The following is a 57,671-nucleotide window of genomic DNA, read 5'->3' as shown; positions in this document are numbered from 1 at the left end:
GCAACTGATTGGTCAGATATACCGGATTTAGATTTGGCTTTTGACATGTCCGATGATGATTTTCAATTTTCGATGCCTTTTGGGATTGAAATGGTGAACGACGTTATAACGAAGCCTTATTCTGTTTCGGTTGATACAACGGATAACGAGCTTTCAACTGATCATGATGAAAGTTTTTTATTGTTAGTAGACCGTAATGGTAAATGGAAAGTCTCTACACTTATTAAAGGATTTGCAACGACATTAAAAGGTTTTGCTTCTTCTTATTCTAGTACAGGGGATATTATCTTAATCGGAAAGAATAAAAAGAGCATGCTCCAGGCTTTCAACGAAATGAAAAAAATGAACGGTGGTATAGTCATCGTTGAAAATGAGGAAGTTGTTTGCACGCTTAAACTTCCAATAGGTGGAATCTTATCGGATAAGCCGATGGAAGTATTAATAGAAGAGGAATTACTATTAAAGAGAGAATTGACAGCTAGAGGATTTAAGCATGGGGATGCCATTTATACTTTACTATTTTTGCAAGCTACGCACTTACCTTATGTTCGAGTTACGCAAAGAGGAATTTTCGATGTGATGAAAAAACAAGTATTGTTTCCAGCTGTCATGAGGTAGGGGGATTTCCATTGTTTAAAAAATGGGGGATAATAAGTTTACTCGGTTTATTTCTTGTTGCCTGCTCCAATGAGGAAAAAACAGCAGAAGTACAACCCGTAGAAGAGATTGTGGAGGATATAGTAGAAGAAGTAGTAGAAGAACCTATTGTTCTCCCTTATGTTGCACCGTTTACTGGTATTCGTTCAGAAGAAGAACAAACACAAAGGCCAATTATTGTTACGATGAATAATCATCCGCTTGCAAGGCCTCAGTCAGGGATTGCACAGGCGGATATCGTTTATGAAATGTTAGCTGAAGGAAATGTGACGAGATTTCTAGCGCTTTATCAAAGTGAGATTCCTGATATAGTAGGTCCTGTTAGAAGTGCTCGTGATTATTTCGTAGAAGTTGCCAAAGGATTAGATGCTTTTTACATTGCACATGGTTATAGCCCAGATGCTCAGAAAATGTTAAATGCGAGAGTAGTAGATAATATTAATGGGATGCAATATGATGGTATACTTTTTAAGCGTTCAAAGGAACGTAAGGCACCACATAATTCGTATATTTCGAAAGAGAACATTTTCACAGGGGCAGAAAAAGTAGGAGCCTCGATGGAAATGCACAAAATGCCTACCTTCTCCTTTTATGATTCGGCAGAAGGAGCAAAAATTGGAGACCCTGTCTCTTCTGTAAGTATTCAGTATGGAACAGGGGCAAGTTTTGAAAATCAGTATACATATATACCGGAAAGTGGTTTATATGAACGAAAAACAGGCGGAGTTTTAACAATCGATAAGGAAACGGAAAAACCTGTAGAGCTTGCAAATGTAATATTTATGGAAATACCGCATACGACAATTGATAATGCTGGGCGCAGGCAGTTAACATTGAATGCCGGAGGAAGAGCGTATCTTTTCCAAGCAGGAACGATGAAAGTGATTGAATGGGAAAATGTCGACGGAATACTTATTCCAATGGAAAATGGTGTTCCAGCTAAATTAGTACCAGGTAAATCATGGATTAGTTTTGTACCGACCAAGCCAGGATTAGAAAATATGGTAAACTATTTACCTTGACTTAAAACGTGAAGAAGGGAATGATATAATATGCAAATTGAAAAAATAAAAGGACATCAAACGGATCAATTGTTTAAAGCTGTACTAGAGCTAAATAATATAGAAGAATGTTATAAGTTTTTTGATGATTTATGTACAATAAGTGAAATTCAATCACTTGCCCAGCGTTTCGAGGTTGCGCATTTACTACGTTTGAAAAAAACATATGAAACAATTAAAAAAGAAACAGGTGCAAGTACAGCAACCATTTCACGTGTAAGACGTGCATATGATTACGGCAATGATTATTATGATGAAATTCTTGGTCGACTGTATCCAGAAGAGTTGTCGCTCCAACAATCAAAAGAATAATATTAAACTTATCTATCGCTAACTACTGAACAGAAGCCTCTGTTCAGTTTTTTTGTTATAATGAAGAGTGCTTAACTAACTTAATGTAGGTGAAAAAATGGATTATAAAGAATGGCGCCATATATTTAAATTGGATCCGGCAAAGGAAATAGAGGGAGAAGCCTTAGAAAAGGTTTGTGAATCTGGAACTGATGCTATTATCATTGGGGGTTCGGACGGGGTAACACTGGATAATGTGATTGATTTGTTAATGCGCATTAGAAGGTATGCTGTACCTGTTGCACTAGAAGTATCGACAATAGAATCGATTACTCCGGGCTTTGATTTTTATTTTATTCCAAGTGTATTGAATAGCCAAGAGACAAAATGGGTGAAGGATTTACACCATGAGGCAACAAAGGAATTTGGAGAAGTGATGAACTGGGATGAAATTATTCCAGAAGGGTATTGTATATTAAATCCAGATTGTAAAGCAGCTAAGTTAACGAATGCTAAACAACCAGAAACAGATGAAGATATTATCGCATATGCACAAATGGTCGAGCATTTGTTTAAATTCCCTATTTTTTATATGGAATACAGTGGTATGTACGGTGATGTAGAGGTCGTAAAAAAGGCAAAAGAAGGTCTTCAAAATACTAGACTATTCTACGGAGGAGGCATTAAAACAGCGATCGAAGCAAGTGAAATGGCTACGTATGCTGATACTATAATAGTTGGCAATCAAGTATATGAAAACCTATCAGAAGCTTTAAAAACAGTACAAGCTGTTAAGCGATAGTTGAATATAAAAGAGATGAACTATATAATTAGAACAAATGTTCTTGAAAGGGAGTGCATGATGGAACTCATAGGAAAAAACCTATTAAACGGTATGAATAAAGAGCAAGAAAAAGCCGTTAAAACAACAGAAGGCCCTCTACTTATTATGGCGGGAGCAGGTTCTGGAAAAACACGCGTCTTAACCCATCGAATTGCCTATTTAATCGTGGAAAAAGAAGTCTACCCCTCGAAAATACTAGCCATTACATTTACCAATAAAGCAGCTCGCGAAATGCGTGAACGTATCGACGGTATTTTAGGAGCTGGAACGGGCGAGCGTATGTGGGTATCCACATTCCACTCGATGTGTGTTCGAATACTCAGAAGAGATATCGACCGTATAGGGTATTCAAAAAACTTTTCGATACTTGATACGACTGATCAGTTAACGGTTATTAAAAATATTTTAAAAGAACAAAATATCGATCCGAAAAAATACGATCCACGTTCTATGCTAAATGCGATTAGTAGTGCAAAAAATATTTGCATAGATGCAGATACGTATAGAGCACAGATGAACGAGATGAACCCATTTGAAAAAACAGTTGCAGAAGTTTATACAGGATATGAAAAGCGTTTAAGAAAGAACCAATCCCTCGATTTCGATGATTTGATCATGACAACTGTAACACTGTTTAAAAGAGTACCGGAAGTGTTAGAGTTCTACCAAAACAAATTCCAATATATTCACGTGGATGAATACCAAGATACCAATAAATCCCAGTATGAATTAGTGCAAATGCTTGCGAGTAAGTTTAAGAATATTTGTGTCGTTGGTGACTCTGACCAATCGATTTATCGCTGGCGCGGTGCGGATATTCAAAACATTTTATCATTTGAAAAAGACTATCCGAATGCAATGATGATCATGTTAGAACAAAATTATCGTTCTTCTCAGCGCATCTTACAGGCTGCAAATGACGTCATTAGCAATAACACGAGCAGATACCCTAAAGTGCTCCGCACAGAAAATACTGAAGGAGAAAAAATCCAGCTCTTCCGTGCCTTTAATGAACAGCAAGAAGCGCAGTTTGTCGTGCAATCTATTCAAGAAATGATGGAAAATGAAAACCGTACCTTGAATGATTTTGCTGTCCTATATCGTACAAATGCCCAATCTCGTGTGATGGAGGAAGTGCTTGTAAAATCGAATATGGCCTATACAATCGTCGGCGGCACTAAGTTCTATGATCGTAAAGAGATTAAAGACCTATTAGCTTATCTTCGATTAATTGCTAATAACGATGATGATTTATCGTTAGCTCGTATTATTAATGAGCCAAAAAGAAACATTGGCGCAACCTCTTTTGAGCGTATAGCGATGTATGCACTGGAACAAGATCGTTCTATTATGGATGCATTACATGAAGTCGACTTTATGGGGTTACCGGCAAGAGCGGTAAACTCCGTTGTCTCATTCCATGGTCTCATTCAAAACCTGACACAAATGCAAGAGTTTTTATCTGTAACTGAAATTGTCGAGCAAGTACTTGAAAAAACTGGTTATAAAACAATGTTAAAAAACGAGAAGACGATTGAAGCGGAAAGTCGTTTAGAGAATATTGAAGAATTTTTATCTGTTACAAAGGCATTTGAAGAAAAAAGTGACGATAAATCACTTGTGGCATTTTTAACGGATTTAGCGCTTATATCAGATATAGACAAGCTCGATGAAGAAGAAGATACATCACAAGGTAATATTATTTTGATGACGATGCATGCGGCTAAGGGTCTAGAGTTTCCTGTCGTATTTATCATTGGAATGGAAGAAAACATTTTCCCTCATTCTCGTTCCATCGGGGATGATGACGAAATGGAAGAAGAAAGGCGCCTCGCTTATGTTGGTATAACGCGGGCAGAGGAACGATTGTTTATCTCCTGTGCGCAGTCTCGTACTATTTTTGGACGAGGTAGTTTTAATAGTCCTTCCCGTTTTATAGGTGAAATTTCCGATGACATAATGGAGGTTGTTGGTGGAAAAAGTGACAACAACCGAATGTCCTCATCGAATACTAGATCTGTTCAACAAACTAAAAAACCAGCTGTTGTTCGTCCAGCTTACAAACAATCAGGCGGAGATAAAGTGGGCTGGCAAGTAGGAGATAAAGCGGTGCATAAAAAATGGGGCGAAGGTATGGTTGTTAGCGTTAGAGGAAATGGTGAAGATACAGAGCTAGATATTGCCTTCCCAAGTCCGACAGGTATTAAACGACTACTAGCAAAATTTGCACCAATCGAAAAAGGATAATTCACTTAGTGGAGGAAAGCCCATGGATAAATTAGAAGAAAGAGTAAAAGAGCTTCACAAGCTTTTATATGACTATGGTTATGCATATTACGTCTTAGATGACCCAATAGTACCTGATGCGGTGTACGATCAATATTTGCACGAACTCATCGCATTAGAGGAACAAAATCCGAATTTAATACTACCGGATTCCCCAACCCAACGAGTAGGAGCGGTTGTAAGTGAAGGATTTCAAAAAGTTACGCATACTAGCCCAATGCTCAGTCTTTCTAATGCATTTAACGAAGCCGATTTACGCGATTTTGATCGACGAATACAAAGTATTATCGATGAAACACCAACGTATGTATGTGAGTTGAAAATTGATGGTCTAGCTGTTTCCCTCCTTTATGAAGAAGGACGCTTAGTAAGAGGAGCCACTCGCGGGGATGGTACAACCGGGGAGGACATTACAGCTAATATTAAAACAATTCGTTCCATTCCACTTCGTTTGAGAGATACAGTTACGCTTGAGGCACGAGGAGAGGCTTATATGCCGAAATCTTCGTTTATGAAGCTAAACGAAGAACGTGCGGAACGAGGAGAGATATTGTTAGCAAATCCTCGAAATGCGGCAGCAGGATCTTTGCGACAGCTCGATCCTAAAATGGCAGCCAGCCGAAATCTGTCTATGTTTGTCTATGGACTAGGAGGAGACGGTGCTGAACAAAATATAGAACAACATTCCGAAGCGCTGAAGTTTATGAAAGAGCAAGGCTTGCCGACAAATAAAGAAACAAGAAAATGTAACTCAGTCGAAGAAGTGCTTGAATTTGTTCAAGAATGGACTGCAAAAAGAAACGATCTCCCTTATGAAATCGATGGTATTGTCATTAAGGTAGATGACTATGCGCAGCAAGAAGAGCTAGGATTCACGGCGAAAAGTCCCCGTTTTGCTATTGCGTATAAGTTTCCAGCAGAAGAAGTAGTAACGACCATTCTTGACGTTGACTTAACTGTAGGACGTACGGGAGTAGTAACACCTACAGCGATTCTTGAGCCAGCGATCGTTGCGGGCTCAACCGTTCAACGAGCAACACTTCATAATGAAGATCTTATTCGGGAAAAAGATATCCGCATCGGTGACCGAGTGATCATCCGAAAAGCAGGGGACATTATCCCAGAAGTAGTATCGGTCATTTTAGAAGAAAGAGACGGGACTGAAATACCATATGAAATGCCTACACATTGCCCGGTATGTGATAGCGACTTAATACGAATTGAAGAAGAAGTAGCTTTACGTTGTGTAAATCCACAATGTCCTGCACAAATTCAAGAAGGTATTTACCATTTTGCATCTCGCAATGCGATGAATATTGAGGGACTTGGCGAAAAAGTGGTGGAGCAGTTATTTAGAGAGCAACTGATCAAAGACGTTTCTGATTTATATAAATTGACAGTGGAAGATTTAGTTCAATTAGAACGAATGGGACAAAAATCTGCTACAAACTTAGTGGCTGCAATAGAGGCATCTAAAACGAACTCGATGGAACGAGTATTATTTGGTCTTGGAATACGCCATATCGGTGAAAAAGCTGCCAAAATACTAGCGGAGACATTTCATAATTTTGATGCATTGATGAAGGCTACAAGAGAAGAGCTAACCGCAATCTTTGAAATAGGTGACAAAATGGCAGACTCGCTAGTTACCTATTTTGAGCAAGAGGAAGTACAACAACTAATCGTACGATTAAAAGTAGCAGGGTTAGCCCTACAGTACACTGGTAAAATTGTAGACATGTCCCTATTAGGAGATAGTCCATTTGCAAACAAAACAATTGTACTTACAGGTAAATTACTGCAATTGACTCGACCAGAAGCGAAAGAAAAAATTGAAGCGCTTGGTGGGAAAGTCGCAGGTAGTGTAAGTAAAAAAACAGATTTAGTGATCGCAGGCGAAGAGGCTGGATCTAAGCTAGAAAAGGCGACTAGTCTCGGTATTGAAATTTGGGATGAACAAACGCTATTAGATCATTTAGCGGATTAAAGGGGTTCAAAATATGAACAAAAAAATAATAGGTATAACGATGCTAGTGTTCTTACTACTCGTTTCTGGATGTACTCCTTCTCCGGACACCAAGACGGAAGTTATTCAAAATACGGAAGAAGAAGCTAAAAAAACAGTAATTATTCCAAGCTTACAGCTAGATGAAACTTACTACCGTACAATCTTGCCTTACGAAGAGAGTGCAAGTAGAGGATTTGTTGTCTCGAATATGGCAACAAAATATGATGTGAAAGAGGTAGAAACAGGACTTCTTCGCATTTCGCAAAATGTATACTCACCCGATAAATATTTATTTCAAGAGGGGCAGTATCTAGACACAACCACTTTAAGAGACTGGTTAGATAGAAGTAACAAGTCAAAAGGTGGTTTAAATCCAAGTGATGAAGGGCTTACTGGAGAAGAGAAAGCAAAAAAAGCTCCCGTTTATATAACTCATATTGTAGAGCAAAACTATTTGATAAAAGAAGAGAATACAGTGAAGCTTGCGGGAATTTCTATAGGGCTTGCGTTAAATTCGATTTATTACTATCAAAAAGAAGCGTACGGAGCAACTTTTGAAGAACAATTAACACAAGCTCAAATCGAAGAAAACGGGAAGAAGATTGCAGAAGAAGTCGTGAATCGCATGCGTCAAATAGACGGATTACAAGACGTGCCGATTGTAGTCGGCCTTTTTAAACAAAATAGTAGAAATGCGGTTGTTCCTGGAACATACTTCACCTATAGCACGGCTCCTGCTGGAAAGAACGTATCTGACTGGAAACCAAACGATGAAGAATATGTGTTATTCCCTACGGCGAATTCAGAAGAAAATTATCGTGATTTGGATACTATATTCCGCAACTTTAAACAAGATGTAGAAACGTATTTTTCCAATTATACAGGTGTCATTGGAACCGGTTATTTTAAAGACAAACAGCTTCAAAAATGGACGATTACGATTCCTATTCAGTTTTATGGTACTTCGGAGGTAATTGGATTTACACAACATCTCGCAGGCTTAGTAAAGGATCATTTTAATACTTCAATGAATGTAGAAGTGCAAGTAAATTCGTTGAATGGAGCAGAAGCATTACTTATTAAAAAACCTGGTGAGGAAGAACCATTTGTGCATATATACACGCAGTAAATAGATTACTCGATAAATATGTGTCACTCTGTTCAAGTAGAGTGAAAAATGGTATGATATTGCCTATGGTTATTGAATTCGGAGGTGTGGAAAATGGCAGAATTAACAAAAGAAGAAGTGAAGCATGTGGCACATCTAGCACGTCTTGCAATTACGGAGGAAGAAGCGGAAAAGTTTGCGCTTCAACTAGGTGCGATTACAGAGTTTGCTGAACAATTAAAAGAGTTGGATACAACAAATGTAGAACCAACTACCCATGTACTACCTTTAGTAAATGTTCTACGTGAAGATGTAGCAACTAAAGGGCTTGATCGTGAAACGATGATGTTAAATGTAAAAGAACAAGAAGCAGGTCAAGTAAAAGTACCAGCTATTATGGAGTAATCATTGTAAGGAGGGAAACTAATGACGTTATTCGAACGTTCGGCGAAAGAATTACAAGAACTTATACATAGCAAAGAAGTTTCGATTGCCGATTTGACAAAAGAAGCTTTTGACCGTGTAGAAAAACTAGATGGTGATGTAGAAGCGTTCTTAGCATTAAACAAAGAAAAAGCAACAGCAACAGCTGCGGAATTAGATCAAGTACCTTTTGAAGAGCGCGGACCATTATTTGGTTTGCCAATCGGGGTAAAAGACAATATCGTAACAGAAGGATTAGAAACAACCTGTGCAAGTAAAATATTAGAAGGATTCAATCCAATCTATGATGCAACAGTTGTGAAAAAGTTACGTGCAGCAGGAATGGTCACAATTGGGAAACTAAACATGGATGAATTTGCGATGGGATCTTCTAATGAAAACTCAGCATACAAAACGACAAAAAATCCATGGTCTTTAGATAGAGTACCAGGAGGTTCTTCAGGTGCATCTGCAGCAGCAGTAGCAGCAGGAGAAGTACCATTCTCACTAGGTTCTGATACTGGTGGATCTATTCGCCAACCAGCAGCGTATTGTGGAGTTGTTGGGATGAAGCCAACATACGGTCGTGTTTCTCGTTCAGGTCTTGTAGCATTTGCTTCTTCCTTAGACCAAATTGGTCCGATTACACGCAACGTAGAAGACAATGCTTTATTATTAGAAGCAATTTCAGGAGTGGATCCAATGGATTCTACTTCAGCGAATGTAGAGGTACCTAACTTTGCAGCTGCTTTGACTGGTGATATTAAAGGCTTACGTATCGCTGTTCCTAAAGAATATTTAGGAGAAGGAGTTGGCGAAGCTGCTCGTGCGTCTGTTATGGAAGCATTGAAAGTGTTAGAATCACTTGGAGCAACTTGGGAAGAGGTTTCATTACCACATTCTAAATACGCTTTAGCGACATACTATATCCTTTCTTCATCAGAAGCTTCTTCTAACCTATCACGTTTTGATGGTATTCGTTATGGTTTCCGTGCAGAAAATGTAACAAACTTAATGGATCTATATAAAGAAACACGTGCACAAGGATTTGGAAACGAAGTAAAACGTCGTATTATGCTTGGAACGTATTCGTTAAGTGCAGGAACTTACGATGCTTACTATAAAAAAGCACAGCAAGTTCGTACGCTGATCAAAGAAGATTATGATAAAGTGTTAGCTGATTATGATGTTATTATTGGACCAACTGCACCGACACCTGCATTTAAAATTGGTGAAATTGTAGAAGATCCATTAACGATGTATGCAAACGACATTTTAACTATTCCGATTAACTTAGCAGGAGTACCAGCGATTTCTATTCCTTGTGGATTTGAAGATGGCATGCCTCTTGGACTACAAATTATCGGTAATTATTTTGACGAGTCAACGATTTATCGCGTAGCTCATGCTTATGAGCAAGCGACAGATTTCCATAAACAAACTCCTCAAATTTGGGAGGTAAAATAATATGAACTTTGAAACAGTTATTGGTTTAGAAGTACACGTAGAGCTAAAAACGAACTCTAAAATCTTCTCAGCAGCACCGAATCACTTTGGCGCTGAACCAAATACAAATACAACAGTAATTGACCTTGGTTACCCTGGTGTACTTCCTGTCGTAAACAAGAACGTAGTAGATTTTGCTATGCGTGCAGCACTAGCATTAAATATGGAAATTGAACAACATACAAAGTTCGACCGTAAAAACTATTTCTATCCTGATAATCCGAAAGCATATCAAATCTCTCAATTTGATAAACCAATTGGTAAAAATGGTTGGATTGAAATTGAAGTAAACGGAGAAACAAAACGTATCGGTATTACTCGTCTTCATATGGAAGAGGATGCAGGTAAATTATCGCATGCGGATGGTTATTCACTAGTAGACTTTAACCGTCAAGGTACTCCATTAGTAGAAATCGTATCAGAGCCGGATATTCGCACACCTGAGGAAGCATATGCATACCTTGAAAAACTAAAATCTATAATCCAGTATACAGAGGTTTCAGACTGTAAAATGGAAGAAGGATCACTACGTTGTGATGCGAATATTTCTTTACGTCCATACGGTCAAGAAGAATTTGGTACAAAAGCAGAGCTAAAAAACTTGAACTCTTTCAGCTTCGTGCGTAAAGGTCTAGAACACGAAGAGATTCGCCAAGCAGAAGTACTTTCTTCTGGTGGAATAATTGAACAAGAGACTCGTCGTTTCGATGAGAAAACAGGTAAAACAATTCTGATGCGTGTCAAAGAAGGAACAGATGACTATCGTTACTTCCCAGAGCCGGATTTAGTAGACATCGTTATTGACGATGCTTGGTTAGAGCGTGTGCGTGCTGAAATCCCAGAACTTCCAGATGCTCGTAAAAAACGTTACATCGAAGATCTTGGACTTCCAGCTTATGACGCAATGGTATTGACATTAACAAAAGAAATGTCCGATTTCTTTGAAGAAACTATAGCTCTTGGAGCAGATGTGAAGCTTGCTTCGAACTGGTTAATGGGTGAAGTTTCTGCATACTTAAATGCGGATCAAAAAGAATTGAAAGACATCCAACTTACACCATCTAATCTTGCTGGTATGATTAAACTTATTTCCGATGGAACGATTTCTTCAAAAATCGCGAAAAAAGTATTCAAAGAGCTTGCAGATAACGGTGGAGATGCTGCAGAAGTTGTAAAAGCAAAAGGCTTAGTACAAATCTCTGACGAAGGTGCACTTCGTGAAATTGTTACCGCAACACTAGATGCAAATCCACAATCTATTGAAGACTTCAAAAACGGGAAAGACCGTGCAATTGGCTTCTTAGTTGGCCAAATTATGAAAGCAACAAAAGGACAAGCGAACCCACCGCTTGTAAATAAAATCTTGAACGAAGAAATCGTGAAAAGATAAATAAAAAGATGACTCTTCGGGGTCATCTTTTTATATTTCGGCTTATGAAAATGGTTACTAGAATTAGCTATCGGCTTTGGTGAATTGCAGAATACAGAATATTATAAAGAACTATATCTATATAACAAAATCTTACCCTATATCTTGTTAGCCAACTTATTTGAATAAGATATTAGAACGAAGTATACTAAAGTAAAGAGGGGGTCATTTTGAATGCCTACTGAACAACAATACTTTGAAAATGCAAAACCACTTACACAATATATGGATGATATGACAACGAAAAAAGAAGAATCATTTAGCATTTACGAACAATTCGAAGTGCCTGCGGATGATGAATTTATCGAATTATTAAAAGAAAAAGCACCACATGTACTGGCTATTACAGAAGACTGGTGTGGAGATGCAATGATGAATAACGCAATAGTGCGTAGAATTGCAGAGGCAGCTAGCCTTGATGTGCGCGCTGTATACCGCGATGAAAACCTTGAGTTGATGGATCAATATTTAACAAATGGTGGACGTTCTATTCCTGTTTATTTATTGTTAAATAGCGAAGGTGAAGTTATTTCTAAATGGGGGCCTCGTGCCGAAAAAGTGCAGCAATTTGTTATGGAAGGTAGAGCAAAGTTCCCTGAAAAAGAAGATCCGACATTTGAAGAAGTACAAAAAGCGTTCTATGCTCAAATGAGTAAAGAGTTTACAGACAATAAAGATTTCCACTTAGCAGTTTATGAAGACATACGTAATAACTGGTTGCAAGCACTTCAAAAATAAGAAAACTAACTAAAGAGCGGGGCCGGCATAAGTCGGCTCTTTTAGTAATGCAATGAAACCTTTTCTTCAGGAAAGAAGTCTATATGACTAGGAAGAATTGTGAAGCAGAGAGGAAAAAATTATGAAACGTGCACGAATCATTTATAATCCTACTTCAGGGAGAGAAATTTTTAAGAAAAACTTGCCCGAGGTATTAGAAGCTTTAGAAATTGCAGGTTATGAAACATCTTGTCATGCTACTACAGGAGAAGGAGACGCAACTTCCGCCGCTAAAAAAGCAGTAGAAAATAATTTCGACCTAATCATTGCAGCAGGTGGAGATGGCACACTAAATGAAGTGGTAGCGGGTGTTAGTGAATTTGAAAAACGCCCAAAAATCGGTCTTATTCCCATGGGGACAACGAATGATTTTGCCAGAGCCTTGCATATTCCAAGAGATATTCAAAAAGCAGTGGAAATCATTGTAAAGGGTGATTCGATCCCTGTAGATGTAGGACTTGTGAATAATGAACGATACTTTATAAATATTGCTGGTGGAGGACGTATTACTGAACTAACGTATGAAGTGCCGAGTAAACTAAAAACTGTGCTTGGACAATTGGCATATTATTTAAAGGGTATAGAAATGCTTCCATCGATCAATGCGACGAAAGTTCGGATTGAATATGACGATAAAGTATTTGAAGATGAAGTGATGATGTTTTTAGTAGGGCTCACCAATTCCGTTGGTGGGTTTGAAAAACTTGCTCCAAACTCCAGTGTGAATGATGGGCAATTTTCTTTATTAATTTTGAAAAAAGTTAATATGGCTGAGTTTATCCGTTTAGCATCACTTGCGATTCGTGGAGATCATTTAGAGGATCCACATGTTATTTATAAAAAGGCGAAACAAATAAAAGTTACATCTGATGAAAAAGTATTGCTTAATTTAGATGGTGAGTACGGAGGAAACATTCCAGCTACATTCCAAAACTTATATCGACATATTGAGGTTTTTGTACCAATCGATGAAATTCGTGAACAAGACAGACCTTAAAACTGAGACCCAGCATTCCATACAGAGTGCTGGTTTTTTTTACTTCTGCTTTTTTCGAAAGACGATGTTAGAACTGTCTGAATTAGGGGTAAAATAGAGCGAAGGGAGTGTTGTGCATGTATAAAAAACAAGAAAAGTATTTGATATGGCTCGCTTTTATTGTTGCAGGCATCATGGCGCTATCAATTGTAGGTAGAATTTTCGGTAGCTAAGGAGGGAAACATATGGGAAATGAAGAAGCCGTATTTTATAGTCGAGTGTTAACCGAGTTGACCTTATCTTTTCATATTATTTACGCCACCATTGGTGTTGGAGTTCCCCTCATGATCATGATTGCTCAATGGGTTGGGATTAAAAAGAATGATGAGCACTATATATTACTCGCCAGACGCTGGGCTAGAGGTTTCGTAATAACGGTTGCGGTTGGAGTAGTAACTGGGACTGCTATAGGAATGCAGTTGTCATTACTTTGGCCGAATTTTATGGAGCTTGCTGGAAATGTTATTGCGCTTCCACTATTTCTAGAAACGTTTGCGTTCTTTTTTGAAGCCATATTCCTCGGTATTTACTTGTACACATGGGATCGTTTTGAGAATCAGAAAAAGCATTTGCTTTTACTGATACCAGTAGCCATTGGAGCATCCGCATCTGCTGTATTTATAACGATCGTGAATGCATTTATGAACGCTCCACAGGGCTTTGACGTACTAAATGGAGAGCTAGTGAACATCAATCCTTTACTTGCGATGTTTAATCCGGCAATGCCTACAAAAGTTGCTCATGTTGTTGTAACGGCATATATGACAGCTGCTTTTGTATTAGCTGCAATTGCCGCATTCCGATTATTGAAAGGCTCGAATCATATATACCATAAGAAAGCACTTTTTCTAACGATGAAGGTCGGGCTTGTATTTTCCATTGCCGCTGCGATTATAGGTGACTTTTCCGGAAAGTATTTGGCGGAGTATCAACCAGAAAAACTCGCTGCTGCAGAATGGCATTTTGAAACAGAAGAAAATGCACCGCTTATATTATACGGTGTACTAGATAACGGCGAAGTGAAGTATGCGATTAAAATTCCATTTGCTTTAAGTATTCTTGCCCACTTCAATCCTACTGCTGAAGTAATCGGATTGGACCAGTTCCCAGAAGATGAAATTCCACCATTATATATTCATTACTTGTTCGATTTGATGGTAACGATTGGTGTTTGGATGACGTTACTTTCACTCGTCTATTGGTTAGGTATACAAATGCGATGGAAAATGGTTCATTCGAAGTTATTCCGATGGTTGATCGTTTTAGGCGGACCATTGTCTATTTTAGCAATTGAAGCAGGCTGGTGGCTTGCGGAAGTAGGTAGACAACCGTGGATCCTTAGAGGTCTGATGCGTGTAGAAGATGCCGCTACAACAAGCGGACATGTGGATACGATGTTAATCTTGTTCTCGGGGCTCTATTTAGTGCTTGGAGTTGGAAGTGTTGTTGTACTTACTCGTATGTTTAGAAGAAATCCAGTGGAACAAGAATTAGAAGATCGTCATGCTACAAAGGGGGCTGACATCTCATGACGTTAGAGATTATAGGAGTTACGGTGCTTTGGACGTTTTTGTTTGGTTACTTGATTGTAGCATCTATTGATTTTGGAGCAGGTTTCTTTAATGCATATAGTCTGCTTACAGGACGGCAACATATTTTGACGAATGTGATTCAACGTTATTTATCGCCAGTTTGGGAAGTAACGAATGTATTTCTCGTGTTTTTCTTTGTAGGGATCATTGGATTTTTTCCGAAGACAGCATTTTATTATGGAACGACACTACTTGTGCCGGCAAGTATCGCAATCATTTTACTTGCGATTCGCGGATCATATTATGCATTTGAGACTTACGGTTCAAGAGGACATAAGGGCTATTCGTTTATGTACGGATTAGCAGGACTGTTTATACCTGCAGCATTGTCGATTGTACTAACGATTTCTGAAGGCGGCTTCATCGAAATGGTGGATGGTTCTCCATCACTCGATTATTATGCATTATTTACGAGTCCATTAACCTGGGCAATCGTTGTGCTTAGTCTTTCCGCCGTACTTTATATTTCTGCTGTATTTTTAACATGGTACGCAAATAGGGCAGGAGATTTAGAAGCAACGAAACTAATGCGAAAATATGCGCTCATTTGGGCATTGCCAACAATCATAACTGCGGCTGGGATTATGGTAGAACTGCGAACACACAATCAAGCGCATTATAATAATATGATGGATATTTGGTGGGCGTTTGGATTATCCTTTTTATTGTTTCTAGGAACGGTTTGGCTTTTAGTGAAAAGAAGAAGCTATGGACTTTCTTTTGGGCTGTTAGTTGGTCAATTTTTCGTTGCATTTTTTGCTTACGGTTTTGCCCATCGTCCGTATTTACTGTATCCGTACTTAACGATTTACGATAGTTTTACGAATGAAGCAATGGCGATTGCGCTCATCATTGCATTTATCGCTGGACTTGCGTTATTAATACCGTCACTCTATTTGTTGTTACGTTTGTTTTTATTCAACAAGGACTATGTTCGTGGTAAAAAAGACAATCACGCTTAAGGAGGAGCAGTATGACAGACTTTTTAATCTTTTATGCACCTTTTATTGTTCTGATTGCAGCAATTGTTGTGGCATTTTGGGCTGCTTTGAGAGATGGAGCAGTGAAGGATAAATGAACCTCGGGAAACCGAGGTTTTTTTCTGTGGTAAAATAATTGTATATGATGCGAAAGGGCGGGTACAAGATGAACTATGATGTTTTGTTATTTGATTTGGATGATACATTATTTGATTTTGGAATGACCGAGAAGAACGCACTCCACAATCTATTTATGGAATATGGTCTACCAAATGGAGTGAAGGATTATCTTCCTAGCTATAAGGCGATTAGTAAAGTGTTATGGGATGATTTGGAACAAGGGCGAACAACTTTAGCGAACATTAAAGTAGAAAGATTTAAGCAGTTATTTTTGGAGCAAGCACTTGATATAGATGCTGAAGTTTTTGGGCATAAGTATATAGAGAGTTTAGGAAAAGAAGTACATATGATAGAAGGTGTAGAAGAAATGCTTTCGAATCTTGCAGGCTGTAGATTTGCAGTTTTGACAAATGGGTTTACAATTGCACAGCATGCAAGAATAGGTGGATCTTCTTTAAAAGATTTGTTCGAAATAATTATTACTTCAGAGGAAGCAGGATATCAAAAGCCTCAGCCTGAAATATTTGAATACATCTTGGACAAACTAAAAGTAACCGATAAATCTCGCGTATTGATGATTGGTGATTCGCTTTCCTCCGATATTCAGGGCGGTAACAACTTTGGAATCGACACTTGTTGGTTTAACCCGCATGTGAAAAAGAATACGACGGCAATCCATCCAACTTTTGAAATTCAAACATGGGATCAGTTAGTGGAAATTGTAAACAACCAAGTTCAATGTAGATAAATACATATCCATTATTTTTGTGAAGTGAAAACAAATTTGATATGATTTCTTCAGGCACATCTATTGAAGGAGCACTAACTTATGAATCCTGAACAACTAGAGCAGTTTAAGCAAATGAGAAAAAACATGACACGTCTAATGCTAGTATATAAATTTGCATTAGCCGAACTGGAAACAAAGATTGAGATACTTCAAGAAGAATTTTTAATGATTCATGAATATAATCCAATAGAACATACGAGTTCTCGCTTGAAATCACCGGAAAGTATTATGAAAAAACTTGGTCGAAAAGGTAAAGAAATATCGGTGAATAGTATTCGGGAAAATGTAAAGGATATTGCAGGTCTCCGTATTACTTGCTCATTTATCTCGGATATTTATCAAATTTATGAGATGCTGCAAAATCAAAGTGATCTCAAGATATTAAATGTAAAAGATTATATCCAAAATCCAAAGAATAATGGGTATAAAAGTTTACACTTACTGATAGAAATTCCTGTTTTTATGTCTGATTGTAAAGAACTCGTGACAGTAGAGGTGCAAATCCGTACAATAGCGATGGATTTTTGGGCAAGCTTAGAGCATAAAATCTTTTATAAATATGATCAGTTTGTGCCGGAAAAATTATTAAAAGAGCTCAAAGAGGCAGCTGATTCGGCATATGCGCTAGACCAAAAGATGGAACGGCTACATAACGAGATTAAAATTATTAAAGATGAAAATAAAATAGAAACGATCGACGAACTTACGAAGCTAATCATTAAAAACCAAAAACTAACCATTCCAGCGACTTTTTTGGGAATGCTAGATAGCGAGTAAAAAATGCGAGCGTATTAAAACAGACGTCCTATAGGCGTCTGTTTTTAATGGGCAGAAAAGTGTCGAAGACAACCAAAAAGCCTCTCATTTTGGTATAATGAATCAATCAAAACAAGAACGGAGAAATAAAGTGAAGACACCAGTAACTAAAAATGATCGACTTACAGTCCATATCGAAGACTTAACACATGACGGAGCAGGCGTAGCAAAAGTCGATGGCTATCCGCTATTTATACAAGGCGGCTTACCGAATGAAACTGCAGAAGTCCATGTGTTAAAAACATTGAAAAACTATGGCTTTGCAAAATTAAAAAATATCATAGAGCCATCCCCGTATCGAGTAGATGCACCATGTCCAGTGTTCGGAGAATGCGGAGGCTGTCAATTACAGCATCTATCCTACGAAGGACAGCTCGCGTGGAAAGAAAACATGGTGCGAAATGTCATGAAGCGTATCGGGAAAATAGATGCTCCAGTACTTCCAGTGAAAGGAATGGAGAAATCATGGGAATATCGTAACAAATCCCAAATTCCATTTGCTTTAGAAGATGGACAAGTACTCTCTGGCTTTTATCAATCCAAGTCCCATCGTATTGCAGATACGAATACTTGTTTAATCCAATCAGATGAAGCAGACCGATTAATGCGTGCAGTAAAAGAACATGCATTAGAGCTAGATTTAATCCCGTACAATGAAGAAACAAAAAAAGGTCAGCTACGCCATCTTGTTGTAAGAAAGGGACGTGCTACTAAGGAAGTAATGGTAGTACTTGTTACCAAACATGCGAAACTATCCAAAAAAGATGCGATTATCGAGTTAATCCGAGAAGTAGAGCCAAATGTCACTTCGATAATGCAAAATGTAAACAATCGCAATACAAATGTTATTTTTGGAGATGAAACAAATACTGTTTGGGGTAAATCGGTTATAGAAGATCTAATAGGAGACGTACGATTTGAAATCTCTGCTCGATCGTTCTATCAAGTGAATCCCGTACAAACAGAAGTACTATATAAACAAGCACTAGATTATGCACAGCTATCTGGAACTGAAACAGTAATTGACGCATATTGCGGAATAGGAACCATATCATTATTCTTAGCTCAACAAGCAAAACAAGTACTTGGTGTAGAAATCGTTCCACAAGCAATAGAAGATGCTAAACGAAATGCAGAGTTAAATGGATTTACAAACACTTATTTCGAGGCAGGTCCAGCAGAAGAAGTTATTCCTAAATGGTATAAAGAAGGTAAAAAGGCAGATGTGCTAGTTGTCGATCCTCCTAGAAAAGGCTGCGATGAGGCCTTACTTACAACAATCATTGAACAACGTCCAAAGAGAGTTGTTTATGTGTCTTGTAACCCAGCGACACTTGCTCGTGATTTGCGCATTTTAGAAGATGGCGGCTATAAAACGATGGAAGTGCAGCCGGTTGATATGTTTCCTCAGACTACGCATGTCGAAGCTGTTGCGATAATTTTATTAACATAAGTAGGAGAGCCTTGTCCTTTGGTGGATAAGGCTTTTTTGGTAGTGAGAATATCAATTAATGAAATGGTAATTCGATACTTGAGGAACCTTCCCAATATCTCACTTTTAATATGATACGCTCCACTAGCCGTTCAAGCCGAAGTTTGGATTATTCCGGTCTGGAATTAGTTTAATGCCCACTTTGGTTGCATACTTGTTATTTGAAATAATGGTTAGTAAAAGGATTTTGTAAATAGAGTTCAAAAAAAATTTTGTTAAACTCTTTTGATATAATGGGAATGTGAATAAAAAGTAAAATTAGTTATTCAAAGGTGAAATAAAAATGGCTTTTATTCGATTTTAAGATAAGTTATGTGAACATATAGGGGGTAAAAAAATGAGTTTTTTAGCATACATAGCGGGAACTTTAATAGCACCAAATTTTGCGGGTTATCTTTTGTCGAAAGGTTTAACGAAAAGGGAAGACAAGAAATTAATTAAAAAAATAGAAGAAATTGTTACTGAATTTAACCGAAAGTTTGATGATTCTGAGGTTGATAGTAACTATTTTGTAGATTTTATGGAACAGAATAAGATTAGTGACACAATAATACAAAGAGTATTTAATGCTCACAAAGCTTCAAAGGAAGATTACGAAGCCATATCCAAGAAACTAGCCTTAGAAGCCGTCGAGTTCGTAAATATTAAGAAAGATAAATTTAAGCATACTCAAGTTAAAAACCCAAGTGATTTTGAGGAGTACTTCTCTGAGTTGTTTGAAATATTAGTTGATTTTCGAGAATCGTTATTAAGCATTAAAGAGAATGCAGTTCTATCAATTGTTATTGAGTCAATTGGTAAATCAGAAGGCAATATTATCAAAAATTTTGAGGAAAAGCTAAGTGAAGATTATTTGTTAGAAAGGTTTAAGAACCTTGCGTCCGATGAGTGGATCATGCAAAGGCTAGAAGAATTGAATCAGGAATATAAAACAGCTTTTACTCCGTTGGACAATGGGTTTATTAAGCGAAAAGAATTTTCTAAATATAGAGAAGCAATAGATTCAGGGAACTCTTTGATAATTCATGGAAAGGCTGGAAGAGGGAAAAGTGGGTGTACAGTAGATATTATCAATTATTGCGAAGAAAAAACTATACCATATTTGGCAATTAAATTAGACAAACGAATTCCGAATATGAATGCGGAGAAGTGGGGGAAAGATTTAGGATTACCTGCATCAATTACTCATTGTATTCACAGTGTTTCAAAAAATGAAAGAGCAGTAATTATTTTGGATCAGTTGGATGCGCTACGTTGGACTCTAGCACATTCTAGAGATGCTTTATTGGTATGCGCTCAGATTATAAATCAAGTAGAGAAATTGAATATTGAAAGAAAAGATAAGATATCCATCGTTTTTGTATGTCGAACCTATGACTTGGAAAATGATAATAATATTAAATCATTATTTAAAAAAGTTGATTCAAAAGAGGAAGTAATTCAATGGAATAAGGTTCTGGTTAATGAATTAGACGAGGAATTAGTTAAGGGAATTGTTGGGAAGCGTTATGAGCAACTAACAAGTAAACTGAAAGAGATACTAAGAATCCCAAGCAATTTATATATTTGGCAACAGCTGGATCCGAGCAAAGAATATGCGGAATGTTCTACCGCAACCCATTTGGTCTCAGAATGGTGGGGGCAGTTGTCTGAAAAATGTTTTGAATTTGGATTGAGAGAAGACAATCTAAATCAGATTAAAGAAAAAATGGTTTCCTTTTTAGAAAAAACAGGAAGAATATATATTCCTTTAAGTATTTTAAACAAAAATAAATCATTATTAAGATTTTTATCTTCGAATGCTTTCTTAGTAATTCAAGATAATAAAGTTTCTTTTGCCCATCAATCTATATTAGACTGTTTTTTAGCTGAAAATATGCTTAAGAGATATTATGACGGTGAAGATTTTGTAGATATTATTGGATCTAAAGAAAAACAAACCCCTGGAAAAAGATATCAAGTGCAAATGTTTATGCAAAATTTATCTGAGTTTGATAGTCAGGATTTTATTAATGTAGGACAAGAAATGTTTGAGGCAAAGCAAATTAGGTATTTTGTTAAATTTGTTTTCCTGGAGGTATTAAATCAGATAGATAATCCAGATGAGCATATACAAAACTTTATTGTGAATAACTGCGAAAAGGATATTTATGGTGATCACCTTATAAATAACGTTATCTTTTCAAGACCTAAGTATATTAGGTTGCTTAGGCAATATGGAGTATTAGATAAATGGTTTAACATCTCACTAAAAAAAGATATGGTTTTAAACTTACTTATTAGCATGAGTCCAAATTATGAGTCTGATGATATTGCCTTCATTGAAAAGTATGCATTTAATTCTCAGGATAATGATAATAAACTCTTCAGGTGTTTTTTACATGATATAAATCATGATACAGATGAGCTATTTGAATTGCGAATGAAATTTTATTACAGGTATCCGCAACTGGCTGATATGTACCTTGACTTAAAATCGATGCTTAAAAATTGTGAAATAAGAACAATAAAATTGTTGGCATTTTTTTTGAAAAATAAAATTAAAAGTAAAGGGAAAATAATTTATAAATATGAAGAAGAGTTTTTATATGAAGACTCTGAAATTCTAATAAATAATGGGGAAGAAGTTCTGGATTTATTATTGCCATATGTTCCTAGAGAAAATGAAAAAAGCTCACTTTATAGTGATTGGTCCGGAAGACATTTTCATAAGAGAGGTCTTGAAAGGGCTTGTATTCAAATTATAAAGAAAGCAAATTCAGCAATAATAGCCCGAAAACCGGAAATATTTCTTGAGCGTTATATTGAATTCATGGGGAATGGGAATGAAATATACAATGAAATTATATTAGATGGTTTATACAGGTTACCAGAGAGATATAGTGATGCCGTAATAACTTATTTATATAGTGATTTTAATAACAATATATTCGAAAGAACAGGTGATAAGAGAGATGAATTGTTTCTCGCTAAACAAATATTAGAAAAGCATTCGAAATACTGTAGTAAGAATGTTTTTAATACGTTGGAAGAACGAGTTTTAAGTTATCTATCGCCACAAGCTAAAGATATTTATCGAAGTAGAATTGATTATAATAGGGAAAAAAACGGCTATACAGTTTATTGGAGCTTCTGGGGGGAGTTTCAAAAAGAAATTCTAGAAGTTCTCTCCTATAATCGACTGAGTGTTCAAGCAAAAGATCTGATACGTATTTTAAGACGCAAATTCCCTAAAGGGACAACTTTATATAAAGATTCAGAAGGACATGGTGGATGGGTAAGCTCCCCCGTCACGGGGAAAAAATTAAATAAAAAAAGATGGCTAGAGATTTTAACAAATACGAAACTTAATCATAAAAGACAAGCTCGGTGGAAAGAGGTTCCGGGAGGGTTTATTGAAAATTCTATTGAAGAGTTTGCAAGAAGCTTTAGCAACGCTGTCTCCGAAGAACCTGAAAGCATGATAAATCTAGTTCTTTCAAATAAGGATAAAGTTTTGGAAGTTTATATCGACTCCTTATTTAGTGGAGTTGCATATAGTAAAGATTTGGATAATGTACAGGTAGAGTTGTTAGAAACAATGATTTTGACCTATCCATACGATTACACCTCGTATCGTGCGAACTATATTTGCTCACTCATTCAAAACAGGAAAGACGTTAAATGGTCTCAAAAGGTATTGGATATTCTTAAGGATATTGCGATAAACCATAATAACCCGCAAATCGGTAAAGCAAATGTAACTAATAATGAGGATAAAGAAATGCGTAGCTTTGATATGCTACAAAGTAATGCAATAAACTGCGTAAGGGGAAAAGCAGCTCGAGCAATAGCTCAGCTATTATGGAATGACAGTTCTTTGTTTAAACAGTTTAAAGAAACAATTGAAAAGTTGGCATCTGATGAAAACCAGGCAGTAAAATTAGCGAGTTTATTCGCATTATGGCCTTCGTATAACAGTGAAAGAGATTGGGCATCAGAAATAATCCTAAATCTATTTGAACAAGATTACAGGTTAACAGGCTTCCATGATACGAAAAATATGCTCTTTTTACTATATCCTAAATATCGTGAACGGATATTAAATGTTATTAAAAAAAGTTACGATTCCAAGGATGAAGAACTTATTAAAATGGGAGCATATTGTCTATCCGAGATGTATATTTTAAAAAACGAATTTACCGATATTATTAATAATGTGGATATGATGAGTAAAGCACAAGCAGAAGCAGTCCTCCATATGACTATTAATTATTTCAAATTAGAAGAATATAACGGATTAGCAAAAGATATAATATGCAAATTTAAGGCAAGTCCATTAGATCTCGAAATGCCGATTTCAAGTTTATTTTATGATAATCTTATTGATTTAAAGAGAGATAAGGATTTTTTAATCGAAATAATGAATTCTGACTTAAGCCGTAGAACTGTACATGCCTTTGCTCATTATCTTGAAGAAGAATCAAAATCAGTAGTTGATTACAAAGATATTATAATATCAATGAGTTATCAATTAATAAAAAATAGAGGCAGTAAAGATGAAGGTACTTGGGGAATAGAAGATGAAATTTCTAAGTTGATAATTGGATTATATGACGAAACCTCTGATTCACCATTACCTGAAATAAGAGATATTGCGAAAGAATGTCTTGATATATGGGATTTAATGTTTGAAAAACAAATTGGGCCAATTAGATCCTTGAGTCAAAAATTGATGGAAAGGTAAGGAGTATTTATCTAATTCCTATATAAAGCAATATTACAGTTATGACCCCATGAGCTTCAACGCATCTTTTTTAATACAGCATATATGGACAATTGTTAAAAATTTTGAACCAATAAGAAGGCGAACAATCGTATAACTTCTGTAAAAATTCGAGTAAATCCAGCAACATCCACATGTTTCCACATACACTCTTAACATGTCGAGTGTGTGATCTGGTTGGAACGAAAATAAGAATGGAGGAAACACATTGAAGTTAATTTCATGGAATATTGATTCATTAAATGCAGCATTAACGGGCGATTCAGCACGTGCTTTATTATCTCAAGCAGTCTTATATACGATTATGGAAAACAATCCAGAAGTTATTGCCATACAAGAAACAAAATTATCGAGTAAGGGTCCAACTAAAAAGCATTTAGAAATTCTTGAGGAAAAGTTTCCCGATTACGAAATCGTTTGGAACAGTTCAGTAGAACCAGCACGCAAGAGTTATGCGGGTACGATGTTTTTATATAAAAATTACCTAACACCGTCCGTCACCTTCCCAAGGATTGGAGCACCAGGCACGATGGATGAGGAAGGTCGTATTATCACATTAGAATTTGAAAATTTCTATTTAACACAAGTTTATACACCGAATGCAGGGGATGGCTTGAAGCGTTTAGAAGATCGTCAAAATTGGGATATGAAATATGCTGATTATCTAGCAGAGTTAGACAAAGAGAAGCAGGTTATTGCAACAGGTGATTTTAATGTAGCGCATAAAGAAATAGACCTGGCTCACCCCGAAAGTAATCGTCGTTCAGCTGGCTTTACGGATGAAGAACGGGAAGGGTTTACAAATCTTTTAGCAAAAGGATTTACAGATACTTTTCGCTATATTCACGGTGATGTGACAGGAGCTTATTCTTGGTGGGCTCAGCGTGCGAAAACAAGTAAAATTAATAATTCTGGCTGGAGAATTGATTACTGGCTAGTGAGTGATCGCATGGCAGATAAAGTACTTAGATCTGAAATGATTGATTCAGGTCCAAGACAAGATCACACGCCATTACTGTTTGAAATAGATTTGTAGTTTATATGGGAACGGGCCACTTTTCAAAAAGGTACCAGGTTCTAAAACAATTCTAAATTGTTTTAGAGCCTGGTACCTTTTTAGAGCTGCAGTGATAATTACGTGACACCAATTTCTTCTATATCTTGGACCACATGAATATATTTCATAGTATCGAATTAAGTGCAGAGTATTGGAGGAATTGAAAAAATGGAGGATTCTTCAACTGGTTCTTTACTGGCTACAGGTAACGCGCCAAGTATGCAAAGAGTTGATAACTTTATCGCTTTTATCCGTGAAGCAAATGAGCTTCTTCAGAAGGAAACGGATCTTTCACCTGCGAATCAATTGGTATCAGATATGTACAACCATCTCTTACTTCAGTTGCGATCCCACTATTTTCCACCAGAAGTACAAGCTATTGTAAACAACGAGTATATTCGAGTAAATCAACAAAAGATACAGGATAAACTGTCAGAAATCGAATTTCTTGTAGAACTTAGAGATTCTCATGATATCTGCAAATTAGATGGAGCCGTCTTAGATATCGTCAAAAGTTTGCCTAATTGGAACAGCTATTTTTCCCTAGTAAGTCAGGAATTGCAGTACATGCGGCAAGATCGTCACATAGAAAAGTCGCCCATTATATTTGTAGGTAGCGGTCCAATGCCGATTAGTCCTATTATTCTTCACCTGCTCAGTGGTGCGGAGGTGATCTGTTTGGAAATGAATGCTATTGCCTATGACGCATCATGCAATTTGCTGGAGCACTTAGGCTTAGGAGATAAAGTCACTGTCGTATTAAAGGAAGGATCTGAGTTCGACTACAGCCCATATAGCCAGATTGTTGTCGCTAGTCTTGTTCGAAACAAGCAGGCAGTGCTTGAAACAATTAGCAGAACTTCCGCAGATCCTTTCGTAGCTGTGCGTACAGCAGAGGGGATGAGGAGAATCATGTATGAAGCGATTGATGAATCTCAGTTAAATAAACAGGGATGGAGGATTCTAGGAAGAACTAGCCCTGAAGAAAAGCTGGTCGTCAATTCTACATTGTTTCTCGAACGTATTACGAATTAATAGTACATAGGTGCCAGGTTCTAAAACAATACTAAATTGTTTTAGAACCTGGCACCTTTCGAAAAACTTGGAAATGTCATTCTATTAAAGTTTACAATAGTTGAATCGATTGATATATTAATTGATAATACAAAGAATTAAAAAATAGGGAAAAGAGGTTTGAAAAATGGATGTAAAATACCCAATTGGAAAATTGCAAGTTCCTGAAAAAGTAAAATTAGAACATATTCAAGAATGGTTAAAGCAAATCGAAACTTACACGATTCGATTGAGAGAAACGGTCGACACATTAAGTGATGAGGATTTAAACAAAACTTATCGTGAAGGTGCCTGGACAGTTCGTCAACTAGTTCATCATATTGCAGATTCTCAGTTGAACATGTATCAGCGTTTGAGATTGGCATTAACTGATGAGAATCCAACTGTACCGGCTTTTGATGAAGAAAAGTGGGCTATTTTACCGGATACGCAGCTTCCTGTAGAAAGTTCTATTAAAATGTTGGAAGGTATAAATGCGCGCATCGTAGCTTTAGGGCATAGTTTAACGGAAGAGCAATTAGATCGAGCGTTTACTCACCAAACAAACGGTAAAATAACAGTTGCAACTAAAGTAGCAAAGTTAGCTTGGCACGAAGAACATCATTTAGCCCATATAAAAATTGCATTATCAAAATGATATATAATATGTAGAGAGATGTTTCTGCGGGGTATGAGCGTATTTTTTTATAGGGTTGCGTCCTAAGAATGTCTAACTTAATTATTTGATCAAACATAGAAAGCAGACGGTTTAGAAGTGCGAAAATGCACATCTAATTGACCGTCTGCTTTTGTTGTTGTTTTAGGAATAAAGATAGCTAAAATAGTGAGAGAAAAAATTCTATATTAAAAGCTCAATAGATGTACTTACTTGACAGAAGGCCGAACTAGAGGTAGGATAGAAAAGCTTAAAAAAATATAGAAAAGGCTATATTTTACCAAATTAATATTTTAATGTAAATTATAAATGTTAAAATAATAGGAAGGTGAAAAAATGGATAGTTTAATTACAAAAAAAGCATCCTTTATAAACAAGTTTTTTGGTTTTTATTTATTTGCCGTTTTCATGCTATGGATTAAAACATATATTACACAAGTAACACAGTTTAACTTAGGGGTAGAAGGATTCCTACAACAATTCCTTTTACTTTTAAATCCTTTGGGTTCAGCTATGCTGTTTCTTGGATTTTCGTTCATTTTCAAAGGACGAGGGAAATATACATCACTTCTTGTAATTTATTCTCTTATGTCCGTACTTTTATATGCAAATGCAGTTTATTATCGATTTTTTAGTGACTTTATTACATTGCCAACGATTACGCAAACGCAAAACTTTGGAGATTTAGGTGGCAGTGTTATTTCTTTATTAAAACCTTATGATATATTGTTCTTTGTTGATGTATTTTTGTTGATTTTCCTATGCTTATCTAAAAAAGTACAAAAAGATTATAGTAGAATTAAACAAAAAACAGCAATCCCAGTGATTACTTTTGCTTTAGCAATATCTGTTTTAAATTTAGGACTGGCTAACTCTGATCGTCCGCAGCTATTAACTCGTGGTTTTGATAGAAACTACATTGTTAAATATTTAGGAATGTATAACTATACGATATATGATGCTACTGAAACTGTTAAGGCGTCTTCAAAAAGAGCTTTAGCTGATAGCGATGATATAACAGAAGTTATTAACTTTACAAAATCTAACTATGCCGAACCTAATCCAGAATATTTTGGCGCAGCGAAAGATATGAACGTTATCTATATCCATTTGGAGTCATTCCAAAGCTTTTTGATGGACTATAAGTTAAACGGTGAAGAAGTAACACCATACTTAAATTCATTAATCAAAGATCCTAATACTTTATACTTTGATAACTTCTTCCATCAGACAGCTCAAGGTAAAACTTCAGATGCTGAATTTATGCTTGAAAACTCTTTATTTGGTTTACCACAAGGATCTGCCTATATTACAAAAGGTCAGAATACGTATCAAGCGGCTCCTGCGATATTAAAAGAGAATGGCTATACATCTGCTGTATTCCACGGGAACAGCGGTAGTTTCTGGAACCGTAATGAGATCTATAAATCATTCGGCTATGACCATTTCTTTGATGCTAATTATTATGATACTAGCTCTGAAAAAGATATGGCTGAATATGGGTTATTGGATAAGCCATTCTTTGAACAATCATTAGATCTTATGAAGACTTTACCACAACCTTTCTATTCGAAATTTATTACGGTTGCTAACCATTATCCATATAAAATGGACCAAGACTTAACAACAATTGGGAAAGCTGATACTGGTGATGCAAGTGTAGATAATTATTTCCAAACTGCTCGTTATGCGGATGAAGCAATTGAACAGTTTATTGGTGAATTAAAAAAATCAGGCTTATATGATAATAGTATGCTTGTTTTTTATGGTGACCATTATGGTATTTCAGAAAATCATAACAAAGCGATGGAACAAATCATCGGAAAAGAAATTACACCTTATGAAAGTGCTAATTTGCAACGTGTGCCATTAATTATTCACGTTCCAGGAATGCAAGGTGGAGTCAATCATACTTATGGTGGACAAATAGACCTTCTTCCAACCTTATTACACTTACTTGGAGTTAATTCACAAAACTATATTCAGTTTGGTACCGACATATTATCAAAAGAGCATAATGAATTAGTGACGTTTAGAAATGATGATTTTGTCAGTCCTACTATCTATTCGATTGATGGGAAAATTTACGATGCTACAAAGGGTTTGCCAATAACGGATGAAACTCAATTAGAAAAAGCGAATGAGTACAAACAAGAAGTAGATAATAAATTACGAATTTCTGATACAGTCGTGAATGGTGACTTATTGAGATTCTATACACCGACAGGATTTACTAAAGTCGATCCTTCTCAGTACAATTACAATAAGGATCTTACAGAAAAAACTGATCACGAAGAATAGTAAATTCATTAAAAAGAGGAGTAAGCTAACAAAAGTATGTTTTTGTTAGCTTACTCCTTATTGATTTTCGTTTATTTTATTTGTTTTAATTCATTCAAAAATATAACTGATAGCCTCAATCGCTTGATCAATGGTTTCTACGGTTACATTTGCTTTGTTTGAAAGCTCTTTTAATGGGTGGATTAATGATTCTGGTCTAATGATAAGCGTAGGTTTGTTCATGGCAATGGCTGTGCTAGCGTCCATTGCTGTATTCCATTGTTTATATTTTTCTCCGAATAGTGCTATGACGATATCTGCTTTTTGCATTAACACTTGAGTTCTAAAATTATTAATATCTGACGCTGCATCATCTTTAAATAAGTTAGATGGCTGTTTTCCTAATATCTCTTCGCCGATATTGTCTGAACGATCATGGTTTGTTTGTGGTGCTACAAAACGAAGGGGAAGATTTTTTGACTTTGCTTTTTGTGCAAATTCATCTCTCCAATCATCGTGAATTTGACCAGCTAAATAAACAATAAGTTCCATTCTGATTCCTCCAATACTATTTGACCCTAATTATATATTACCTAATTAAATGGGGTTTTCAAAGTAATCACGAATAAACCATAGGGATAACATGAGGTAATTTAGTTCGAGCTGGTATAATAAAAAGTCTTTAACATTTGCATTTTGGTTTATAAAAATACCATTCAGGATTGATATACGTTAAAATAAATATTGTCCATTTTCGTACGTAGTTTTGCACAAGTTAAATATTTGTGTTTGATAATAAGTTATGTGGCTTAATAGGTTATGACCGAGAGTTTAAAGTAATATCCATAGTGAGAGGATTTGAGTTTGAAATGATAGATAATTTTTGGCGTGATTTACCGCGACCATTTTTCGTACTTGCGCCGATGGAAGATGTGACGGATGTTGTTTTCCGTCATGTAGTGAGTAAAGCAGGTAGACCGGATGTTTTTTTTACTGAGTTTACAAACTCGGATAGCTATTGTCATCCAGAGGGGATGAAAAGTGTGCGTGGCCGTTTGATTTTTACAGAAGATGAACAGCCAATGGTAGCACATATATGGGGGGATAATCCCGAATATTTCCGCAGAATGAGTATTGGTATGGCAGAGCTAGGATTTAAAGGCGTCGATATTAATATGGGCTGTCCTGTACCGAATGTAGCAACGAGAGGGAAAGGTAGCGGCCTAATCTTGCGTCCAGAGGTAGCAGCAGAACTTATTCAAGCAGCTAAAGCGGGGGGACTACCAGTCAGCGTAAAGACCAGACTTGGTTACACGGATGTAGACGAGTGGAAAGAGTGGTTAGCACATATATTAAAACAGGATATTGCGAATCTTTCTATTCATTTACGTACAAGAAAAGAAATGAGTCAGGTAGATGCGCATTGGGAGCTAATTCCGGATATAAAAAAATTACGGGATGAAATAGCTCCAAATACGCTGCTAACTATTAACGGAGACATTCCGGATCGACAAACTGGGCTCGAGCTTGTTGAAAAATATGGCATTGATGGGGTTATGATCGGTCGAGGTATTTTTAAAAATCCTTTTGCTTTTGAAAAGGAGCCAAAAGAGCATAGCACTACGGAATACCTTGATCTTCTAAGATTGCAACTGGATCTTCAAGATCAATATGCAGCAGAGTTGCCACGTTCTATCACAGCATTGCATCGCTTTTTCAAAATTTATGTAAAAGGATTCCGCGGAGCGGGTGAATTAAGAAATCAATTGATGAGCACGAAGTCAACCGATGAAGTGCGTGCATTGCTTGATGAATTTGAAAAAGAAATTGGATGAAGTTGTGTTGGTTTTCTTTAGAACCTAATGTATATATAAACCATCCGTAAAATTTTAGACGGATGGTTTTTTATTTTTGACAGCATTGTGAAAATGGCAAGCTTTTCTCATTCGATAGTCGTATATATTCCTGTAGAAATCAATTTTAAAATTGGGTAGACAATAATTAAAGCGTACTGTCCAATGATGTAGGATTAATAATTGATAGAGAGGTGTAGGGATGTTTAAAAAGCTATTTCAAAAATCACAACCACCACAATTTAAAAATCAAATAGAGTTATGTGTGTCAAATCGAATTTATGATAGTGAAGAGGTTGATACATTATTAAATCGTGAGGATATTGAACTTAACGAGGTAGGTTGCAATTCACAATGTGAAGTTTGTGATATTGGCTATTATGCAATCGTAAATGGGGAAGTAGTATGTGCAGATAGTGCTCTAGAATTGTTAGAGAAAATTGATGAGGAGTTAGAACAAAATTCGATCATTTATTAAATATACGAAACCAAGTGTCATCATATTATATATACTTAAAATCTACAAGGCTAGCGCTCCCCGTTTAATAGGTGGGCGCTATTTTTTGCTTGCTTCTTTATTGACAAAGTAAACTTATTAAAATAAAATAAATCGTGCACGATGTATCGTATACGATTTATTTGTGAAAGGGGATTTAATTTTGAATAGAGCTGAGTTTATAGGAGAGTCTATTGATTTTCTCCATAAATATACGATGAAAAGTCTACAGAAAACTGCGGAAGAGCATGGAGTAACGATTCCACAAATAAGGGTAATCGGTGATGTATATGCCCATAAAACCGTTAGCATTAAGCAACTGTCTCAAAATTTGAAAATGACGCAAAGTACAGTTTCAGATATTGTAGATAGGCTCATAGCTAAAAAATTACTAGTAAAAACGCCAAATCAAAAGGATAAACGTCTAGTAGATATTTCGTTGTCTCCTAGATTGGCTGAAGATATTGATGAAAGTATCGCGGAACTGACAAATCAGTCACTGGTTGGAGTATTAGATCTTTTAGATCCTAGCGAACAGGAAGCGGTGGAGAAAGGAATGAAATTGTTAGTTTCAGCGGTTAAAGAAAAAATGCTTGCTGAGGGTATGGATAACCACGATTTCATCGACATCTTATACTTCTCCGAAAAGGACAAACGTGGGAAATAACATTTATAAGTGGGGGATATAAGGTGAAAAGTATTATAAAAGGACGTTGGGCTATTTTTGCCATTTGGCTTATTGCAACAATATTGCTAACAGTCATTCAGCCTGACATCAATGCGATTTTACGGCAACAAGGACAGGAAGGTACAAGTAGTGAGAGCCCATCTGTAATCGCAGGGGATATTTTAGACAAAATGAATACTACGGAAGGTACAGACAATCTAATTGTTTTTTATGATAAAAACAAAATATCAGACGAAGACATGACGCAAATAGGGGAGTCAGTAGAGTCAATCCGTGATAGCAGTGCAGAACTTGGCGTCAACGAGATGATTGACCCATTCAGTATGCCAGACGCCAAAAGTGCTTTGGTCTCTGAAGATGGTACAACCTTAATGGTAAGCTATAAGCTTGATAAAAAAGATCGTGAAATAGACGACATAAAAGAACAATTTGAAAGTAAATTGGAAGGTTTACCAGTTGATTATTATCTTAGTGGCGAAGATTTTATTAATAATGACTATCTAAAGGCATCGCAAGCTGGGGTAGAAAAAAGTGCTGCATTAACTGTAATCTTTATTTTGGTAGTATTAATCATTGCTTTTAGATCCGTTGTTACACCATTTATCTCTCTAATAGCAGTGGCGTTTTCTTACCTTGTTTCGATGGGGATTGCCGCACAGTTAATTGATAAAGCAGGTTTCCCGATAACGAGTCTTACACAAATGCTGTTAGTACTGATTCTTTTTGGGATTGGGACAGATTATAATATTCTTTTATTCAATAGATTTAAGGAAGAATTGGCGCATGGCAACTCAGTAGATGACTCGATCATTAATACGTATAAAACAGCAGGTAAAACAATTGCATATAGTATTCTTACTGTATTCATTGCATTCCTAGCGCTCGTTTTCTCAGAGTCACCAATTTATAAATCCGGTGTTGTCGTTGTCATCGGCGTCACCATATTATTGCTTCAAATTTTGACATTAACCCCTTTTATTATGAAAGTGTTAGGTAAGAAAATTTTCTGGCCATCCAAAAATGCTGGAGGACATGAAGAAAATAAGTTCTGGGAGAAAACATCTTCCTTTGGTATAAAGCATCCCATTCTTATCACAGTGATTATTCTCTTAATCATTGGTCCGATGATCTTCTTCCATGAAGAAAAATTGAACTTTGATACGGTTGGAGAACTTGGAGATAGCTATCCTTCCTCAAAAGCTATTAATCTAGTAGCTGAGCATTTTGGAAAAGGTCAGGCAATGCCTGCGACGGTAGTTATTGAAAATGATGAAGCGCTTGATCAAAATGAAACGCTTGCTGTAGTTGATAACATCACAGAAAGATTGAAGGCGTTAAAAGGTGTGAAGATGGTCTCTTCGGTCACACAGCCTCAAGGCGAGCAAATTGCAGCGTTTTATGTCGACAGTCAAATGGGAAGTGTTACAGAAGGGATTTCCCAAACGCAAAACGGAGTAGACCAAATTTATAGTGGATTAACAGAAGCTCAAAAAGGACTTGAATCCGCTGACTTTTCTGAAGTAAATCAAATGGTCGATGGCACTGCCAAGCTTCAAGATGGTATGACAGCACTAACAAATGGATTAAAGCAAATCCAAGCGGGAATCGATGATGGGACAAGTAATCCCCAAACGATTAATAATGGATTGTCTACAATCGAAACCAATCTTACTGCTATGAGTAGCGGTGTAGGAGTATTAGCCGAAAGCTATGAAAAAATGCAAGCTGGTTACGCTCAAATGGGAACACATTATCAAGATGCTGCAAAGGCCTTACTTGGAGTTAAAGATGCACTGACACAGATGAAATCGATGACAGATGCATTAGGTAGTAGTTATGCAGAGTCTAGTAGCGATGCAAATTTCCAAGCGTTGAAACAAACAATTGATCAGCTCTCCGCATCGTTAAACCAAATTACACCAGAAAGTATAGCTGCCTTAAATGAAAATTATAATACGGTCACTGCTGGTTTTACTACTGCAAACAAAAATCTTGCGAACATGAGTAACGGTTTAACTCAGATGGCTAATGGATTGAAAAAGTTAGAGGATGGACTTGGGCAAGCATCTTCAGGCATTAACACAATAGTCACAAATATGAATTCTGTAAATACTGGACTCGGTGAAATGAAGGCTGGTCAAGAGCAGCTAGTAGAAGGTCTAAATGGATTCGGTGAATTCGGTAAAAAATTAACAGATGTAAACGATGGATTACAAGGTATTTCAGATGGACTTGGGCAAACAAATGGGTATTTAACTCAGTTAAATACCAATAAGACATTTTTTATTCCAGAGGAAGCATTGACGAACGAGGATTTTAAAAAATCGTTAGATGCCTTCATGTCGGAAGATCGTAAAATCACTAAAATGACGATTGTTTTAAAGGATGATCCTTATTCTGACGAAGCATTAGCAACGGTTAATCAAATCAATGATACACTTTCCGATGGATTAAAAGGCACTGTACTTTCAGATGCGAAAAGTGGAACCGTAGGCACAAGTGCGACTACGAATGATATGAACGATGTTTTATCCAGAGACTTAAGCAGAACTACGGTAATCGTTATTATTGGTGTATTGCTTGTTTTATTCTTGGTGATTCGTTCATTCTGGACACCGGTATTTATTACGGCATCCCTTGTTGGAGCGTATTATACAGCGATGTTTATCATCAATTTCATTTTCCTAAATCTGTTAGGATACGCGGGAATATCATCCTTTGTTCCGTTCTTCTCCTTTATCATTATTGTGGCTCTCGGAGTAGATTATAGTATCTTTTTAATGATGCGCTTTAAGGAATATCCGGATCTAACTCCAAAAGAAGCAATTGTGTTAGCATCTAAGCATACTGGCGGTGTCATCATCTCGGCAGTGATCATACTTGGCGGTACTTTTGCAACATTAATACCAGCTGGAATTATCCTGTTAACAGAGTTAGCCATCGCGGTCATTACAGGGCTGATTGTGCTATGCTTTATATTATTACCACTCTTTGTACCGGCATTGATCGCTTTACCAGATGCACTAGCTAATTTATTTTCTAAAGAAAAAAAGTGAATATAAAATTGTAATAATGAAGGGGATTAATCATTTACACCAAATGATTGATTCCCTTCTTTTTTTGTTTTAGGAAATAATAAAAACTGATGGTATAAGTGGAGAATCTCCTTGTAATATAAGATATTTTGTTCGCAGGAGCTAGCTCGTTAGATTTCTCAGCAGTTCATGTGCATTGTAGGGATAATAGGTAGTAAGCAACTATCCTAACAGTTGTTTTTGTTGAGCATTTGCCTCCGACTCTATAAAAGGATACTTTTCCTGCATAAAAAAAGCGTTTAGTTGGAACTTTGAAGGGTTTAGTTGGAATTTTGGTGCATTTAGTTGGAATAATCGTAGAGTTAGTTGGAAAAGGATAATTTTTCCGCGAAAAGAATAGTGAGTTTTACTTGAATGGTCGCTACTTGTAATGAACGAACACTTCCTATTTTACATTCTTCTTAGTTTCATCAGGTTGGTTCCTCTTGATTGAAGACTGCAAATTTATTTTCGTTCTTTTCATCAATCCCTGCATGTTAAGCGTAGACTCTGTAGCGAAAATGAAGGCAGACATCGTTACGAGGCGTTATCCGTTCAATGTAGAACATTCCCTTCATTTTTTCAGCATGTCATATCCATTAGTGACAGGTGCTTTCATTTTGTTCGTTATAAGAGTTCTATCAAACTCATTATATGTTTTTGAGGTTGCAAGAGTTGTAGTATTTCAGTACATTGAATATTAATACAATTTCGAATAAACATACGAGAAAGAGGCATTAAAAAATGACATTACAACAGTTAAAATATGTGATTGAAGTGGCAAGAAGTCGTTCTATCAGTAAAGCTGCACAAAATTTATTTATTAGCCAGCCGAGTCTTTCGAATGCACTGAAAGAGTTAGAGACTGAAATAGGAATTATGATTTTTATGCGAACGAATAAAGGAATCATCATAACAACGGAAGGGGCAGAGTTTTTAGGTTATGCCAGGCAAGTAGTTGAACAAGCGGAACTATTGGAAAATCGATATTCCAATACGCAATCATTGCAACAGCATTTTTCCGTATCGGCTCAGCATTATGCATTTGCCGTAAGTGCATTCGTGCGTTTGCTAAAAGAATACAATCGAGATGAGTATGAATTCACATTAAGAGAAACAAAGACTTATGAAATAATTGAAGATGTGAAAAATCTGCGTAGTGAAATTGGGATCTTATATGTAAATGATTTCAATAAAAAAGTAATTCATAAATTTCTTAGGGAAGGTAACCTCTTGTTTCAAAAGCTATTTGAAGCAAAGCCTCATGTATTTATTAGTTCACGAAATCCACTTGCCAAGCAAGATTTTGTGACATTAACAGATTTACTTCCTTATCCGTATCTTTCTTTTGAACAAGGGGATTATAATTCTTTTTACTTTTCGGAGGAAATTTTAAGTACGATTTCTAGACCAAAAAATATTACTGTAAGTGATCGGGCTACGCTCTTTAATTTATTGATTGGATTAAATGGTTACACAATTTCAACAGGTGTGATTAGTCATGAATTAAATAGTAAAGATATCGTATCCATTCCTTTACTTGTAGATGAACGAATTACGGTTGGGTATATTACACATAAAAATGTAAAACAAAGTCCATTAGCGAGTATTTATATTGAGTATTTAAAAGAAACTATTGCGGAAGAACAAGTCCGGCTATAGTTTTAAACTATAGCTAGTGATACATTTTATGTGTTATATACTAGCAGTTTTATCATGCTACAATCTCTTTACATTACAAATCAAATATATTTGCATAGGAGAGGTTGTCATGAATACGGTGAACCCCATTGAAATAGTTAATAATAGTAGATTAAAAGCTTTTCATTACATAGTGATTCTTTGTTTATTTTTTATCATGATGTTCGATGGCTACGATGTTGTTATTTATGGTGCGACTATCCCTTTGTTAAAAGCAGATTGGGGAATTACAGATATAGTAGCCGGTTCGATTGGTAGTTATACGACAATTGGTACGGCAATTGGTGCTGTTTTGTTTGGGCTATATGCAGATCGATTTGGGAAAAAACGTATTATTATTTTTACAACCTTCATATTTAGTTTCTTTACATTATTATCTGGTTTTGCACCGACACCTATATTTTTTGTTATTTGTCGTGTTATTGCAGGGTTAGGATTTGGAGGGGTTATGCCTAATATCGCTGCTTTAATCTCAGAATACGCTCCAGCTAAATACCGTGCTGCCATTATTTCATTTATTTTTTGTGGTTATTGTATTGGTGCCATTACTGCCTCATTTAGTGGGCAAATGTTTCTCGAAAAATTGGGTTGGCAGCCAGTCTATTGGATTGGCGGATTACCACTACTTTTACTGCCATTTGTGATACGTATCCTTCCAGAATCAATTAGTTCTTTAATGAAACAAAAGGATACAAAACGTCTTGTCACTATTCTGCGTAAAATAGAACCAACGCTTTCAAAAGATGTCCAATTTACATACGACCAACAGGAGCAGCTACAAAAATCATCGGTTCGTGATCTTTTTAAAAACAAGCTTGCTTTAAGTACGATGATGTTCTGGCTCTCTTGCTTCTGTACATTCATTTTGATGTATTCTTTAAATACATGGCTTCCAACTTTAATGATGCATGCTGGCTATGATTTAAAATCAAGTCTATTATTTGTAGCAGTACTGCAAATAGGCGCTATTATTGGGACAATGATGTTCGGAACCCTTATACGATTTGTTGGTTTCAAACGTGTGCTTATTCCGCTTTATATAGTAGGAGCTGTGGCATTGGTAATGATCGGCTACTCTAAAAATATTTATATAGCGTATGGGCTAATTGCAGTTATAGGAGCTGCTACAGTAGGTTTGCAAAATATGTCTAATGCCTATGTGGCAGAGTATTATTCAGTTGATGTTCGAGCAGCAGCTCTCGGTAGCACAATGGCATTTGGACGAATCGGATCCATTGTTGCTCCAACTTATATGGGCATTCTATTAACTTTTAATCTCCAACCACAATTTAACTTTTTTGCAATTGGTATTGCTGCAATTTTTGGTGCACTAGCTATGAGCTTTATTCGTGAAGATCGTGCAGATTATGCGGGAGAGAAGCAAGTAACATCTAAAAAAGTCACGGTGTTAAAATCTTCTACGAATAGATTATAAGACGTTAAAAAAAGAATCGCACATTTTATTGTGCGGTTCTTTAATTATTAATATAGGCGGTAATTATTTTGCGATGAGATAATGATAATATTTGTATGGATGATTTCTGTGCTGGGACAGCGAAGAAATGAGAATTATATTACTTTTCCCTTTATACAAAATTAATGTTACAGTTAGAAAGAAAATTTAAAAAGTCAGTAGGCGAAGAGACATGCTAGAGGTAAAAACATCTCTATTAAGTAATGGAGAATTCAATAGAGGGGTATTTGCGACATGTGATATTAAAAAAAGTGAGCTCATACATGAAGCACCTGTCATTTCTTATCCAAATGACCAGCATCAATACATTGAGAAAACCATACTCGCTGATTATGCTTTCGAATATGGGATAGATAAATCTGCTATCCTCCTTGGTTATGGTATGTTGTTTAATCATTCATACGAACCTAATGCAATATATGAGATTAATTTTGATAATCACACATTTGATTTCTATGCTTATACAGATATAAAAGCTGGTGATGAAGTTCTGATCAATTATAATGGTGATGTTGATGATCATGATCCGCTGTGGTTTAATGAGGAATAAAAAGCATGGATAAGGTTCTTGACGATTTACCAATGTTGAAAGTAACTGATAAATCGTTATTGTGTTTTACAGACATAAAGCAACCCCTGAAAAAATCAGTGTGCTGTCTCGTTTTTTTATGTTTAAAATAGCTAAATAATTTTTTTGAGTAGGTAAGACAACCACATGAAAGGAATCAGAATGTATAAATACGTACTGATTCCTTTTCTATTGTTACTTAAACAATTACATGTAAAGGGGGACAAAGTACTACTCAACGCCCAAAGGAACGAGATATAAGAATTCAACTACTTTAAAAGAACCACGCATATTATGAGGAAGATGTTGTTCCACTGCTTATCAGCTTATATTCTTTTATATTTTGCAGGTTGGTTTTTTCAGGGATTAGGTATGATATAATGCCTGCAATTATTAAGGTGAATGACGCTAATCCGAATGAAAAAACATGTGTTCCAAAGACCTCATAGCCCCACCCGCCAAGAAATGAAGAAATTGCACCTCCTATTTGATGTCCAAGATACGCCCAACCATAAAGCACGCCAAGTAGTTTTACGCCAAAAAGCTCTCCTAAAATAGCGGAGGACATCGCAATACTCCCAGACCATACTAATCCACCCAACGCTGCCACTAAATAAAGTTGCCAAGTGTTTTGTGAAAATACCAAGCCTAAAAAACCTAAACCACGTATAAAATAAATAATAAATAGCAGCTTACGTTTAGAAAAACGATCGGCTATGGAGGCTAAAACCAAGGTGCTAAATATAGCAACAAGCCCAATCATTCCAACTCCAAATGATGCAGTAGAAGGTTCAAAATGATGATCTATTAACATTGGAACTGCATGGGAGCCTAGTAAGTTCATACTGAACCCGCAAGCAAATAATCCCGCTACAATTTGCCAATATGCTTTTGTTCGAATAGCATCTCTTAAAGTAAGTTTAGGTGTTATCTCAACAGTAGAAGACTTAGCGCTTGAAGAATCTTCATTTAAATCAGCACCCTCTGGAACATCTTCTTTAAAAATGAGAACTGCAGCAGGAACTATTATTATGATAAAAATGAAAGCAAAAATAGACAGGGTGCTTCGCCAACCAATAGACTCGATCATAAAAGTAGCCAATGGATTAAATATAGCTATGCCGGCCATCGAGCCAGTTGATAGGGAAAATAAAGCCTTGCCCCTTTGACGAACAAACCAACGACTAATAAGTGGAGTTACTGCAACTGGACTAGTAAATGCAAGGCCGAACGATAGTAACACACCATACATGAAGAAAAAAATCCAGACATTGTTTGTTAACACCGTTCCCAAAACTGATAACTCTATGATTACAAGCCCTAGCAGGAGAACAAATTTAGTATTAAATTTTCCACATAGATATCCCGCTAAAGGCATGCCAACTCCATACATAATCATGCTCACAGAAATTATCATGGATATAAATGTTCGGGTTAAGCTTAAATCTTCCATCATAGGTAATACAAACGGGCCTATTCCTAAACGAAGTCCTACCGTTAACATGGTAATGATCATGCTTACAATAATAATATACCAACCGAAATATATACCTCGAAGCTTTTGAATCATTGAATGTACCCTCTTTCTATGGCACTTAACTTCCCGCTAAAAACGTATTCGGAATTAGAATTAAATACTTAACTACTAATAGGTGACACTCTTTAAAACCAACTCTTTTGTATTAAGAACATCTAAAATACAACGCAGAATAACTTTTATTACGCTTCCTGCCTGAATGTCTTTGGCATTAATACAGCTACTACTTCACCGGTAACGACAAGGTTGTCTCCTGCAAATACCTCCGTGTAGACTTTATATTTTTTAGGATGAATTTCTTCTACTGTACCAATTGCTTTTAATGGTTCTCCAAAAGGAGTAGGATGTTTGAAATCCACTTTTAGTGAGCCAGTCACAAATCTTGGTGGATTAACCCCATCTCCAATTTCATGACCATTCTTTCGGTGCAGATACATAGATGCTGACCCAGTTCCATGACAATCGATTAACGATGCTAGTAAACCACCATAAATGAAGCCAGGAATTCCTCCTGAATGCTCAGGACGTGGTGTATAAATTGTTATCGTTTTTTCCCCAACCCACCCTGTTCGAAGATGGTAGCCATTTTCATTTAAACGACCGCAACCATAACACCATGCAAAATCATCTGGGTAATCATCTTGAATTGCTTTCGTTACATTCTCCTCCATATAAAAACCTCCTAAATTAAAATAGTGAAATTTCCCTTGCTTTGCTCTTTCTTGATTAAATTATAGCCCTGTGTAATTGATAAGAAAAAGATATTTATGTTATCGTACTCATAAGATTTACTTATATCATGAAAATAGGTGGTCGTTGAATTTATGGAGCTTAGACAGTTAGCTTACTTTGTTGAAGTGGCAAGGCTAAAAAATTTTACAAAAGCAGCAGAACGGCTACGAATAGCTCAACCAGCGCTTTCTCAGCAGATAAGAAAATTAGAACAAGAACTCTGCATTAAGCTCTTTAAACGAACAGGAAGAGGAGTAACTCTGACGGAGGCCGGAGAGCAATTCTTTATAGGTGCTGAAAAGACCCTAGCTGAGGCGGAAATGGCGAAGGACTCTGTTAAAGGATTTATAAACTTCCCGCAGGGCAAAATTATGGTAGGAGCATTAGAATCCTTAGTACAAACTAGGTTACCGAGTTTATTGACGGCATTTAGTAAGGAGCATCCCGGGATAAAAGTGTTTATAAGGGAGAATACAACTGAACCATTGTTGGAAGCTCTTAAAAAGGGAGAACTAGATCTTGCACTGGCTCATTCGGAAGCTATTCACTCAAATACAGAGCTAATTCCCCCAAAGGGACTTTACTCAAAACCTCTATATAAAGATGAACTAGTGCTGGTCGTCGCCGAAGGACATCCACTGGAAAAGCGAAAAACAATTTCTATCAAAGAACTTAGAGATGAATCATTCGTATCTTTTAAGGAGGGGTCCGGAATTCGTTTTCAACTACTCATGACATGCAATAGGGAAGGATTCGAGCCGCTTATTACCTACGAGTGTGCCTCGCCGCGGACGCTCGTAGCTGAGGGGCTAGGTGTTTCAGTGCTTCCGCGTTTAATGGCAGAGTCCCCAGGTCCTACTATATCTATTTTACAATTGGATCCGCCACTATCCCGTGTGGTTTCTGTATTTTATGTGGAGGGGCGCTATCTCTCACCGTGCGCTAAGGCTTTTTTGCGTTTTATGGAAAGATACTTTATTTCCGAAAAAGAGTTTTAGAATACTAGAAGAATGTGGTTGTTTTCAAATATAACATTTGATTAAGCTAAGGGAAATTCTCTTAGCCTTTTTTAATTCGGAAAAATAGGAAAATCTATAACGAGGTGCTTAATTGTTAGGAGAAACATGCAATAGAGTGGTTGTTTATTTTATTCTATTTTGTTTGGACGTATAATCTCTACACAAGAAAGGCAAATTAAAAATAAATTGTAATTATAAGACGGTACAAATTATGTATTTCTATTGGGCATGGATGACTGCTCACTTTATTTCCTCTTTCCCCGTTAGCAACATTTTAAAAAACAGATATTCATAAAAAGGTGAGATAAATGACTAATAAAAGTGTCAAAGAAGTTAGGAAGGGTATAGGCTTAGGTGCCACTTCCGCTATTGCATGGGGAGTAGATTCAGTAATCATTGGTTTTATCATAGCTAGTACACCATTTAAAGAAGCAGTTTTACTTGCTCCCATTATTGCCGCATTCATGCATGATTTTTTCTCCTCACTGTGGATCTCTTTACTTATGATTGTAAAGGGCGAATTTATAAATGTCTTAAAGCTATTCAAAACAAAGAGTGGAGCGATTTTAGTATTAGGAGCACTATCTGGTGGGCCTTTGGCGATGAGTTTTTATTTTCTTGGTATTCAATATGCCGGAGTAACTTATGCAGCGAGTATTGCTTCTATATTCCCGGGAATAGGGGCAGTGCTTGCCTTCTTTTTTTTGAAGGAAAAAATGATCAAAAGAACCTGGTTTGGTGTTGCTTTAAGTATCGTAGGGGTTATTGTATTAGCTTATGTGCCAACCAAGTTTGACGCTGAAAGTAACTTTATCATTGGAATTTTGTTTGCATTGGGGGCAGCCATATTTTGGGGAATTGAAGGAGTAATCGGTGCTTGGGGAATGAGAGGTAGAGATGTCATTCCGCTATATGCAATTAATATAAGGCAAATAACTTCTGCTCTTAGTTATGGGATAATAATAATACCGTTTATTCATGGTTATCCTTTAGTATTTGAAGCAGCGACATCTAATATCTTATGGATTATTGTTATAGCCGGTTTTTTAGGAACTGCTAATTATTCCTTATATTATTCCTCCATCAATTTAATCGGTGCTGCTAGAGGGCAATCACTGAACAATACGTATGTATTTTGGGCGATTGTAACCGAGATTGTGTTTATTGGTACCCCAGTTAATTTTCAATTTGTCTTAGGAGCGATCATTGTACTTTTAGGTTCTATCCTCGTATCAGGAAACCTAAAAAAGTAAAGAGATGATTAGAACAAAACAGTGATCGTAAGTGCTCAATATACATTGAGGGGGCACCTCAGTTTGAGCTAGTTTGGTAAAAGCTTGTGTAGGCTATTAAGTTAATTAAGATATATGGGAATCTGCATGTTATCAATACATGAGGATTCCTTTTTCTTATTATAAATTAATGATGGAAAACCATACTACAATGGAGGTGAAGAGGATGTATAAATTATTGTCCCATAATGATCTAGATGGTGTCGGATGTGGTATTTTAGCCAAACTTGCTTTTGGTAAGAAAGTGAGGGTGCGATATAATTCAATAGGGTCGCTTAATCGGGAAATTGAATTTTTTTTAGAAAATGATCATCCAGAAACGTTTTTATTTATTACTGATTTATCTCCCAATCAAGATAATGAAAAAAAGCTTCATGAGTTTTATCAGAAGAAAGGGAAAGTCCAATTAATTGATCATCACAAAACGGCTATACATTTTAATGAGTATGAGTGGGGCTTTGTGTTAGTGGAGGATGAGGAAGACAAACTTACTTCAGCTACGTCCTTATTTTATCAATATCTCGTTGAGCATAGCTTCTTGGAAGAAAAGGATGCTATTACTGAATTTGTAGAGTTAGTTCGACAGTATGATACTTGGGAGTGGGAAAAGAATGAAAATCATCAAGCTCATTCACTAAATTCACTCTTCTATTTAGTATCTATTGAAGATTTTGAAGAAAAAATGATCGACCGACTTCTTACAAGTGAGCATTTTGATTTTGATGAATTTGAAAAGAAAATGTTGGACATGGAAGAGGATAAAATAGAACGTTATATTCGACGGAAAAAAAGGGAAATCGTACAGTCAAACGCTGGAGATTATATTGCTGGTATTGTTTATGCAGAATCCTATCATTCCGAGCTAGGCAATGAGCTAGGGAAAGAATATCCTCATGTCGATTATATCGCTATATTAAATATGGGAGGAAAACGAATATCGTTGCGAACGATTCATGATCATATAGATGTATCTGAAATTGCAGGATATTTTGGTGGTGGCGGACATCAGAAAGCATCCGGTTGTTCATTAACAGATGAAGCATATAAGCAGTTTGTCTTAGACACCTTTCATTTAGAGCCAATGCAAGAAGACGCGAAAAGAAATCGTTATAATTTGAAGCATTCTTCGTTTGGTTCGCTTTACAAAAATAGAAGGGAGGATATTTTTCTTTTATATCAAGCGAATGAGCAGCACTGGTTGATTAAAAAAAATAAAACCTTAATGGAGCAAATCTTTACCAGTTTTGAAGAAAGCGAGCAATTTCTTAAACGAAATTATGAAGCATGGTTAGTAAGAGATGACCAGTTTGTCGAGTATTTAATGAATGAAGTAAAACATGATAAGTATTAATACATGTTACTATCCATCCACTTAATTGAACTAGAAAATATTTAATTTATTCCTGAGATCTAAATAGATTTCAGGATTTTTTTGGTTTGACAGGTAGTCGATGAAATGAATTACGAGTAGTCCAAACAGTTCTCTCGTTCATATTATGATAAACTAAAACAAGATTAATAGATGTAATATTCATAATAATTCCAAAAGAAAGAAGCCCATGTAAATATTTGTTTTAAGAAAAATAGAAGGAGGAAATTTAATATGTCATCTATATCATTAAGGAAAGAGAAAGTAGGCATTATTCTTGAAAAGAAAAAGCTAGCGAATGAAAAGGCGAGAGTTGGCTTGGTTTTAGATATATCAGGCTCGATGAGAAGCTTGTATAAAAGTGGGGAAGTACAAAAGGTGGTAGAACGTGTACTAGCGGTAGCAAGTCAATTCGATGATGACGGTGCATTAGACGTTTGGGTGTATGACAATGAATTTTCACGTCTTCCGGCAGCAACGGAAAAGAACTTTGAAGGATACGTCGATCTATATATATTAAACAATGAATCAGTGCATAAATTCGGCAGAAACGATGAACCAAAAGTTATGGAGGACGTTATTCAAAAATATATTAGAGAAGATTCAAGTGAGAATCCAGTATTCCTTGTATTTATCAATGATGGAGGATGTAAGCCAGGGATAAAAAAACCAATCGTGCAATCATCAGACAAACCGATATTCTGGCAATTCATCGGAGTGGGGGATTCTAATTTTGACGTATTAAAAAAATTGGATGCAATGGAAGGTCGTTTCATTGATAATGCAAATTTCTTTCACATTTTAGAAGTAGAAAAAATGTCTGATGATGATCTGTATAATGAATTGCTAAATGAGTTCCCGATGTGGCTGAAGGAGGCTAGGGAAAAAAGGGTACTGAAATAATCGCATACTTAGGTTTTCCTAGTGAGAAATGGTATTCAGAGAGATTTTAATAAACTCTCGGATACCTTTTTTCTATTAACAATGTACTAGAATGCTTCGTTCCTTCCTGCATACAATAATTCTCCTTCGCTATCCAACGCCTCATAACATTGCTGCCTCTTCATTAACTAATCTACTTGACACATCCCCAGGTTCTTCTTCAAGCAAATGCAAATTGAATGGGAGGACAATGACTAGTTTTTGCTTTTTATGATAACACTGTCATTAATATCTTTCGTTATCTCTTAGAGCGTGACCTGTTTCGAGAATAATGTATTCTACCCATAAACTAAATACTGAACGTTCTGCAAATTGTTTATAAAATGAAGTAGTCGGGTATATCATACTAGCTTCTAGATTTTACAGTAACATCAATTTTAGAATCGGGGATTTAACAAATAAATACTAAAAGTTTACGAAGACTTAACATAGTCTTCATTCGATATGTAAATTGATGTAATATACTTATTTTTTAAAGGGTAGTCAAATAAGATTGACGCCTTTTGAATATGCATAAATTTACGGAAAGAAGCCGAAAAAAGTTAAAAATAAAATGATAACACCATTGGGGGGATCGGCTTTTGGGATCGCAGCTATTAAATTTTATTAATGATTTTAATTTGTTTATGTTTCTATTATTTGCATTAATGTATTCCTATCAGATTGTATACATGTTTGTTGCATTTAAGACTAAAAAAAATAAAAAACCTATGCTCGAGAATAATCATCCTAACAAATATGCGGTAATCATCGCAGCTCGAAATGAAGAACTCGTTATTGGACAATTGATCAAAAGCATAAAGAACCAGAAATACCCTATTGATTTGATTGATATTTTTGTTGTAGCAGACAACTGTACTGACAACACAGCCAAAGTTGCAGAAAGAGCCGGGGCAATCGTTAGAGAACGCTTCAATAAGGTTCATGTTGGAAAGGGATATGCTCTTGACTATATGATCAAAGTCATCGAAAGCGAATATTCAGCCAAAGAATATAAAGGATATTTTGTGTTTGATGCCGACAATCTCCTAGATGAGAACTATATAAAAGAGATGAACAAAACTTTCAATAAAGGATATAGAGTAATTACCAGCTATAGAAACTCTAAAAACTATGACCAAAATTGGATTTCTGCAGGATATGCACTTTGGTTCCTACATGAAGCTGAATATCTCAATCTCCCAAGGATGGTTCTTAACTCTAGTTGTGCAGTTTCTGGAACTGGATTTCTAGTACATGCAAATTTGATCAAAGAAAATGGAGGATGGATTCACCATCTGCTTACAGAAGACATTGAGTTTTCTGTTTCTCAGATTATTAAAGGGGAAAAGTTTGGATACTGTAGAAACGCTATGTTCTATGATGAGCAACCAGTCACTTTTGAACAGTCTTGGCATCAGAGATTACGGTGGGCAAAAGGGTTTTACCAAGTCTTTGCTAAATATGGAAGTGGTCTGATACGAAATATGTTTCTAGGAAGACTTAACAAATTTTCTTGCTTTGATATGACGATGACGATTATGCCTGCCATGCTCATTTCCAGTGTCAGTATGATGGTGAATGGATCATTTTACTTAGCTGGTATACTGGGGGTGTTTGACGGAAAAGAGATTATCCATACAACGACCAAGGTTTTCTTAAACTCCTTTGTTTGGTATTATGGAATACTGTTTACACTTGGATTCATTACAACTGTGACGGAATGGAAAAAGATTCATTGTTCGGCATGGAAAAAAATTGCTTATACTTTCACTTTTCCATTCTTTATGTTTACGTATATTCCAATTTCTATCGTTGCACTTTTTAAGAAAGTTGAATGGAAACCAATTGCTCACACAGTAGTGAAATCCATTGACGAGGTACGATAATATTTACATTTCGTTCGATGAGCTACTCATATAAATCAGTAATTGAATATTCACCCTAAAATAACCCTGATTGCTAGTCGTGAAACTAACAATTGGGGTTACTCTCATTTTATAGATATTATTAGCGAGATGTATATCCTGCATCTGCGTGAATAGTAGTGCCTGTCACATAACTAGATGCATCGGAAGCTAACCATAGAGAAGCTTGCGCAATTTCCTCTGGTTGTCCAAAACGATTTAATAAGCTAAGTTGTGGAGCATAATCTTCTTCCGTAAATCCAAATTGTTCTAATGCTCCTCGAAGCATTGGTGTGTCAATTGCGCCTGGAGCAACAGAGTTAACACGAATCTTATGTGGACCATTTTCCATTGCAGCTACTTTCGTCATACCAACAACTGCATGTTTCGCTGCAACGTATGCAATGTTTTTAGGTTGCGGGCGGAAGCCACTCACAGATGAAATATTAATAATCGATCCGCCTTCACCTTGTGCAAGCATTTGCTGTAACTCATATTTTAAGCAGAGTGCTGTACCAGTTAAATCGATTGAAATTAATTTATTGAAGTAATCTTCATCAAAATCAGCGGCTAATTTGTCATCTGGTGTAAGCGCAGCATTGTTTACAGCTACATCTAGACGTCCATATGTTGCAACTGTTTCTTTAATCATATTTTGTACTAATTCAGAGTTTGAAATATCTACTTTAACGAAGGTAGCTTCTCCACCATTTGCTTTAATCTCTTCTACAACTTCGCGACCTTTTTCTTCGTTAAAGTCGGCTACAACTACTTTTGCCTTTGCTTCTGCGAACAATTTAGCAGTTGCTTTCCCCATTCCCATTGCAGCACCTGTGATAATAGCAACTTTACCTTCTAATACTGGAAATGTCATATTTATTCCTCCTATAATACATATTTGTGTTATAAGTTCATTGTATATCTTAAAATAGAATAAACAATAAACAGCAGTTATAGCATTGTGCAATATTGAACAAACTGTCTGAATTTGTACGATAAAATTTAAATAATCATTAGGAGTAAAAGGTATGCATGAATACGTAGACAAGCGTGTACAACGTTCCAAAACAGCTCTGAAAGAAACGTTAGTGAAATTATTAAAGGATAAGGATTTTCTTCAAATTACTGTCTCGGAAATTGTAAAAGCTGCTAATTACAATCGAGGAACATTTTATTCACATTATGCTTCAAAGGAAGAGTTACTTGATGAGATTATTCAAGATACTTTAGAAGAAATGACGCGGCATATTCGTAAACCATATAAGAATCATGATAAAGTGAATATGAGAGAAATGAAGGCAGAGAACATTACTTTATTTCATTATTTTAAGAACAATCAAGAACTCTTTCATACGTTGCTTAGTGAAAATATACATTTAGATTTTCGGTATAAGCTAGCGAAACAAATTGAAAAGCTATTTTTAGCAGAGTATCAATATGAGTTTTCTGAAGAGACTAAATTGGAACAAAAATGGTTGTACGTTTATAGAGCCAATGGGGTAGCAGCAGTTATTTTACGTTGGATTGAAGATGGTTTTCAAGAATCCCCAGTATATATGGCAGAGCAGATCATTGCTTTGATGATTACTGGAACTGATATTTTTTATGTGAAAGATTAGTAAGTAAAAGGGAGAGAAGTCATATGGAAATCGGAATTACAACATTTGTAGAAACGACGCCAGATGTGGAAACAGGAAAAGTATCTAGTCATGCCGAACGTATTCGCGAAGTAGTAGAGGAAATTGTATTGGCCGATCAAGTTGGATTAGATGTATTTGGTGTGGGTGAACATCATCGGAAAGATTACGCTGCTTCTGCGCCTGCCGTCATACTAGCTGCAGCAGCATCTCAAACAAGCCGTATTAGATTGACAAGTGCGGTAACAGTTTTGTCCTCGGACGATCCAGTGCGAGTATTCCAAGAATTTGCGACGTTAGATGCGATTTCAAATGGTCGTGCAGAGATTATGGCTGGACGTGGCTCTTTTATCGAATCTTTTCCTCTGTTTGGATATGATTTAAAAGATTATGATGAATTATACAATGAGAAACTAGATTTATTGTTGAAAATACGAGATTCAGAAATGATTACTTGGAGCGGAGAGCATCGAGCGCCGATTCAAAATCGAGGCGTGTATCCACGACCTGTACAGAATCCTCTACCGGTTTGGATTGCTAGTGGTGGAACTCCACAATCTGTTGCTCGTGCAGGTGTTCTAGGATTACCGCTAGTTCTAGCTATTATAGGTGGTAGTCCACTTCAGTTCGCACCACTTGTGCAACTTTATAAGAATGCGGCGGAGCAGGCAGGACACGACGTTTCAAAGCTGACGGTTGCGTCGCACTCACATGGATTCGTTGGAGAAAGTACCGAAAGTGCAGCAGATAAATTTTTCCCATCGACCCAAGCTGCTATGAATGTTTTAGGTAGAGAACGCGGATGGGGTCCTTATACTCGTGCGACGTTTGATAATGCCCGTAGCCTAGAAGGAGCTTTATATGTAGGAGATGCGCAAACGGTCGCTGAAAAAATTATTTTTCTTCGTAAGAACGTGGGTATCACACGCTTTATGCTTCATGTACCGGTAGGATCAATGCCTCATCATGAAGTTTTAAAAGCAATCGAACTTCTTGGGAAAGAAGTGGCACCATTAGTTCGAAGTGAAATAGAGCGATGGGAAGCAGAAGAGCAAAGAATGTCTTAAGTTGAAATAATAAATGATAAGGGCTTGATTCTATTGAAATGGAGTCAGGCCTTGCATTTTTATATATAAAAAAGGAATTCTGAGATTCTTAAAAGAATAGATTGTTAATTAGCAACTATTTTTCTAGATAGTTAAGTGAGAACATAAAGTGAAGGTGTGTTGTGGAATGATCAAGGAATTATTAATAAATGCCGATACCTGCTATCGGCAGGCGGAGCAAAAAGCTGAACACTATTTTAAATCACTTTATGAGCAAGTGGAGCAAAAGATTTATGTCTCAACTTTAACAGAAGATATTCGATTGTGGAAACGCAATCATATTCATTATTATTCCTTGTTTTCACGCGGAAAAAGAAAACCTGATCCTCGTCAGTATCATCCTTATATACAATGGCTAAATTATACAGGCAAACTTGATAATTACCTCGATCGAAGCATTTCCTATATTTTTATGCGTGATTTAGGCAAATCGCTTGATTCACCTGATACACTAAACAGAATTAAAAGCATAGTAGATAATTTAAAGATTGACCTTACTACAGAAAATAAAAACAAGGCATTTAGTATGGCAGGACTGTATCGCCTTGCCCAAAAAGAAGGTGTTGAATCGGGACTGATTTGGGTACTAAACAAGTTAAAGACCGTATCCGAGAACATTCCTGAAGGGATGGATGCTGAGCAAGCCCAGAGAAAGCTTATTAAAATAATTGCCGGTGTAATTATGCAAGAAATAGAAGAGATGAACGAGGATACGAGCTCTGAGGAACGTACTAGAAGACTTGATAAGGCTATTAGGCTTGGCTACTCATATGGACTAACTTATCCATTTATTGATGATCTTCTCGATGCGAAGATATTATCGGATGTAGAGGAAAAACAATATACGGATCTAATACGTACCACTCTTACAACTGGGATTGTCCCAGAATTTGGTGAGTGGATTGGGAACAATGTAGAATTAATGAAGTATATACATTCGGAACTTCGAGATGCCTTTGACTTTATAAGTGCTCATCAGCAACAAGAGACAAAAATAGGTTTTTTTGAGCAATCCTATGTGTTTTTTCATTCCCAGGAAGTAGACCGAGTAAAGGATTTATCCAACGCAAATTATACGAATGAAGAGCTTTATATACCTGTCATATTAAAATCTTCCTCTTCCCGATTAATTGTTCGTTCAGTAATCGGTGCTTCTGAAGATAAGGAATTGGATAGCCGAACATTCTTTTATGGCATTTATAATCAGCTTGCGGATGATTTTGCTGATATGTTTGATGATTTGAAGGATGGTGCGGTAACTCCCTATACCTATTATTTGAAATATCACGAGACACGTTCGGATCTTATCAATCCATTTGAATTGTACTGGACGGTTATTTCTAATTTGATTCATAATGTGTATAACTCAGATAGAAAGACTTGTGAGGTTATATTGGACCGAGCTATAAATGGACTAAAACGTTATAAAGAACGAGTAGGGACTAAAAGATACAACGAAGTGATGGGGATATTTGCTGGTGGAAACCCTACATTCAATAAGCTTATTCAAAATATGGTCCGAAAAGCAGATGATGTAGATTTCTTCGATAAGCTGCTGCGCGATCACATGATTACTATTTTGAAAAATGAACGAATAGAAAAAGAAGAATTTATAAATACGATCAAAAGCTTACGCCATGAAATAAATGACATGCTAAATATTCCTAAAAAGGAAAACATATTTATAACGGAAGACCAAATTATCGATGGTGCCAATTATAGTCTAGATGGGGAAGGGAAGCGTTTAAGACCAATACTGGCTTTGTTAATGGGTGTAAACGCTTATGGATTAAATAGATCAGCAATCGAGCCGCTATTAAAATCACTAGAATATATGCATACTGCATCCTTAATATTTGACGATCTGCCATCGCAGGATAATGCTTCCACACGTAGAGGACGTCGAACACTCCATGAGATGCAAAGCGTTGCCGTTGCTGAATTAACTGGTCTATTTCTTACCCAAAAGGCTGTAGAGGAGCAAGCCTCTCTCCAACAGTTCGATTCGAGTACTGTACTAAAACTCATAAAATATTCAGCCAATACTACTGCAAATATGTGTAGAGGACAAACGATGGACTTGGAATCCAAAGGGAAGCAATTGACACTGGAGCAGCTGAATATGATGTGCTTTTATAAGACAGGAATAGGCTTCGAAGCTTCGTTGATCATGCCAGCAATTCTTGCAAAGGCAAATGAAGGGGAAATGGATGCTCTGAAAAAATTTGCCCGTCATGCAGGTATTGCTTTTCAGATAAAGGATGATCTCCTAGACGTAGATGGCGATACTAGCATACTCGGAAAACCAGTTGGCCAAGACGCGGAAAACAATAATTCTACTTTCGTATCGATACTGGGGCAGGAAGATGCAGAAAAAGAGTTGTGGGAAAATTATTGTCTAGCTATGGAAGCTTTACAAGAAGTACCTCGTAATGTACCATTTTTAAAACATTTATTGGACTATATAATAAATCGTGATCATTAAGAGAAAAGTAAAACGTTAAAAGCTCGAAAATTCAACTTTGAATTTTCGAGCTTTTTTATTGGTTGGAAAACTAGACAGGTGGATTACTTTTTTCGAGTAGTAGCATAAGGAACGGCATGTTTTAAATTAATCGTGGTATAGATAAAATGCAGCGTAGAAAGTTCTATTAAGTGACCGCTATGATTTCTTGTTTATTCAGTATCGGCTTGCTAAAAACCCAACTATTAAACAGTTTCTCAACTGGGTAAATCCAATAAATGGTGGACTGCGACAATATCCACTGTGACTGCGATAAAAAGCCTCTGAATACGACAAAGCCCACAAAGTCGATGCTTTTTGTAAAGCAATCCCCAATAATGCGCCATTATTCTCTGCGTCTCACTCCAAGTGAACTTGTTTTATGAAAAATTGGTTGCTCTCAGGGGTAATTTGCTTGTTTTCAGACTGCCTCTAGTTGCTCTCCACAGTCTTTTGGTTGCTCTCAGGATAGGTCTGGTTGCTTTCACTGTTGTTTGGTTGCTCTTATCCATTTTCTGGAGATACTTATTCTGCTACTACTTAAATTGGAGGGATTTAGTACGGCTCGTCGCTCGCCCGCGGAAAGCGAAGCGCCGCCGTGCCAAATTCCTAGTGGTCACCTAATAAAATTTCTTATGTCGCAGTTCCCCTGTAGTATGTGTTATTCCATTTTATACTTCCCATTAGCTAAATTGCGCAGAAGAGGGTTGCTTTAGCGATTTTTTTTCGTGTTGTGCTTAATAGTTAGAACGCTTTTGTGAATAAGTGGAAATTCATATATGAAGGATTTAAACTCATCCTAATATATCTATCGTTCACAAAATTTTAAAAATACTTAACATTAAACAAGTTGTTTTTAATAAAATTTACAAAACCTTTACAAATAACAGGAACAAAATTTACACTGTGCATTTATTCTACTATTAGACAAAAAACGACATAGAAAGTTTTTAACCTATTTCTTGGAGGTATGAAATGATCAAGTGGAAACATACAAAAATGGCGTTAGTAATAGTTGCTATACTCACAATCCTATCAGCATGTTCAAATGATGATAATGGTTCAAAAGGGTCAGACAATGGAAGCGGTGCTACAGTATCTATTTCAGGATCCACATCTGTAGGACCACTAGCTGAGAAATTAGCAGCGAAATACTCAGAGACAGATAATACAAATATTGAGATAAATCAAATTGGTTCTTCTGCCGGAATCACCAATGCAATTAGTGGAGTGTCGGAAATAGGCATGTCCTCCCGAGATTTAAAAGAAGAGGAAATAGCAAGTGGTTTGAATGAAGTTGTTATTGCTTATGATGGCATTGTAGTAGTAACTCATCCAACTAATAAAGTGAAAGATCTTACGATGGAGCAAGTTAAACAGATTTTTACAGGTGAAGTAACGAATTGGAGTGAACTAGGCGGAGATGACATGGAAATCGTAGTTGTCTCTCGTGAGGATGGATCAGGTTCGCGTGATGCATTCCAAGAAATCGTTGACTATAGCTCGGGTGAATTAATCAGAAACGCGATTATCGCAAGTGGGAATGGAAATATTAAAACAACCGTTGCGAACAATAAACATGCTGTTGGTTTCATTTCATTTGAATATATAGATGAAACAATTTCAACCATTGATATTAATGGGGTAGAAGCGAATGCAGAGAATGTTTTGCAAGAAAAATACAGCTTATCTAGACCTTTCTTGTTTGTCTATAAAGAAGGACAATTAACAGACGCTGGACAACGATTTATAGATTTTATCTTAAGTGAAGACGGACAGCTCATTGCAGAAGAAGCCGGAGCTATCCCAGTAAAATAAAACACAATTAAAAGGAAGACAACAACATAATTTTTGACTTAAATTTGGAGGTATAAGGTGTCTATCCCAACAACTAACAAGCAAACCGTAGAAATCGGCAAAGCAAATAAAAGGAAGTATATGCTAGAGAAGCTATCTTCAAGGATTTTCTTGATTTGTGCACTTCTCTCTGTAATAACTTTATTGTTAATCATTGGATTTGTATTTTATAAAGGAGCTCATCCTTTTGTAGCTGAGGGCTATAGTTTTATAAACTTTATATTTGGTACTGACTGGGTACCGAGTGAAGATAAATTCGGTATATTCCCAATGATTGTTGCATCCATTTTTGCAACAATTGGAGCATTAATTATTGGCGTTCCTATTGGTTTATTTACAGCTATTTTCTTGGCGGAAATTGCCTCTAAAAGATTAGCCAAAATTATTTCACCGGCAATTCAATTGCTAGCAGGTATCCCATCCGTATTATATGGTGTGTTTGGACTTGCGATCATCGTTCCATTTTTACAAAATACGTTTGGTTTAGTGAAAGGGCAAAGCTTGATAGCTGTGATTCTTGTGTTAGCGATTATGATGTTACCAACTATTGTGACTGTAGCAGAGACAGCAATTCGAGCAGTACCCCAAACATATCGTGAAGGATCGTATGCTTTAGGAGTATCACAAATTGGGACCATCTTTAAAGTTATTGTACCAGCAGCCAAATCAGGTATTATGACAGCAATCGTACTAGGTTTAGGCCGAGCAATAGGGGAAACGATGGCAGTAATCTTAGTAGCCGGAAATAGTTTAATCGTTCCAACCAGCCTAACGGACAGTGTTCGCCCACTAACGACAAACATCGCATTAGAAATGGGTTATGCGTTTGGTACACATCAAGAAATGTTATTTGCAACAGGAATTGTTTTATTCTCATTTATATTGATTTTGAATTTTGTGCTAGCAAAAATAAGTGCAAAGGGAGGCAACTAAGATGAGACATTTCAAAGATAGCTTATTACGAGCGCTATTATGGTTATCAGCATTCTTATCGGTTGCCATCCTCGTAATGATCGTTGGATTTATCTTTTACAAGGGAATTGGTTTGATAAGCTTTGATTTCATCTTTGGAGATTATTCACCATCTGGTGATGGTGGTATTTGGCCAATGATTATTACAACTATATATACAGTCGTTATTTCATTAGTCATTGCAACACCTATAGGGATATTAGCAGCTGTTTATTTGCAGGAATATGCTAAACAAGGGCGATTAGTTAGACTAATACGCTTTGCAACAGAAAGTTTAACAGGAATTCCTTCTATCATTTATGGTTTGTTTGGAGCTGTATTCTTTGTAACGACGTTAAAATTAGGAATGTCGATACTAGCAGCTTCCTTAACCTTAACGATTATCGTATTACCAGTAATCATTCGAACCACAGAGGAAGCATTAAAAACAGTGCCACGTTCCTATCGTGAAGGTTCCTTAGCGCTTGGAACAACAAAGCTACAAACATTATATAAAGTAATTTTACCGAGTTCTATGCCCGGAATCTTATCCGGTATTATCCTTTCTGTTGGACGAATTGTGGGAGAATCAGCTGCAATATTCTTAACTGCTGGGACAGTAGCAGCTATGCCAGAAAGCATTCTATCATCAGCTAGAACACTAACCGTTCATTCTTATTTAGTAACACAAGAGTCTGGGGATATTGAGCTTGCGGCAGCAGTTGGTATTGTCTTAATCGTAATAATTTTAGCGATCAATCTTTCAGCAACGTATATCTCGAAAAAATTTAACAAAGCAACTAATAAATAAGCGTATGTTAAAGGATAATTGAGTCTTTAGATCATGTTGTGCTAGTGACCAAAAAAATTCAAGTAGGGAAGGTATTATAGCAGATGGAGCAACGTAAAGAAGGTACATCGATAATTAATGTAAGAGATTTAAATTTATTTTATGGCGAGAAACAAGCTTTATTTGGAGTCGACCTTGCTATCCTAGAAAAAGAGGTAACTGCTTTAATCGGTCCTTCAGGTTGTGGTAAATCGACTTTTTTACGCACATTAAATCGGATGAATGATTTAATAGATGGTGTGAAAATTACAGGTGATATCATCATTGACCACGAAGATATTTATAAAACGAATGATGTGATCAAACTACGTACAAAAGTGGGAATGGTATTTCAAAAACCTAATTTATTCCCAATGAGTATTTATGACAATGTTGCCTACGGACCAAGAATGCAAGGCATTAAAAATAAAAAAGAATTAAATAAAATTGTGGAAGAGAGTCTACGCAGTGCAGCGATTTGGGATGAAGTACAAGATCGTCTTAAAACATCAGCGCTAGGTTTGTCAGGCGGACAGCAGCAACGTGTGTGTATTGCTCGTGCTATTGCGATGAAGCCAGATATTATATTAATGGACGAGCCTACATCGGCATTAGACCCAATTTCTACGTTAAAAATAGAAGAACTAATAACTAATATGAAAAAAGATTACACGATTGTTATAGTTACGCATAACATGCAGCAAGCAGCAAGAGTATCCGATAAAACAGCCTTTTTCTTAAATGGAGAGGTTATTGAATATGATGATACCGATAATATTTTCTCTACACCACAAGATCAACGAACTGAAGATTATGTAACAGGCCGATTTGGATAATGGAGGTAGCAAATGGGAGTCCGTGTAAACTTCGAGAATAATTTAGAGGAATTAAAAAGCAAAATCACTGAAATGGGTGAACTATCAGTTGTTGCTCTGGAAAGAGCTTTTACTGCCTTAAAAACACAAGACGTGGAGATTGCATTAAAAGTTATTGAGGGAGATACAACTATTGATAATCTAGAAATGGATATTAATCAGTTCGCCATATGGCTTATGGCTAAAGAAGCTCCTGTTTCAAGAGATTTGCGTGAAATTATTGGTGTACTAAAAA

47 protein-coding genes (2 of these 47 cut by a window edge) are annotated in these 57,671 nt (G+C 36.4%); 43 read left to right on the top strand and 4 right to left on the bottom strand.

Annotation, left to right across the window (positions count from 1 at the left end):
• The 23 genes from ACIP9W_RS18390 to ltaS form a co-directional block, all read left to right on the top strand.
• On the top strand, positions 1–618 hold the final stretch of the coding sequence (locus ACIP9W_RS18390; RefSeq protein ID WP_400792353.1) for an adenine deaminase C-terminal domain-containing protein. It extends 1,113 nt beyond the left edge of the window; only the last 618 of its 1,731 coding nucleotides appear in the window; the start codon falls outside the window, past its left edge; the stop codon is at positions 616–618.
• Between the two features lie 11 nt (positions 619–629).
• Entirely contained in the window at positions 630–1,679 is a 1,050-nt protein-coding gene (locus ACIP9W_RS18385; RefSeq protein ID WP_400792351.1) for a DUF3048 domain-containing protein, read from the top strand.
• A 30-nt stretch (positions 1,680–1,709) separates the two neighbouring features.
• On the top strand, positions 1,710–2,030 hold the full coding sequence (locus tag ACIP9W_RS18380; protein ID WP_142540327.1) for a YerC/YecD family TrpR-related protein: 321 nt from the start codon (positions 1,710–1,712) through the stop codon (positions 2,028–2,030).
• A gap of 97 nt (positions 2,031–2,127) precedes the next feature.
• The gene (gene pcrB, locus ACIP9W_RS18375) at positions 2,128–2,811 is read left to right on the top strand and encodes a heptaprenylglyceryl phosphate synthase (RefSeq protein WP_400792348.1); all 684 of its coding nucleotides are present in this window, start codon (positions 2,128–2,130) and stop codon (positions 2,809–2,811) included.
• A gap of 60 nt (positions 2,812–2,871) precedes the next feature.
• Positions 2,872–5,100, top strand: a complete 2,229-nt coding sequence (pcrA, locus tag ACIP9W_RS18370) for a DNA helicase PcrA (protein WP_400792404.1) — start codon at positions 2,872–2,874, stop codon at positions 5,098–5,100.
• A 22-nt stretch (positions 5,101–5,122) separates the two neighbouring features.
• Positions 5,123–7,126: an NAD-dependent DNA ligase LigA gene (ligA, locus tag ACIP9W_RS18365; RefSeq protein ID WP_400792345.1), complete on the top strand. Its 2,004-nt coding sequence runs from the start codon at positions 5,123–5,125 to the stop codon at positions 7,124–7,126.
• A gap of 13 nt (positions 7,127–7,139) precedes the next feature.
• Positions 7,140–8,276: a CamS family sex pheromone protein gene (locus ACIP9W_RS18360; protein WP_400792342.1), complete on the top strand. Its 1,137-nt coding sequence runs from the start codon at positions 7,140–7,142 to the stop codon at positions 8,274–8,276.
• Between the two features lie 93 nt (positions 8,277–8,369).
• Positions 8,370–8,660 carry an Asp-tRNA(Asn)/Glu-tRNA(Gln) amidotransferase subunit GatC gene (gene gatC / locus ACIP9W_RS18355; protein WP_282242285.1) on the top strand — a complete coding sequence of 97 codons (291 nt, stop codon included), beginning with the start codon at positions 8,370–8,372 and terminating at the stop codon, positions 8,658–8,660.
• Between the two features lie 21 nt (positions 8,661–8,681).
• Positions 8,682–10,145 carry an Asp-tRNA(Asn)/Glu-tRNA(Gln) amidotransferase subunit GatA gene (gene gatA, locus ACIP9W_RS18350; RefSeq protein WP_400792338.1) on the top strand — a complete coding sequence of 488 codons (1,464 nt, stop codon included), beginning with the start codon at positions 8,682–8,684 and terminating at the stop codon, positions 10,143–10,145.
• Between the two features lies 1 nt (position 10,146).
• Positions 10,147–11,574: an Asp-tRNA(Asn)/Glu-tRNA(Gln) amidotransferase subunit GatB gene (gene gatB / locus ACIP9W_RS18345; protein ID WP_400792335.1), complete on the top strand. Its 1,428-nt coding sequence runs from the start codon at positions 10,147–10,149 to the stop codon at positions 11,572–11,574.
• A 213-nt stretch (positions 11,575–11,787) separates the two neighbouring features.
• Positions 11,788–12,351: a thioredoxin family protein gene (locus ACIP9W_RS18340; protein WP_282242288.1), complete on the top strand. Its 564-nt coding sequence runs from the start codon at positions 11,788–11,790 to the stop codon at positions 12,349–12,351.
• 121 nt (positions 12,352–12,472) lie between these two features.
• On the top strand, positions 12,473–13,387 hold the full coding sequence (locus tag ACIP9W_RS18335) for a diacylglycerol kinase (RefSeq protein WP_142540318.1): 915 nt from the start codon (positions 12,473–12,475) through the stop codon (positions 13,385–13,387).
• Positions 13,388–13,611: 224 nt separating this feature from the next.
• Positions 13,612–14,958 (top strand): cytochrome ubiquinol oxidase subunit I, encoded by a 1,347-nt coding sequence (locus ACIP9W_RS18330; RefSeq protein WP_400792330.1) that lies wholly within the window; start codon positions 13,612–13,614, stop codon positions 14,956–14,958.
• Complete coding sequence (locus tag ACIP9W_RS18325; protein ID WP_400792327.1) at positions 14,955–15,980, top strand: cytochrome d ubiquinol oxidase subunit II; 1,026 nt, start codon at positions 14,955–14,957, stop codon at positions 15,978–15,980. Before ACIP9W_RS18330 ends, ACIP9W_RS18325 begins: the two co-directional genes overlap by 4 nt.
• Before the next feature lie 11 nt (positions 15,981–15,991).
• Positions 15,992–16,096 carry a cytochrome bd oxidase small subunit CydS family protein gene (gene cydS / locus ACIP9W_RS18320; protein ID WP_400792324.1) on the top strand — a complete coding sequence of 35 codons (105 nt, stop codon included), beginning with the start codon at positions 15,992–15,994 and terminating at the stop codon, positions 16,094–16,096.
• Positions 16,097–16,164: 68 nt separating this feature from the next.
• Positions 16,165–16,866: a YjjG family noncanonical pyrimidine nucleotidase gene (locus tag ACIP9W_RS18315; protein ID WP_400792321.1), complete on the top strand. Its 702-nt coding sequence runs from the start codon at positions 16,165–16,167 to the stop codon at positions 16,864–16,866.
• A gap of 81 nt (positions 16,867–16,947) precedes the next feature.
• Positions 16,948–17,685 (top strand): GTP pyrophosphokinase, encoded by a 738-nt coding sequence (locus ACIP9W_RS18310; RefSeq protein ID WP_400792318.1) that lies wholly within the window; start codon positions 16,948–16,950, stop codon positions 17,683–17,685.
• A gap of 130 nt (positions 17,686–17,815) precedes the next feature.
• Positions 17,816–19,177 carry a 23S rRNA (uracil(1939)-C(5))-methyltransferase RlmD gene (rlmD, locus tag ACIP9W_RS18305; protein ID WP_400792315.1) on the top strand — a complete coding sequence of 454 codons (1,362 nt, stop codon included), beginning with the start codon at positions 17,816–17,818 and terminating at the stop codon, positions 19,175–19,177.
• A 376-nt stretch (positions 19,178–19,553) separates the two neighbouring features.
• Positions 19,554–23,942 (top strand): hypothetical protein, encoded by a 4,389-nt coding sequence (locus ACIP9W_RS18300; protein WP_400792312.1) that lies wholly within the window; start codon positions 19,554–19,556, stop codon positions 23,940–23,942.
• 247 nt (positions 23,943–24,189) lie between these two features.
• On the top strand, positions 24,190–25,017 hold the full coding sequence (locus tag ACIP9W_RS18295; protein ID WP_400792309.1) for an exodeoxyribonuclease III: 828 nt from the start codon (positions 24,190–24,192) through the stop codon (positions 25,015–25,017).
• A gap of 189 nt (positions 25,018–25,206) precedes the next feature.
• On the top strand, positions 25,207–26,073 hold the full coding sequence (locus ACIP9W_RS18290; protein ID WP_400792306.1) for a nicotianamine synthase family protein: 867 nt from the start codon (positions 25,207–25,209) through the stop codon (positions 26,071–26,073).
• Positions 26,074–26,239: 166 nt separating this feature from the next.
• Positions 26,240–26,749 carry a YfiT family bacillithiol transferase gene (locus ACIP9W_RS18285; RefSeq protein ID WP_400792303.1) on the top strand — a complete coding sequence of 170 codons (510 nt, stop codon included), beginning with the start codon at positions 26,240–26,242 and terminating at the stop codon, positions 26,747–26,749.
• Positions 26,750–27,103: 354 nt separating this feature from the next.
• Positions 27,104–29,068 carry a lipoteichoic acid synthase gene (ltaS, locus tag ACIP9W_RS18280; protein WP_400792300.1) on the top strand — a complete coding sequence of 655 codons (1,965 nt, stop codon included), beginning with the start codon at positions 27,104–27,106 and terminating at the stop codon, positions 29,066–29,068.
• Between the two features lie 90 nt (positions 29,069–29,158).
• Here ltaS and ACIP9W_RS18275 read toward each other — a convergent pair whose 3' ends face one another.
• Positions 29,159–29,599, bottom strand: a complete 441-nt coding sequence (locus tag ACIP9W_RS18275; protein ID WP_400792297.1) for a YtoQ family protein — start codon at positions 29,597–29,599, stop codon at positions 29,159–29,161.
• A 296-nt stretch (positions 29,600–29,895) separates the two neighbouring features.
• Between ACIP9W_RS18275 and ACIP9W_RS18270 the strand changes: the two genes are divergently transcribed.
• The 7 genes from ACIP9W_RS18270 (at position 29,896) to ACIP9W_RS18240 (ending at position 38,883) form a co-directional block, all read left to right on the top strand.
• Complete coding sequence (locus tag ACIP9W_RS18270; protein WP_400792401.1) at positions 29,896–30,882, top strand: tRNA dihydrouridine synthase; 987 nt, start codon at positions 29,896–29,898, stop codon at positions 30,880–30,882.
• A gap of 220 nt (positions 30,883–31,102) precedes the next feature.
• A complete protein-coding gene (locus tag ACIP9W_RS18265; RefSeq protein WP_400792294.1) occupies positions 31,103–31,378 on the top strand; it encodes a DUF1450 domain-containing protein in 276 nt (91 codons plus the stop codon).
• A gap of 181 nt (positions 31,379–31,559) precedes the next feature.
• The gene (locus tag ACIP9W_RS18260) at positions 31,560–32,063 is read left to right on the top strand and encodes a MarR family winged helix-turn-helix transcriptional regulator (protein WP_400792291.1); all 504 of its coding nucleotides are present in this window, start codon (positions 31,560–31,562) and stop codon (positions 32,061–32,063) included.
• 23 nt (positions 32,064–32,086) lie between these two features.
• Entirely contained in the window at positions 32,087–35,140 is a 3,054-nt protein-coding gene (locus tag ACIP9W_RS18255; RefSeq protein WP_400792288.1) for an MMPL family transporter, read from the top strand.
• A gap of 762 nt (positions 35,141–35,902) precedes the next feature.
• Positions 35,903–36,820, top strand: coding sequence for a LysR family transcriptional regulator (locus ACIP9W_RS18250; protein WP_400792285.1), 918 nt, complete (start codon positions 35,903–35,905; stop codon positions 36,818–36,820).
• 109 nt (positions 36,821–36,929) lie between these two features.
• Positions 36,930–38,294: an MFS transporter gene (locus ACIP9W_RS18245; protein WP_400792282.1), complete on the top strand. Its 1,365-nt coding sequence runs from the start codon at positions 36,930–36,932 to the stop codon at positions 38,292–38,294.
• Between the two features lie 211 nt (positions 38,295–38,505).
• On the top strand, positions 38,506–38,883 hold the full coding sequence (locus ACIP9W_RS18240) for an SET domain-containing protein (RefSeq protein ID WP_400792279.1): 378 nt from the start codon (positions 38,506–38,508) through the stop codon (positions 38,881–38,883).
• Positions 38,884–39,193: 310 nt separating this feature from the next.
• Here the strand turns inward: ACIP9W_RS18240 and ACIP9W_RS18235 are convergent, their stop codons facing one another.
• The gene (locus tag ACIP9W_RS18235; protein ID WP_400792276.1) at positions 39,194–40,471 is read right to left on the bottom strand and encodes an MFS transporter; all 1,278 of its coding nucleotides are present in this window, start codon (positions 40,469–40,471) and stop codon (positions 39,194–39,196) included.
• Positions 40,472–40,620: 149 nt separating this feature from the next.
• Entirely contained in the window at positions 40,621–41,109 is a 489-nt protein-coding gene (locus ACIP9W_RS18230) for a PaaI family thioesterase (RefSeq protein ID WP_400792273.1), read from the bottom strand.
• A 153-nt stretch (positions 41,110–41,262) separates the two neighbouring features.
• Between ACIP9W_RS18230 and ACIP9W_RS18225 the strand changes: the two genes are divergently transcribed.
• The 5 genes from ACIP9W_RS18225 (at position 41,263) to ACIP9W_RS18205 (ending at position 47,660) form a co-directional block, all read left to right on the top strand.
• Positions 41,263–42,168 carry a LysR family transcriptional regulator gene (locus ACIP9W_RS18225; protein ID WP_400792270.1) on the top strand — a complete coding sequence of 302 codons (906 nt, stop codon included), beginning with the start codon at positions 41,263–41,265 and terminating at the stop codon, positions 42,166–42,168.
• A gap of 329 nt (positions 42,169–42,497) precedes the next feature.
• Positions 42,498–43,442, top strand: coding sequence for a DMT family transporter (locus tag ACIP9W_RS18220; protein WP_400792267.1), 945 nt, complete (start codon positions 42,498–42,500; stop codon positions 43,440–43,442).
• Positions 43,443–43,647: 205 nt separating this feature from the next.
• Entirely contained in the window at positions 43,648–44,832 is a 1,185-nt protein-coding gene (locus ACIP9W_RS18215; RefSeq protein WP_400792264.1) for a DHH family phosphoesterase, read from the top strand.
• 252 nt (positions 44,833–45,084) lie between these two features.
• Positions 45,085–45,753 (top strand): vWA domain-containing protein, encoded by a 669-nt coding sequence (locus ACIP9W_RS18210; protein ID WP_400792261.1) that lies wholly within the window; start codon positions 45,085–45,087, stop codon positions 45,751–45,753.
• Positions 45,754–46,373: 620 nt separating this feature from the next.
• Positions 46,374–47,660: a glycosyltransferase family 2 protein gene (locus ACIP9W_RS18205; RefSeq protein WP_400792258.1), complete on the top strand. Its 1,287-nt coding sequence runs from the start codon at positions 46,374–46,376 to the stop codon at positions 47,658–47,660.
• A gap of 121 nt (positions 47,661–47,781) precedes the next feature.
• Here the strand turns inward: ACIP9W_RS18205 and ACIP9W_RS18200 are convergent, their stop codons facing one another.
• On the bottom strand, positions 47,782–48,552 hold the full coding sequence (locus tag ACIP9W_RS18200; RefSeq protein WP_400792255.1) for an SDR family NAD(P)-dependent oxidoreductase: 771 nt from the start codon (positions 48,550–48,552) through the stop codon (positions 47,782–47,784).
• A gap of 154 nt (positions 48,553–48,706) precedes the next feature.
• Here ACIP9W_RS18200 and ACIP9W_RS18195 point away from each other — a divergent pair, with 154 nt between their 5' ends.
• From ACIP9W_RS18195 to phoU, 8 genes are all read left to right on the top strand, one after another.
• Entirely contained in the window at positions 48,707–49,297 is a 591-nt protein-coding gene (locus ACIP9W_RS18195) for a TetR/AcrR family transcriptional regulator (protein ID WP_400792252.1), read from the top strand.
• 23 nt (positions 49,298–49,320) lie between these two features.
• Positions 49,321–50,382, top strand: a complete 1,062-nt coding sequence (locus ACIP9W_RS18190) for an LLM class flavin-dependent oxidoreductase (RefSeq protein WP_400792249.1) — start codon at positions 49,321–49,323, stop codon at positions 50,380–50,382.
• A gap of 166 nt (positions 50,383–50,548) precedes the next feature.
• Complete coding sequence (locus tag ACIP9W_RS18185) at positions 50,549–52,906, top strand: polyprenyl synthetase family protein (protein WP_400792247.1); 2,358 nt, start codon at positions 50,549–50,551, stop codon at positions 52,904–52,906.
• A 993-nt stretch (positions 52,907–53,899) separates the two neighbouring features.
• The gene (locus ACIP9W_RS18180; protein WP_400792244.1) at positions 53,900–54,742 is read left to right on the top strand and encodes a phosphate ABC transporter substrate-binding protein; all 843 of its coding nucleotides are present in this window, start codon (positions 53,900–53,902) and stop codon (positions 54,740–54,742) included.
• A 57-nt stretch (positions 54,743–54,799) separates the two neighbouring features.
• A complete protein-coding gene (gene pstC, locus ACIP9W_RS18175) occupies positions 54,800–55,714 on the top strand; it encodes a phosphate ABC transporter permease subunit PstC (RefSeq protein ID WP_229677455.1) in 915 nt (304 codons plus the stop codon).
• 1 nt (position 55,715) lies between these two features.
• On the top strand, positions 55,716–56,543 hold the full coding sequence (gene pstA / locus ACIP9W_RS18170; RefSeq protein WP_282243896.1) for a phosphate ABC transporter permease PstA: 828 nt from the start codon (positions 55,716–55,718) through the stop codon (positions 56,541–56,543).
• An 83-nt stretch (positions 56,544–56,626) separates the two neighbouring features.
• Positions 56,627–57,397: a phosphate ABC transporter ATP-binding protein PstB gene (pstB, locus tag ACIP9W_RS18165; RefSeq protein WP_282243895.1), complete on the top strand. Its 771-nt coding sequence runs from the start codon at positions 56,627–56,629 to the stop codon at positions 57,395–57,397.
• 12 nt (positions 57,398–57,409) lie between these two features.
• Positions 57,410–57,671: the start of a phosphate signaling complex protein PhoU gene (phoU, locus tag ACIP9W_RS18160; protein ID WP_400792239.1), read on the top strand. The gene runs 398 nt beyond the window's last position; 262 of the gene's 660 nt are visible here — the first part of the coding sequence; the start codon lies at positions 57,410–57,412; its stop codon lies off the right edge, out of view.

This window comes from Psychrobacillus sp. NPDC093180, assembly GCF_044754065.1.
In the GTDB taxonomy this organism is placed as follows: Bacteria; Bacillota; Bacilli; order Bacillales_A; family Planococcaceae; genus Psychrobacillus.
Note: the sequence above shows the minus strand (reverse complement) of the source record. Positions and strands in the feature narration are given on the sequence as shown.

Coding starts and splice junctions, on each gene's coding strand:
- ACIP9W_RS18230 (WP_400792273.1), bottom strand. CDS start 41,109: ATGGAGGAGAATGTAACGAAAGCAATTCAAGATGATTACCCAGATGAT.
- ACIP9W_RS18220 (WP_400792267.1), top strand. CDS start 42,498: ATGACTAATAAAAGTGTCAAAGAAGTTAGGAAGGGTATAGGCTTAGGT.
- ltaS (WP_400792300.1), top strand. CDS start 27,104: ATGGATAGTTTAATTACAAAAAAAGCATCCTTTATAAACAAGTTTTTT.
- gatA (WP_400792338.1), top strand. CDS start 8,682: ATGACGTTATTCGAACGTTCGGCGAAAGAATTACAAGAACTTATACAT.
- ACIP9W_RS18340 (WP_282242288.1), top strand. CDS start 11,788: ATGCCTACTGAACAACAATACTTTGAAAATGCAAAACCACTTACACAA.
- ACIP9W_RS18235 (WP_400792276.1), bottom strand. CDS start 40,471: ATGATTCAAAAGCTTCGAGGTATATATTTCGGTTGGTATATTATTATT.
- ACIP9W_RS18180 (WP_400792244.1), top strand. CDS start 53,900: ATGATCAAGTGGAAACATACAAAAATGGCGTTAGTAATAGTTGCTATA.
- ACIP9W_RS18285 (WP_400792303.1), top strand. CDS start 26,240: ATGGATGTAAAATACCCAATTGGAAAATTGCAAGTTCCTGAAAAAGTA.
- ACIP9W_RS18210 (WP_400792261.1), top strand. CDS start 45,085: ATGTCATCTATATCATTAAGGAAAGAGAAAGTAGGCATTATTCTTGAA.
- gatC (WP_282242285.1), top strand. CDS start 8,370: ATGGCAGAATTAACAAAAGAAGAAGTGAAGCATGTGGCACATCTAGCA.
- ACIP9W_RS18245 (WP_400792282.1), top strand. CDS start 36,930: ATGAATACGGTGAACCCCATTGAAATAGTTAATAATAGTAGATTAAAA.
- ACIP9W_RS18360 (WP_400792342.1), top strand. CDS start 7,140: ATGAACAAAAAAATAATAGGTATAACGATGCTAGTGTTCTTACTACTC.
- pstB (WP_282243895.1), top strand. CDS start 56,627: ATGGAGCAACGTAAAGAAGGTACATCGATAATTAATGTAAGAGATTTA.
- cydS (WP_400792324.1), top strand. CDS start 15,992: ATGACAGACTTTTTAATCTTTTATGCACCTTTTATTGTTCTGATTGCA.
- ACIP9W_RS18185 (WP_400792247.1), top strand. CDS start 50,549: ATGATCAAGGAATTATTAATAAATGCCGATACCTGCTATCGGCAGGCG.
- ACIP9W_RS18265 (WP_400792294.1), top strand. CDS start 31,103: ATGTTTAAAAAGCTATTTCAAAAATCACAACCACCACAATTTAAAAAT.
- ACIP9W_RS18195 (WP_400792252.1), top strand. CDS start 48,707: ATGCATGAATACGTAGACAAGCGTGTACAACGTTCCAAAACAGCTCTG.
- gatB (WP_400792335.1), top strand. CDS start 10,147: ATGAACTTTGAAACAGTTATTGGTTTAGAAGTACACGTAGAGCTAAAA.
- ACIP9W_RS18250 (WP_400792285.1), top strand. CDS start 35,903: ATGACATTACAACAGTTAAAATATGTGATTGAAGTGGCAAGAAGTCGT.
- ACIP9W_RS18215 (WP_400792264.1), top strand. CDS start 43,648: ATGTATAAATTATTGTCCCATAATGATCTAGATGGTGTCGGATGTGGT.
- ACIP9W_RS18310 (WP_400792318.1), top strand. CDS start 16,948: ATGAATCCTGAACAACTAGAGCAGTTTAAGCAAATGAGAAAAAACATG.
- ACIP9W_RS18200 (WP_400792255.1), bottom strand. CDS start 48,552: ATGACATTTCCAGTATTAGAAGGTAAAGTTGCTATTATCACAGGTGCT.
- ACIP9W_RS18335 (WP_142540318.1), top strand. CDS start 12,473: ATGAAACGTGCACGAATCATTTATAATCCTACTTCAGGGAGAGAAATT.
- ACIP9W_RS18300 (WP_400792312.1), top strand. CDS start 19,554: ATGAGTTTTTTAGCATACATAGCGGGAACTTTAATAGCACCAAATTTT.
- ligA (WP_400792345.1), top strand. CDS start 5,123: ATGGATAAATTAGAAGAAAGAGTAAAAGAGCTTCACAAGCTTTTATAT.
- ACIP9W_RS18190 (WP_400792249.1), top strand. CDS start 49,321: ATGGAAATCGGAATTACAACATTTGTAGAAACGACGCCAGATGTGGAA.
- ACIP9W_RS18330 (WP_400792330.1), top strand. CDS start 13,612: ATGGGAAATGAAGAAGCCGTATTTTATAGTCGAGTGTTAACCGAGTTG.
- ACIP9W_RS18380 (WP_142540327.1), top strand. CDS start 1,710: ATGCAAATTGAAAAAATAAAAGGACATCAAACGGATCAATTGTTTAAA.
- ACIP9W_RS18225 (WP_400792270.1), top strand. CDS start 41,263: ATGGAGCTTAGACAGTTAGCTTACTTTGTTGAAGTGGCAAGGCTAAAA.
- ACIP9W_RS18315 (WP_400792321.1), top strand. CDS start 16,165: ATGAACTATGATGTTTTGTTATTTGATTTGGATGATACATTATTTGAT.
- ACIP9W_RS18325 (WP_400792327.1), top strand. CDS start 14,955: ATGACGTTAGAGATTATAGGAGTTACGGTGCTTTGGACGTTTTTGTTT.
- pcrA (WP_400792404.1), top strand. CDS start 2,872: ATGGAACTCATAGGAAAAAACCTATTAAACGGTATGAATAAAGAGCAA.
- ACIP9W_RS18290 (WP_400792306.1), top strand. CDS start 25,207: ATGGAGGATTCTTCAACTGGTTCTTTACTGGCTACAGGTAACGCGCCA.
- pstA (WP_282243896.1), top strand. CDS start 55,716: ATGAGACATTTCAAAGATAGCTTATTACGAGCGCTATTATGGTTATCA.
- pcrB (WP_400792348.1), top strand. CDS start 2,128: ATGGATTATAAAGAATGGCGCCATATATTTAAATTGGATCCGGCAAAG.
- ACIP9W_RS18275 (WP_400792297.1), bottom strand. CDS start 29,599: ATGGAACTTATTGTTTATTTAGCTGGTCAAATTCACGATGATTGGAGA.
- ACIP9W_RS18240 (WP_400792279.1), top strand. CDS start 38,506: ATGCTAGAGGTAAAAACATCTCTATTAAGTAATGGAGAATTCAATAGA.